The 53,815-nt window shown below is 69.4% G+C and carries 62 protein-coding genes and 1 tRNA gene (2 of these 63 only partly in view); 30 read left to right on the top strand and 33 right to left on the bottom strand.

Annotation, left to right across the window (positions count from 1 at the left end):
- Positions 1–1,127: the 3' portion of an HAD family hydrolase gene (locus OM513_RS08980; protein WP_264943836.1), read on the top strand. The gene continues 1,255 nt to the left of window position 1, outside the view; 1,127 of the gene's 2,382 nt are visible here — the last part of the coding sequence; its start codon lies beyond the left edge, outside the window; the stop codon is at positions 1,125–1,127.
- 42 nt (positions 1,128–1,169) lie between these two features.
- On the opposite strand, the gene OM513_RS08975 is transcribed toward OM513_RS08980, so the two are convergent.
- The 4 genes from OM513_RS08975 to OM513_RS08960 are packed head-to-tail and all read right to left on the bottom strand — an operon-like array spanning position 1,170 to position 3,148.
- Complete coding sequence (locus OM513_RS08975; protein WP_264943835.1) at positions 1,170–1,835, bottom strand: aquaporin; 666 nt, start codon at positions 1,833–1,835, stop codon at positions 1,170–1,172.
- The gene (locus OM513_RS08970) at positions 1,825–2,340 is read right to left on the bottom strand and encodes an arsenate reductase ArsC (RefSeq protein ID WP_264943834.1); all 516 of its coding nucleotides are present in this window, start codon (positions 2,338–2,340) and stop codon (positions 1,825–1,827) included. The genes OM513_RS08975 and OM513_RS08970 overlap by 11 nt, the downstream gene beginning before the upstream one ends.
- A complete protein-coding gene (locus OM513_RS08965) occupies positions 2,337–2,795 on the bottom strand; it encodes an ArsI/CadI family heavy metal resistance metalloenzyme (protein WP_264943833.1) in 459 nt (152 codons plus the stop codon). Before OM513_RS08965 ends, OM513_RS08970 begins: the two co-directional genes overlap by 4 nt.
- On the bottom strand, positions 2,792–3,148 hold the full coding sequence (locus OM513_RS08960; protein WP_264943832.1) for an ArsR/SmtB family transcription factor: 357 nt from the start codon (positions 3,146–3,148) through the stop codon (positions 2,792–2,794). Before OM513_RS08960 ends, OM513_RS08965 begins: the two co-directional genes overlap by 4 nt.
- Positions 3,149–3,336: 188 nt before the next feature.
- On the opposite strand from OM513_RS08960, the gene OM513_RS08955 reads away from it, so the two are divergent.
- From OM513_RS08955 to OM513_RS08940, 4 genes are read left to right on the top strand one after another with little or no spacing between them, the layout of a single operon-like run.
- Positions 3,337–3,510: a hypothetical protein gene (locus OM513_RS08955; protein WP_264943831.1), complete on the top strand. Its 174-nt coding sequence runs from the start codon at positions 3,337–3,339 to the stop codon at positions 3,508–3,510.
- Between the two features lie 4 nt (positions 3,511–3,514).
- Complete coding sequence (infA, locus tag OM513_RS08950; RefSeq protein WP_264943830.1) at positions 3,515–3,775, top strand: translation initiation factor IF-1; 261 nt, start codon at positions 3,515–3,517, stop codon at positions 3,773–3,775.
- Positions 3,772–4,056 (top strand): antitoxin Xre/MbcA/ParS toxin-binding domain-containing protein, encoded by a 285-nt coding sequence (locus tag OM513_RS08945; protein WP_264943829.1) that lies wholly within the window; start codon positions 3,772–3,774, stop codon positions 4,054–4,056. The genes infA and OM513_RS08945 overlap by 4 nt, the downstream gene beginning before the upstream one ends.
- A 23-nt stretch (positions 4,057–4,079) precedes the next feature.
- Positions 4,080–4,658 (top strand): hypothetical protein, encoded by a 579-nt coding sequence (locus OM513_RS08940; RefSeq protein ID WP_264943828.1) that lies wholly within the window; start codon positions 4,080–4,082, stop codon positions 4,656–4,658.
- Positions 4,659–4,680: 22 nt separating this feature from the next.
- On the opposite strand, the gene OM513_RS08935 is transcribed toward OM513_RS08940, so the two are convergent.
- The 4 genes from OM513_RS08935 to OM513_RS08920 form a co-directional block, all read right to left on the bottom strand.
- Positions 4,681–4,842 (bottom strand): hypothetical protein, encoded by a 162-nt coding sequence (locus tag OM513_RS08935; protein ID WP_264943827.1) that lies wholly within the window; start codon positions 4,840–4,842, stop codon positions 4,681–4,683.
- Complete coding sequence (locus OM513_RS08930) at positions 4,842–5,057, bottom strand: hypothetical protein (protein WP_264943826.1); 216 nt, start codon at positions 5,055–5,057, stop codon at positions 4,842–4,844. The genes OM513_RS08935 and OM513_RS08930 overlap by 1 nt, the downstream gene beginning before the upstream one ends.
- 56 nt (positions 5,058–5,113) lie before the next feature.
- The gene (locus tag OM513_RS08925; protein WP_264943825.1) at positions 5,114–5,326 is read right to left on the bottom strand and encodes a cold-shock protein; all 213 of its coding nucleotides are present in this window, start codon (positions 5,324–5,326) and stop codon (positions 5,114–5,116) included.
- 207 nt (positions 5,327–5,533) lie between these two features.
- Entirely contained in the window at positions 5,534–7,240 is a 1,707-nt protein-coding gene (locus OM513_RS08920) for a M20/M25/M40 family metallo-hydrolase (RefSeq protein WP_264943824.1), read from the bottom strand.
- Between the two features lie 313 nt (positions 7,241–7,553).
- On the opposite strand from OM513_RS08920, the gene rpsA reads away from it, so the two are divergent.
- From rpsA to OM513_RS08905, 3 genes are all read left to right on the top strand, one after another.
- Complete coding sequence (gene rpsA / locus OM513_RS08915) at positions 7,554–9,263, top strand: 30S ribosomal protein S1 (protein ID WP_264943823.1); 1,710 nt, start codon at positions 7,554–7,556, stop codon at positions 9,261–9,263.
- A 184-nt stretch (positions 9,264–9,447) separates the two neighbouring features.
- A complete protein-coding gene (locus tag OM513_RS08910) occupies positions 9,448–9,726 on the top strand; it encodes an integration host factor subunit beta (protein ID WP_264943822.1) in 279 nt (92 codons plus the stop codon).
- A gap of 504 nt (positions 9,727–10,230) precedes the next feature.
- Positions 10,231–10,887, top strand: a complete 657-nt coding sequence (locus tag OM513_RS08905) for a Crp/Fnr family transcriptional regulator (RefSeq protein ID WP_264943821.1) — start codon at positions 10,231–10,233, stop codon at positions 10,885–10,887.
- Here OM513_RS08905 and OM513_RS08900 read toward each other — a convergent pair.
- The 3 genes from OM513_RS08900 to OM513_RS08890 all read right to left on the bottom strand — a co-directional run bounded on the left by OM513_RS08900 (position 10,850) and on the right by OM513_RS08890 (position 14,879).
- A complete protein-coding gene (locus OM513_RS08900) occupies positions 10,850–12,349 on the bottom strand; it encodes a tetratricopeptide repeat-containing protein (RefSeq protein ID WP_264943820.1) in 1,500 nt (499 codons plus the stop codon). The two genes, OM513_RS08905 and OM513_RS08900, sit on opposite strands and share 38 nt — an antisense overlap.
- Before the next feature lie 111 nt (positions 12,350–12,460).
- Positions 12,461–13,129 carry a hypothetical protein gene (locus OM513_RS08895; protein ID WP_264943819.1) on the bottom strand — a complete coding sequence of 223 codons (669 nt, stop codon included), beginning with the start codon at positions 13,127–13,129 and terminating at the stop codon, positions 12,461–12,463.
- Positions 13,130–13,145: 16 nt separating this feature from the next.
- Complete coding sequence (locus OM513_RS08890; RefSeq protein WP_264943818.1) at positions 13,146–14,879, bottom strand: TIR domain-containing protein; 1,734 nt, start codon at positions 14,877–14,879, stop codon at positions 13,146–13,148.
- A gap of 158 nt (positions 14,880–15,037) precedes the next feature.
- Here OM513_RS08890 and OM513_RS08885 point away from each other — a divergent pair, with 158 nt between their 5' ends.
- From OM513_RS08885 to OM513_RS08875, 3 genes are read left to right on the top strand one after another with little or no spacing between them, the layout of a single operon-like run.
- Positions 15,038–16,567, top strand: a complete 1,530-nt coding sequence (locus OM513_RS08885; protein WP_264943817.1) for a peptide ABC transporter substrate-binding protein — start codon at positions 15,038–15,040, stop codon at positions 16,565–16,567.
- Complete coding sequence (locus OM513_RS08880; RefSeq protein ID WP_264943816.1) at positions 16,567–18,012, top strand: ABC transporter substrate-binding protein; 1,446 nt, start codon at positions 16,567–16,569, stop codon at positions 18,010–18,012. Before OM513_RS08885 ends, OM513_RS08880 begins: the two co-directional genes overlap by 1 nt.
- A 5-nt stretch (positions 18,013–18,017) precedes the next feature.
- Complete coding sequence (locus OM513_RS08875; RefSeq protein ID WP_264943815.1) at positions 18,018–18,437, top strand: DUF4112 domain-containing protein; 420 nt, start codon at positions 18,018–18,020, stop codon at positions 18,435–18,437.
- Positions 18,438–18,500: 63 nt separating this feature from the next.
- Here OM513_RS08875 and OM513_RS08870 read toward each other — a convergent pair whose 3' ends face one another.
- Both OM513_RS08870 and nadC read right to left on the bottom strand, forming a co-directional pair.
- Complete coding sequence (locus tag OM513_RS08870; RefSeq protein WP_264943814.1) at positions 18,501–18,872, bottom strand: hypothetical protein; 372 nt, start codon at positions 18,870–18,872, stop codon at positions 18,501–18,503.
- A 31-nt stretch (positions 18,873–18,903) separates the two neighbouring features.
- Positions 18,904–19,755: a carboxylating nicotinate-nucleotide diphosphorylase gene (gene nadC / locus OM513_RS08865; protein WP_264943813.1), complete on the bottom strand. Its 852-nt coding sequence runs from the start codon at positions 19,753–19,755 to the stop codon at positions 18,904–18,906.
- 124 nt (positions 19,756–19,879) lie between these two features.
- Between nadC and OM513_RS08860 the strand changes: the two genes are divergently transcribed.
- Positions 19,880–21,670, top strand: coding sequence for a DUF885 domain-containing protein (locus OM513_RS08860; protein ID WP_264943812.1), 1,791 nt, complete (start codon positions 19,880–19,882; stop codon positions 21,668–21,670).
- 6 nt (positions 21,671–21,676) lie between these two features.
- Positions 21,677–22,666: a phytanoyl-CoA dioxygenase family protein gene (locus OM513_RS08855; RefSeq protein WP_264943811.1), complete on the top strand. Its 990-nt coding sequence runs from the start codon at positions 21,677–21,679 to the stop codon at positions 22,664–22,666.
- Between the two features lie 272 nt (positions 22,667–22,938).
- Here OM513_RS08855 and OM513_RS08850 read toward each other — a convergent pair.
- From OM513_RS08850 to OM513_RS08820, 7 genes are all read right to left on the bottom strand, one after another.
- A tRNA-OTHER gene (locus OM513_RS08850) sits at positions 22,939–23,045 on the bottom strand.
- 428 nt (positions 23,046–23,473) lie between these two features.
- Positions 23,474–24,502, bottom strand: a complete 1,029-nt coding sequence (nadA, locus tag OM513_RS08845) for a quinolinate synthase NadA (RefSeq protein ID WP_264943810.1) — start codon at positions 24,500–24,502, stop codon at positions 23,474–23,476.
- A 71-nt stretch (positions 24,503–24,573) separates the two neighbouring features.
- Positions 24,574–25,347, bottom strand: coding sequence for a hypothetical protein (locus OM513_RS08840; RefSeq protein WP_264943809.1), 774 nt, complete (start codon positions 25,345–25,347; stop codon positions 24,574–24,576).
- 162 nt (positions 25,348–25,509) lie between these two features.
- The gene (locus tag OM513_RS08835; RefSeq protein ID WP_264943808.1) at positions 25,510–26,238 is read right to left on the bottom strand and encodes a DUF4230 domain-containing protein; all 729 of its coding nucleotides are present in this window, start codon (positions 26,236–26,238) and stop codon (positions 25,510–25,512) included.
- Positions 26,220–27,080 (bottom strand): MBL fold metallo-hydrolase, encoded by an 861-nt coding sequence (locus tag OM513_RS08830; protein ID WP_264943807.1) that lies wholly within the window; start codon positions 27,078–27,080, stop codon positions 26,220–26,222. Before OM513_RS08830 ends, OM513_RS08835 begins: the two co-directional genes overlap by 19 nt.
- A 246-nt stretch (positions 27,081–27,326) precedes the next feature.
- On the bottom strand, positions 27,327–28,904 hold the full coding sequence (locus tag OM513_RS08825) for a M56 family metallopeptidase (protein WP_264943806.1): 1,578 nt from the start codon (positions 28,902–28,904) through the stop codon (positions 27,327–27,329).
- Positions 28,901–29,269, bottom strand: coding sequence for a BlaI/MecI/CopY family transcriptional regulator (locus OM513_RS08820; RefSeq protein WP_264943805.1), 369 nt, complete (start codon positions 29,267–29,269; stop codon positions 28,901–28,903). Before OM513_RS08820 ends, OM513_RS08825 begins: the two co-directional genes overlap by 4 nt.
- 180 nt (positions 29,270–29,449) lie before the next feature.
- Here OM513_RS08820 and leuC point away from each other — a divergent pair, with 180 nt between their 5' ends.
- The 4 genes from leuC to OM513_RS08800 all read left to right on the top strand — a co-directional run bounded on the left by leuC (position 29,450) and on the right by OM513_RS08800 (position 32,949).
- Positions 29,450–30,883 (top strand): 3-isopropylmalate dehydratase large subunit, encoded by a 1,434-nt coding sequence (gene leuC / locus OM513_RS08815; protein ID WP_264943804.1) that lies wholly within the window; start codon positions 29,450–29,452, stop codon positions 30,881–30,883.
- A gap of 42 nt (positions 30,884–30,925) precedes the next feature.
- Positions 30,926–31,048 carry a hypothetical protein gene (locus tag OM513_RS08810; RefSeq protein ID WP_264943803.1) on the top strand — a complete coding sequence of 41 codons (123 nt, stop codon included), beginning with the start codon at positions 30,926–30,928 and terminating at the stop codon, positions 31,046–31,048.
- Positions 31,049–31,355: 307 nt separating this feature from the next.
- Complete coding sequence (gene leuD / locus OM513_RS08805; protein WP_264943802.1) at positions 31,356–31,985, top strand: 3-isopropylmalate dehydratase small subunit; 630 nt, start codon at positions 31,356–31,358, stop codon at positions 31,983–31,985.
- Positions 31,948–32,949 (top strand): NADPH:quinone oxidoreductase family protein, encoded by a 1,002-nt coding sequence (locus OM513_RS08800; RefSeq protein ID WP_264943801.1) that lies wholly within the window; start codon positions 31,948–31,950, stop codon positions 32,947–32,949. Before leuD ends, OM513_RS08800 begins: the two co-directional genes overlap by 38 nt.
- Before the next feature lie 43 nt (positions 32,950–32,992).
- Here OM513_RS08800 and OM513_RS08795 read toward each other — a convergent pair whose 3' ends face one another.
- Positions 32,993–33,919, bottom strand: coding sequence for an alpha/beta fold hydrolase (locus OM513_RS08795; RefSeq protein WP_264943800.1), 927 nt, complete (start codon positions 33,917–33,919; stop codon positions 32,993–32,995).
- 180 nt (positions 33,920–34,099) lie between these two features.
- Between OM513_RS08795 and OM513_RS08790 the strand changes: the two genes are divergently transcribed.
- From OM513_RS08790 to grxD, 3 genes are read left to right on the top strand one after another with little or no spacing between them, the layout of a single operon-like run.
- On the top strand, positions 34,100–34,423 hold the full coding sequence (locus OM513_RS08790) for a DUF1476 domain-containing protein (protein WP_264943799.1): 324 nt from the start codon (positions 34,100–34,102) through the stop codon (positions 34,421–34,423).
- Between the two features lies 1 nt (position 34,424).
- Complete coding sequence (locus OM513_RS08785) at positions 34,425–34,664, top strand: BolA family protein (protein WP_264943798.1); 240 nt, start codon at positions 34,425–34,427, stop codon at positions 34,662–34,664.
- 4 nt (positions 34,665–34,668) lie between these two features.
- The gene (gene grxD, locus OM513_RS08780) at positions 34,669–34,998 is read left to right on the top strand and encodes a Grx4 family monothiol glutaredoxin (protein WP_264943797.1); all 330 of its coding nucleotides are present in this window, start codon (positions 34,669–34,671) and stop codon (positions 34,996–34,998) included.
- A 52-nt stretch (positions 34,999–35,050) separates the two neighbouring features.
- Here the strand turns inward: grxD and OM513_RS08775 are convergent, their stop codons facing one another.
- The 7 genes from OM513_RS08775 to OM513_RS08745 form a co-directional block, all read right to left on the bottom strand.
- The gene (locus OM513_RS08775) at positions 35,051–36,235 is read right to left on the bottom strand and encodes a hypothetical protein (RefSeq protein ID WP_264943796.1); all 1,185 of its coding nucleotides are present in this window, start codon (positions 36,233–36,235) and stop codon (positions 35,051–35,053) included.
- Positions 36,236–36,451: 216 nt separating this feature from the next.
- A complete protein-coding gene (locus OM513_RS08770; RefSeq protein ID WP_264943795.1) occupies positions 36,452–37,441 on the bottom strand; it encodes an NAD-dependent epimerase/dehydratase family protein in 990 nt (329 codons plus the stop codon).
- Between the two features lie 316 nt (positions 37,442–37,757).
- On the bottom strand, positions 37,758–38,441 hold the full coding sequence (locus OM513_RS08765) for a ferritin-like domain-containing protein (protein WP_264943794.1): 684 nt from the start codon (positions 38,439–38,441) through the stop codon (positions 37,758–37,760).
- A gap of 57 nt (positions 38,442–38,498) precedes the next feature.
- Positions 38,499–39,164: a 3-oxoacid CoA-transferase subunit B gene (locus tag OM513_RS08760; protein WP_264943793.1), complete on the bottom strand. Its 666-nt coding sequence runs from the start codon at positions 39,162–39,164 to the stop codon at positions 38,499–38,501.
- A complete protein-coding gene (locus OM513_RS08755) occupies positions 39,164–40,342 on the bottom strand; it encodes a 5'-nucleotidase, lipoprotein e(P4) family (protein ID WP_264943792.1) in 1,179 nt (392 codons plus the stop codon). Before OM513_RS08755 ends, OM513_RS08760 begins: the two co-directional genes overlap by 1 nt.
- A complete protein-coding gene (locus tag OM513_RS08750) occupies positions 40,342–41,061 on the bottom strand; it encodes a CoA transferase subunit A (RefSeq protein ID WP_264943791.1) in 720 nt (239 codons plus the stop codon). Before OM513_RS08750 ends, OM513_RS08755 begins: the two co-directional genes overlap by 1 nt.
- Before the next feature lie 129 nt (positions 41,062–41,190).
- The gene (locus OM513_RS08745) at positions 41,191–41,937 is read right to left on the bottom strand and encodes a glutathione S-transferase family protein (RefSeq protein ID WP_264943790.1); all 747 of its coding nucleotides are present in this window, start codon (positions 41,935–41,937) and stop codon (positions 41,191–41,193) included.
- Positions 41,938–42,036: 99 nt separating this feature from the next.
- Between OM513_RS08745 and OM513_RS08740 the strand changes: the two genes are divergently transcribed.
- Entirely contained in the window at positions 42,037–43,719 is a 1,683-nt protein-coding gene (locus OM513_RS08740) for a thiamine pyrophosphate-binding protein (protein ID WP_264943789.1), read from the top strand.
- Positions 43,720–43,947: 228 nt separating this feature from the next.
- Here the strand turns inward: OM513_RS08740 and OM513_RS08735 are convergent, their stop codons facing one another.
- Positions 43,948–44,421, bottom strand: coding sequence for a winged helix-turn-helix transcriptional regulator (locus OM513_RS08735; protein WP_264943788.1), 474 nt, complete (start codon positions 44,419–44,421; stop codon positions 43,948–43,950).
- 75 nt (positions 44,422–44,496) lie between these two features.
- Between OM513_RS08735 and OM513_RS08730 the strand changes: the two genes are divergently transcribed.
- Both OM513_RS08730 and OM513_RS08725 read left to right on the top strand, forming a co-directional pair.
- The gene (locus OM513_RS08730) at positions 44,497–45,291 is read left to right on the top strand and encodes an SDR family NAD(P)-dependent oxidoreductase (RefSeq protein WP_264943787.1); all 795 of its coding nucleotides are present in this window, start codon (positions 44,497–44,499) and stop codon (positions 45,289–45,291) included.
- 115 nt (positions 45,292–45,406) lie between these two features.
- Positions 45,407–46,003, top strand: coding sequence for a class I SAM-dependent DNA methyltransferase (locus OM513_RS08725; protein ID WP_264943786.1), 597 nt, complete (start codon positions 45,407–45,409; stop codon positions 46,001–46,003).
- 57 nt (positions 46,004–46,060) lie between these two features.
- On the opposite strand, the gene OM513_RS08720 is transcribed toward OM513_RS08725, so the two are convergent.
- The gene (locus OM513_RS08720) at positions 46,061–46,264 is read right to left on the bottom strand and encodes a hypothetical protein (RefSeq protein WP_380916301.1); all 204 of its coding nucleotides are present in this window, start codon (positions 46,262–46,264) and stop codon (positions 46,061–46,063) included.
- Positions 46,265–46,461: 197 nt separating this feature from the next.
- On the opposite strand from OM513_RS08720, the gene OM513_RS08715 reads away from it, so the two are divergent.
- The gene (locus OM513_RS08715; protein WP_264943784.1) at positions 46,462–46,641 is read left to right on the top strand and encodes a hypothetical protein; all 180 of its coding nucleotides are present in this window, start codon (positions 46,462–46,464) and stop codon (positions 46,639–46,641) included.
- Positions 46,642–46,650: 9 nt separating this feature from the next.
- On the opposite strand, the gene OM513_RS08710 is transcribed toward OM513_RS08715, so the two are convergent.
- On the bottom strand, positions 46,651–47,274 hold the full coding sequence (locus tag OM513_RS08710; RefSeq protein ID WP_264943783.1) for a S24 family peptidase: 624 nt from the start codon (positions 47,272–47,274) through the stop codon (positions 46,651–46,653).
- A gap of 94 nt (positions 47,275–47,368) precedes the next feature.
- Here OM513_RS08710 and OM513_RS08705 point away from each other — a divergent pair, with 94 nt between their 5' ends.
- Both OM513_RS08705 and OM513_RS08700 read left to right on the top strand, forming a co-directional pair.
- The gene (locus OM513_RS08705) at positions 47,369–47,563 is read left to right on the top strand and encodes a hypothetical protein (RefSeq protein WP_264943782.1); all 195 of its coding nucleotides are present in this window, start codon (positions 47,369–47,371) and stop codon (positions 47,561–47,563) included.
- A complete protein-coding gene (locus tag OM513_RS08700; protein ID WP_264943781.1) occupies positions 47,560–47,874 on the top strand; it encodes a hypothetical protein in 315 nt (104 codons plus the stop codon). Before OM513_RS08705 ends, OM513_RS08700 begins: the two co-directional genes overlap by 4 nt.
- A 9-nt stretch (positions 47,875–47,883) precedes the next feature.
- On the opposite strand, the gene OM513_RS08695 is transcribed toward OM513_RS08700, so the two are convergent.
- Together OM513_RS08695 and OM513_RS08690 are read right to left on the bottom strand one after the other, a co-directional pair.
- Positions 47,884–48,867 carry a hypothetical protein gene (locus OM513_RS08695; protein ID WP_264943780.1) on the bottom strand — a complete coding sequence of 328 codons (984 nt, stop codon included), beginning with the start codon at positions 48,865–48,867 and terminating at the stop codon, positions 47,884–47,886.
- Positions 48,864–50,099 (bottom strand): TIGR04063 family PEP-CTERM/XrtA system glycosyltransferase, encoded by a 1,236-nt coding sequence (locus tag OM513_RS08690; protein WP_264943779.1) that lies wholly within the window; start codon positions 50,097–50,099, stop codon positions 48,864–48,866. Before OM513_RS08690 ends, OM513_RS08695 begins: the two co-directional genes overlap by 4 nt.
- Before the next feature lie 147 nt (positions 50,100–50,246).
- On the opposite strand from OM513_RS08690, the gene OM513_RS08685 reads away from it, so the two are divergent.
- The 4 genes from OM513_RS08685 to OM513_RS08670 form a co-directional block, all read left to right on the top strand.
- Complete coding sequence (locus OM513_RS08685) at positions 50,247–50,399, top strand: hypothetical protein (protein WP_264943778.1); 153 nt, start codon at positions 50,247–50,249, stop codon at positions 50,397–50,399.
- Positions 50,392–51,762: a putative O-glycosylation ligase, exosortase A system-associated gene (locus OM513_RS08680; protein WP_264943777.1), complete on the top strand. Its 1,371-nt coding sequence runs from the start codon at positions 50,392–50,394 to the stop codon at positions 51,760–51,762. The genes OM513_RS08685 and OM513_RS08680 overlap by 8 nt, the downstream gene beginning before the upstream one ends.
- Positions 51,759–52,868: an acyltransferase family protein gene (locus OM513_RS08675; RefSeq protein ID WP_264943776.1), complete on the top strand. Its 1,110-nt coding sequence runs from the start codon at positions 51,759–51,761 to the stop codon at positions 52,866–52,868. The genes OM513_RS08680 and OM513_RS08675 overlap by 4 nt, the downstream gene beginning before the upstream one ends.
- A 141-nt stretch (positions 52,869–53,009) precedes the next feature.
- Positions 53,010–53,815 carry the 5' portion of a mechanosensitive ion channel family protein gene (locus tag OM513_RS08670; protein ID WP_264943775.1) on the top strand. The gene runs 301 nt beyond the window's last position, so 806 of the gene's 1,107 nt are visible here — the first part of the coding sequence; the start codon lies at positions 53,010–53,012; the stop codon falls past the right edge of the window.

The raw sequence follows: 53,815 nt of genomic DNA, 5'->3' as shown, positions 1-53,815 counted from the left end.
ACCCGGGCGATGCGGTGTGCCTGGTCGATATCGGCTACAACGGCACCGTCCAGAACTTCCTGACGCCCGTGCTGCGCGAGGCGATGAACGTCACGCTCCACGGCCGCTACATCTTCCTGCGCGAGAAGAAGGCCTCCGGGCTCGACAAGAAGGGGATGATCGACGTCCGCAACTATGATTATCGCACGCTCCACGCGCTTTCGCGGTCGATCGTGGTGGTCGAGCAGCTCTGCAACGTCGAACAGGGATCGACGATCGACTTCACCGCGGAGGGCGAGCCGGTCCGCGAGCAGGTGGACGCCAAGGCGGCGCATAACGCGGCGCGCGGCACCGTGCAGCAGGCGTGCCTAGACTATGCGCTCGAATCCGGGCTGGGCCGCGTGCGCGCGCCGGATTCGGACGATCTGGACGGCCGCTGCCGCGCCGCCGCCGCCGCGCTGGCCCGGCTGTTCTTCCTGCCCAACGCCAGCGAGGTGAGGGTCTTCGAGAGCTTCGTCTACGACTACAACATGGGCACCTCCGCCACCGAGATGCTGATCGACCCCGACCGCGGATCGCAGGGGCTGCGCCGCCGCGGCCTGACCTTCTACAACGATCATATCCCGCAGTTCATGTCGGCCGAGCTTCAGGCGCAGGGCCTGCCCGTCAGCCTGGCCAATTTCGCCGCGTCGCGCTTCAAGCTCGACCTGCGCAGCAGCGATTTCGAGGTGGGCGGCGTGCCCGTGCCCGCGATGCTGGTCACCCCACGCGACCAGGCGGCGGTGCGCTTCGACGCCTTCCCCACCGCCGAGGGCTATTACCGGATGCGCATTCCCGTGGGCCGCCAGCGGCCGACGGTGGCGATCCAGATCGGCCAGATCGCCGAATGGGTGCAGGTGGAGGAGCTCAGCTACACCCCGGTATCGGGCATGGTTCCGGGCAAGGAACACGACGCCACCCGCGCCGCCCGCGCGATCACCGATGCGATGGAGGCCGCCGCGCCGGGCCTGTACCGCGCCGATCCCGCCGGCATGCTGCTGATCCCCCCGCCCGAAGGCGTGGACGAGCCCTATGTCGTATCGCTGGTGTTCCGCCCCGTGGTGTGGCGCCGCAAGGCGGCCGAGGCAAAGGTGAAGGCCGCCGCCTGAGCGCGGCTGCCCTGCCCTCCCCCGCACGGGGGAGGATCGGGGTCACCTCTCCTCGAACAGCAGCCGCCCCGCCGCGGCCGCCGCCAGGGCGCCCGTGAGCTGTGCCGCGACGAAGCCGGGAACGTCCCCCGGCGCGATCCCCGCGAAACTGTCCGACAGGCTGCGCGCCAGCGTGATCGCCGGGTTGGCGAAGCTGGTGGATGAGGTGAACCAATAGGCCGCGGCGATATACATCGCGACCGACGGCGCGACCCATTGCGGCCGGTGGCGCACCGTGCCCAGGATCGTCAGCACCAGCCCGAAGGTGGCGACGAACTCGCCGGTCCACTGGCCGATCCCAGTGCGCGCCTTGGCCGAGAATTCCAGCACCGGCATCGCGAACATCACATGCGCCGTCCACACGCCCAGGATGCCGCCGCCCGCCTGCGCCAGCGCATAGGCGCCCGCATCGCCCCAGCCCAGCTCGCGCCGGATCGCCGCGACCAGGCTGACCGCCGGGTTCATATGCGCGCCGGAAACCGGCCCCAGCATCGTGATCAGCACGAACAGCATCGCGGCGGTGGCCAGCGTGTTGCCGGTCAGCGCGACGGCGATGTTGCCGCCCGCCAGCCGCTCCGCCATCACCCCCGATCCGATCACCGTGGCGAACAGGAAGAAGCTGCCCAGCCCCTCCGCCGCCAGCCTGCGCGCCAGCGGTTCAGCCGGCATGCGCGGGCGCGTCCGCCGTTTGACCGATGGCGTTGAGCCGCGCGGCAAGCCCCGGCCCGGCCAACGCCTCCTCGTCGAGCGCGAGCAGCATCGCGACGCGGCGGGCGAGCTGTTCATAGGCGCGGACGAAGGCGGCGTGCTGCCCCGGCCCTTCCACCGCCGCCGGATCGTCGATGCCCCAGTGCGCACGCACGGGGGCGCCCGGCCAGATCGGGCAGGTCTCGCCTGCGGCATTGTCGCACACCGTCACCACGATATCGATCGGCGGCGCGCCGGGGGCGGCGAACTCGTCCCAGCTCTTGGAGCGATAGCCGTCCACCGCCACGCCAGCCTCGCGCAGCACCGTCAGCGCCATCGGATGCACCTGCCCCTTGGGGAAGCTGCCGGCGGAGAAGGCGCGGAAGCGGCCCGCGCCGTCGCGGTTGATCAGCGCCTCGCCCAGGATGGATCGCGCGGAATTGCCGGTACACAGCACCAGCACGTTGCGCACGCGATCCACGCTCACTTGAGCCCCGCGGGCACGCAGCATCCGCCCTGCGCGGGCCGCGCGGCGGCAGCGTCGGCAAGCTGCTCCAGCGCCGGGTTTCCGCCATAGACGGTCGATTCCCCGGTGGTGTGGAACGCCTCCCAAACCACGCCGTCGGGATCGGCGATCCAGCTCTTCTCCGATTTGGCGTAGCAGCAGGTGGTCGCGCCTTCGTCCAGCACGGGACGGTCGGCGGCCTGAAGGCGGCCATAGACCTCGACCAGTTCGTCGCCGGTTTCCGCCTGGATGCCCAGGTGGCGGATGCCCGCCTCCTCGCGCCCGCTGGAGATGGCGAAGTTCATCCGCGGCTCCTCCAGCATCCACTTGGCATAGTCGGGCTTCAGCACGCTGGGCGGAGCGCCGAAGAAGACGGTGTAGAAGCCGACCGAGCGATCGAGATCGCTCACGCCGACATGGACGTGCATCCGCATCATGCCGATTTCCTCTCTGTTGCCTCTGGCGCGGCGGCCGGCGCGCACGCCGCCCCGCCGCAGCAGTTTTCCATAAGATAGCCGAGCAGCGCGTTCATCGCCGCAAAGTCCGCGCGATAGATCAGCGAGCGGCCCCGCCGTTCCTGCGTGACCAGCCCGGCGCGCGTCAGATGCGCCAGGTGGAACGAGAGCGAGGAGCCTGGAAGCCCCACCGCGCCCGCGATCGCGCCCGCCGCCATGCCCGGCGCCCCCGCCTGCACCAGCAGCCGGAACACCGCCAGCCGGTGTTCCTGCGCCAGCGCTCCCAGGGCTTCCACCGCATGTGCGGCGCCGGTTACGGGCTCATTCATTTCCATATATCTGGAAATATCGAATCGATTTTCGCGCGTCAAGCTTCGGGCCGCGGGAGGGGTTTTTCCCGGGCCGGGGGTTACGCCGGGGCGCTATCGTGCCTATATGCTTGGCATCGCTGGCAGAACGGCCCCGTAGGCGCCAGCGGCTGAGAGACCGGCGTGCTCCCGCTTACATCAGCAGGAGCAGGCTCTTGGACCTGAATTACCTTTTATCCCGCCATCAGCGAGCGCTGATGATGGCCGATGCGGCGGACTGCGGCGAGGCACGCCTTGCCCATCGCGGGTTGGCCGAATGCTATGCGGCCCGGATCCGCGACCTTCAGCAGCAACTCGGCGCCCCCGCTATGCTGGCCGGGCTGGCCTGAGGCCTTGGCAAAGGAAGGCATACTCACGCTCGATGGACTGATCGAAGAGATACTCCCCGATGGCCGTTTCCGCGTATCGCTGGAAAACGGGCACCGGATCATCGTCTATACCGCCGGCAAGATGCGCAAATACCGCATCCGGACGCTGGTCGGGGATCGCGTCCAGATCGAAATGTCGCCCTATGACATGGAAAAGGGCCGCCTCGTCTATCGCGAGCGCGTGGCCAACGCGGGCTTTGGTGCCCGGAGGAACAAGCGGCGATGACCGGAAACCAGCCTCCCGCGCCGCCGTCCGATGACGCCGCGCGCCCGAAGCGGCAGCAGTTCCGCAACAAATTCAGGGCGGTGCGCATCTCACCCGATGGCGCGGAGCGGCAGAGCCGCATCGCGCTGCTCGCCTGGAACCAGCTTGGCGCGGACGCCGCGATCGCCTTCCTCAACAGTCATAACGACGGGCTCGGCGGACGTCCGCTCGACCTGGCGGTGGCCAGCGCCGCGGGCTGCGAAGCCGTCGAGCGCGCGATCCAGGCGCTGCGCGAGGGCTGATGCCCGGCGCGGCTGCCCGACTGATGCGCGAGAGCAGCCCCGCCGCCACCAGCGGCGGCGGCAGCCCACCCCTGCTTCCGGGAATATATCCGCCGCTTGCGCGCGCCAGCGCGACGCTGCTGCGCGGCGCATCCTTTCTGGGCGCGGGACTGCGGCCCTGGCCGGGCGCGGAGGGAGCCGCGCCGATCACGGGCCGCTATCGTGCCAAGGTGATCGGCAACGGCCTGCGTGAACTCGATCGCTTTCTGAATCTGCTGATCGACGAGGCCGCACTGGCGCGCGGGCTGGCCGCGCGCCCGGGCCAACGGAATACCTCGAACAAGCTGGGCGCCTACCGGCAATGGTTGGGCAGGCCGCATCCCGACGCCGAGCGGCTGCGCGCGCTGGGCCGCTCACGCGAATGCCTGTTCCATTGCGAGGGCCGCGTAACGCGCGGCGACAGCCTGGATTGCGGCTTCCTGACCGCCGGCTGGCCCGAGCTGCCGGGCACCCAGGCACCGCTGCGCCGCTTCGGCATCGGCGAGCGGATCGAAGCGAGCGGCGAGGATCTGGACGACGTCTGCGCGCTCTACCGGCGCATCGCGCAGGAGCTGTGCGGCTGACCCGCTTCCCGGGCCGCGCGGATCAGCGCGGCCAGGGCCAGCGGTCTGAGCGGCGCGGCTTGCCGTGCCCAAGCTGGATTTTGCGCTCGATACGCGCGCGCATCCACAGGGTGAACAGCACGGCCGCGACGCAGAACACGGTCAGTCCGACCAGCGCATAGCCGGCGATGAGGCGGGGCTCCATCACCCGGCCACGGCCAGGACCGGCTGTTCCACGCCAGCGGGCGCGCGTTCGCGTTCCTTGCGGGCGGTGGCGGTACGTTCGGCACGCACCGCCATCGCCAGCCAGGCCGCCTCGGAGCGCAGGCAGCGTTCGCGGACATTCTCCAAAGTCGCCTCGGAGGCGCGCTGACGCTCCTCCGCGGCCCGGGCATGGTAGAAGCTTGGAACGTCGGCCATGGCAGCAATCTCCGATACGCGAGGGAAAGGGAACGCGGGGGCAATGCCCCCGGCCCTTACTCGGCGTGCTGGAGATTCACCGCCGCCATCTTGCCGCGCTTGTCCTGCTCGAGCTCGTAGCTGACGCGCTGGTTCTGGTTCAGCGTGGCCATGCCCGAACGCTCGACCGCGGAGATATGGACGAACGCATCCGCGCCGCCATTGTCGGGCGCGATGAAGCCATAGCCCTTGTCGGCGTTGAAAAACTTGACGGTTCCGGAGATGGTCATTGCTCTTTTCCTTCTATCATCGGCGCGCGCCGCGTGCGCGGGCCTCGTGCTGCTGAGGCTAGGAGAAGGAAAAGAGGGGCCGCAAAGCGCCAAAAGACCGTCTAATTGCGACTGTAGCCGCGAGGATGTGGGGACTGACCGGCTCCGGCGCAAGAGGAGCCGGCACAATCCGTTGCGAAAACAGTGTTTTTTCTTCGCCGGGACTGCTCAGTGCATCCCGCTGTAGACCGCGACGCTCTCCGCCAGCGCGTCCAGGCGGACCCATAGCGCGATCGCCAGCCCGGCTGCGATCGCCGCCGATCCGGCCAGCAGCGCCTGCCGCCGTTCGATACGGCCCAGCAAGGGGATCAGCGGCACCACCCCCAGCACCAGCGGGAGCGCCATCAGGTACGGCATGTCCGATCCCATCGCCTGGAACAGCGCGTGGCCCAGCACCAGCATATAGCCCAGGCCCAGCGCCGCCAGCGCGGCCGCCGTCCAGCCCCCCGCTCCACCATCGCGCCAGCGCAGCGCCGCCGCTCCGGTCCCGCCGAGCAGCAGCGCGATCTGAAGCGGGAAGGCCGCGGTGGGCGCCGCCGCCTGCCCCGCCGCCGCGAGCAGCAGCAGCGGCAGGGCGAAGGCAGGCGCGAGCGGCACGGTATCGCGGCGCGTGAACAACAGCCCGGCGACGATCGCCGCCGCGCCCAGGCAGAGCAGCAGCGCCTGCACCTCCAGCCGCGCGTTGGCCGCAAGCCGGTCGTAATAGTTGACCGGCCCGTCCGCCCCCGAAAGCAGGTTGCCGAGGAACAGCAGCACCGCCGCTCCCAGGAACAGTGCCAGCGCCGCCCCCGCTCCGCGGCCCAGCGCGCGCAGGCCGGTAACGCGCCACCCGGCCCAGGCATAGGCACCAACGGCGGCAGCCAGGATCAGCCACCCGGCCCAGGCCGGATAGATCAGCAGCAGCATCCCGAACAGGTCGTAGAACACCCGGTCCGGCGCCTTGCCCGGCAGTTCCGGCGCCGCCAGCAGCGCGCGGCTGAGGTCCAGCGTCTGGCGGCCCATGTCCTGCAACGATCCCTGATCCAGCGCATCGGGCGTGGCCAGCGGCGAATGGTAGAGGCCGGGGCGGCCGATGAAGGCGAAGTTGAACCCGGGGATGCCCCGATTCTTCGCCGGGGTGTAATCGGTCGAATTGGGCAGATTGTTGTAGACGAACACGCTGAGCGAGGTCGCGACCGGCAGCCGCACCGATCGCGCGAACAGATCCATCATCGCGCCGCTGGACCGGCCGGTTTCGAACATCGACGCCCGCCCCCCGCTGCCCCGCGCCTCCAGGTTCACGATCACGCCGGCGCGGCCGCGCAACGGATCCTGCGCGAAAAAGGCGCTGGCGCCGTCCAGCCCCAGTTCCTCGGCATCGGTGAACAGGATCATCAGCGTGCGATCGGGCCGCCGCCCGTCCGCGACGATCGCGCGTGCCGTCTCCAGTATCGCGGCGACGCCCGCGGCATCGTCGGCCGCGCCGGGCGATCCCCAGACCGAATCATGGTGCGCCATCAGCAGCAGCGCGGGCTTCGCGGGATCGCGCCCCTCCAGCACGCCGATCACGTTGACCGCACGCACCCCGGAGGCATCGCGGCCGCTCCACCGCGCCAGCCGCTTCGTGGCGTAGCTGCCCAGCGGCCCCTCCCGTTCGACCACGGTCATGCCGAGCGCGCGGAGCCGGTCCGCCAGATAGGCGCGCACGCGGGCGTTCTGCGCGCTGCCGGTCGGGCGCGGCGCGCCCGCGATCGCACGAACATCGGCCATCGCGCGGGCAGCCGAGAAACCGGCCGCAGGGGCATCCGCGGGAATCGGGGCAGGCGTCGTGGTGGCGAACACCGTCAGTATCAGCGCGGCCGCCACGGCCGCCAGCAGCTTGATCCAGTTCCGCATGTGCGCCTCTCCCTGCCCGTTCCCTACCGGCGCCGGCGCGGCGCCACAAGCGAGCGGCGGCGCCCTCCACTTGCCTCCGCGCCCGCTCGCGCGTATAGGCCGCGCCGTCCGGCGGGCGGTGCTCGCGGAGGAAGGCGCGGAGGCCAAGGCCCTCCTGCGCCCTTTTCGCTTTTTCGGCGACCTGTTTCCTCCGCAAGTTTCCCGCGTGCCGGATGCCGCGGACGGCATGGGGCCCCCGCGGCGTATTCGGCCTTAAAGACCACCGGAACCAACCGGCTGGCCGGAAACGAACGAAGACAGGAAACGCAATTCTATGGCCTCTACGGCGAACCCCTCGCGCGATGATTTTGCCGCGCTCCTCGAACAGACCCTTGGCGCTGCGGACAGCTTTGAAGGCCGCGTGGTCATCGGCACCGTCACCGCGATCGAGAACGACCTGGCCGTCATCGACGTCGGGCTGAAGAGCGAAGGCCGCGTGCCGCTGCGCGAGTTCGCGATGGCCGGCCAGAAGCCCGACCTGAAGGTCGGCGACGAGGTCGAGGTCTATGTCGACCGCGTCGAGAACGCGAATGGCGAAGCGATGCTGAGCCGCGACCGCGCCCGCCGCGAGGCCGCATGGGACAAGCTGGAGCTGGAATTCAGCCAGGGCAACCGCGTCGAGGGCGTGATCTTCGGCCGCGTGAAGGGCGGCTTCACCGTCGATCTGAACGGCGCCGTGGCCTTCCTGCCGGGCTCGCAGGTCGATATCCGCCCGGTGCGTGACGTCACCCCGCTGATGGATATCCCGCAGCCGTTCCAGATCCTGAAGATGGACCGCAAGCGCGGCAACATCGTCGTTTCGCGCCGCGCCGTGCTGGAGGAAACCCGCGCCGAGCAGCGTTCGGGCCTGATCCAGTCGCTGCACGAGGGCCAGGTGATCGACGGCGTCGTCAAGAACATCACCGACTATGGCGCCTTCGTGGACCTGGGCGGCATCGACGGCCTGCTGCACGTCACCGACCTGAGCTACAAGCGCGTCAACCACCCGTCGGAGATGCTGAACATCGGCGACACGGTGAAGGTGCAGATCATCCGCATCAACCGCGAGACCCAGCGCATCAGCCTGGGCATGAAGCAGCTTGAGAGCGATCCGTGGGAAGGCGCGGGCAGCAAGTATCCGCTGGGTGCCAAGCTGTCGGGCCGCGTGACCAACATCACCGAATATGGTGCGTTCGTCGAGCTGGAGCCGGGCATCGAGGGCCTGGTCCACGTCTCCGAGATGAGCTGGACCAAGAAGAACGTCCACCCGGGCAAGATCGTCAGCACCTCGCAGGAGGTGGAAGTGGTGGTGCTCGAGGTCGACGAGGACAAGCGCCGCATCTCGCTGGGCCTCAAGCAGGCGATCGCCAACCCGTGGGAGAAGTTCGCCGAGGATCACCCGGTGGGCTCGACCGTCGAGGGCGAGGTCAAGAACGCCACCGAGTTCGGCCTGTTCATCGGCCTGGACGGCGACGTGGACGGCATGGTCCATATGTCGGACATCGCCTGGGGCATCTCCGGCGAGGACGCGCTGAACCTGCACCGCAAGGGCGAGACCGTGAAGGCGATCGTGCTGGCGGTGGAGCCGGACAAGGAGCGTATCAGCCTGGGCATGAAGCAGCTCGAGCGCGGCGGCGTCTCTGTCGCGGGCACGGCCGGCGACAAGCTGAACAAGAACGCCACCGTCACCGTCACCGTGCTTGAGGTCCGCGACGCCGGCCTTGAGGTGCAGGTGGGCGAGGACGGCGCGACCGGCTTCATCAAGCGCACCGACCTGGGCCGCGACCGCGACGAGCAGCGTCCGGAGCGTTTCCAGGTGGGCCAGAAGTTCGACGCGATGGTCACCGGCTTCGATCGTTCGAAGAAGCCGACCTTCTCCGTCAAGGCGCTGCAGATCGCCGAGGAGAAGCAGGCCGTGGCGCAGTATGGCTCGTCGGATTCGGGTGCGTCGCTGGGCGACATCCTGGGCGAGGCGCTGAAGGCCCGCAACAGCGAGAAGAACTGAGGCAGTGGCGCGCGGGGGCGGCTTTCCGTCCCCGCGCACCGGCCCGGAATCGCTGCAAGATTCTACGATCGGGCGAATCTTCGCCTTGATGAATATTGAGAATCGGCGCTACGGTCCCCGCCATGGGGTCGCACCGCCGCCCGGCAACGGGAACACGCCGGCGGCAAAACGGGAGGCACGCGGGATGATCCGCTCGGAACTCGTCCAGTTGCTTGCGCAGGAAAATCCCGGACTGTCCGTCCGTGAGGTCGAGAAGATCGTATCGGTCTTCTTCGACGAGATCGCGGCGCGGCTCAGCGCCGACGGCCGGGTCGAGCTTCGCGGCTTCGGCGCCTTCTCCACCCGCGGCCGCGACGCCAGGACCGGCCGCAACCCGCGCACCGGCGACACCGTGGACGTGCCCGCCAAGCGGGTACCCTATTTCAAGCCGGGCAAGGAAATGCGCCAGCGGCTGAACGTCTGAGGGCGTCTCGTGCGCCGCGGCGCGAAGTATCCGGCTTAAATCCGCGCGAAAACTCGGCTAGTCGTGGCGCGCGCCTGTGCGGGCGTGGCGAAATTGGTAGACGCAACGGACTTGAACATTTGGGTGCTCCCGCGGGAAACCCGGGATGCAGAACTGCTCAAATTCGGGGAACCCTGTGAAATGGCGATCCCGAGCCAAGCCCGCGGGCAGCCGCCCGCCGGGAAGGTGTAGAGACTAGACGGGCAGCGCCTAAACCCCGTGCGGGGCATGGCGAAGGGATAGTCCAGACCACAAACGCCCCGAATTCGCGGGGACGGCGGCGAAAGCCGTAGCTGGTACGAAAATCCGTAAGGCCGAACGGCCTGTGAGGGTTCGAGCCCCTCCGCCCGCACCATCGATCCGCTACTGCGGTTTTTCTTTCGCAACCGTCCGATCTCCATTCGACGCGGCCGCGCAACGCAACCTATAGTTGCGCCACCGTCACGACGGAGAGGCGCAACCCGATTGGAACCGCAGGCCGCACTGCGCGAGACGCTGGAGCTGATCCTCGGCTGCGAGCCGGGGGTGGCGGAGGCGCTGCTCGCCTGCGGCCGGGTCCAGGCGGCGGCGCGGCGCGACTGCATCGCGCGGCAGGGCGACCTGCTCGGCACCATGTGGCTGGTGATCGAGGGCGAATTGAAGATCGAATCGGCCGCGTCGAGCGGGCGTACCAGCCGGCTGGCGCTGTGCGGCCCCGGCGACTGGCTGGGCAGCTATGCCCGCCCGACGGTCTATCTGGCGGATATCGTCGCGATCGAGCCTGCGCGGCTGCTGGCCTTCCCCTCGGGCGAGCTGCCGCGGCTGGCGGCCGGCCACCCGCTGCTGGGCGGCGCGCTGGCGCTGTCGTTCGCGCGCCAGCTTGAAAACACCATCGCGCGGCTGGATGCGCGATCGACGCTCTCGTCGCGCGGCCGCATCCATGCCGAGCTGCTCCAGCGCGCGGGCGACGGGCTGGAGATCGCCCCGCCCCCGGTGGTGGCCGAGCTTGCGATGACCGCCCAGACCACGCGCGAGACCGCGTCGCGCGCCATTGCCGAGCTGGAACGGCGCGGCATCATCACCCGCACCGCCCGGTCGCTCCGGATCAATTCGCCCCGTCTGCTCGCCGATCTGGTGGTGTAGCGCCCGCCGCGCGCCACAGGCTGAGGAAATCGACCGATCCCGCCAGCGCCGCGCCTGCCCCTGCGGGCGCGGTGACGAAGGGGGCTCCGCGCGCCTCCAGCCCCAGTGACGCCGCCCGGGTGGCGACCGGATAGGGCTGCGCCGGAATCGCCTGAAGCACGTCGAGCGCGGCCGTATCCGCCAGCCCCGCCGCATCGGCGACGGCATAGTCGAGCACCGGATGCGCACCGGAATCGGCATCAAACAGCGCCAGCGCCGCCGCTGCCGCGCCGGCCAGGTCCGCCAGCGCCACATAGGCGCCCGCCGGGGTGATCCGGACCGGCGCCTCCCCCGCCACGGCGGCCAGCCGCTCCGCCGCACCATGATGGCAGCCGAGCAGCGCCATGGGCCGCGCGGGCGGGGCCAGCCGCTCGCCGCCCCCTGCCGGGTTCGCCCCGCAGGCCACCGTCACGCAGCGCAGACCCGGCCGCTCGCCCATCGGCGTCGCCGATGCCGCGCCCGCCGCGCGCAACGCCACCGCGCCGCTGCCGCGTTCGCGCGCGCGGCGCACCGCCTCGCCCAGCGCCATCTCCTCGGCCAGCACCGCCGCGGCGGCGCTGATCGGGCCGGGCAGATCGAGTGTCTCCACCGACAGGGCGGCAGCCAGCAGCGCCTCGAACCGCGGCAGCCAGGCCGCGCCCGCAGGAAGCACCGACGCGGCAGCGAAGGCATCGACAGGCCCGGGCAGCACGATCTGGAGCCGCGCGCCCGCGCGCAGCAGCGCCTCTGCCGCCAGGATGTCGAAACCCGCCGCCAGCGCGCCGCACGCCGTTCCGCCGCCGATCGTAGCCGCCGCGGAATCGAGCGCTGCGATCAGCGCGCGATCGTCCGGCGAGACGCCGATCGGCCCGGCGAAATGCACGGCGGGCGGCGGGCGGAACCCCTCCAGCCACTGCGCGGGGCGGCCCTGCTCGTCCAGGATGCGGCGGAACTGCCGCAGCGTGACCGCATGGTCCTCCCATGCCTCCGGCGAGCCGGCGATCGCGTCGCGCAACGCGGCGCGCGCCTCGGTCTCACGGCCGGTCAGCAGCAGCGCCTCGCTCCGGGTCGCGCCCAGCCAATAGGGGGTGTCCGGCTCGTGCGCGCCGCCGTCAAGCAGCGCCAGCGTCTCGCGCGCGAGCTGCTCCGCACGGCGTCCGGCGCCCGAAAGCAGGGCGAGCGTGGCGGCGTTGATCAGCGGATAGGTGGCGGCGGGCGACAGCCGCGCGGCGGCGGCATAGGCGTCCGCTGCCCGCCCCAGCAACGCCGCGCGCGCCGCGCCGGAGGCCCCGTCGGCCGCATCCTTCAGCAGCCGCCCCTTGAGCGTGAGCACCGCCGGATCATCCGCCACGCCATCCAGCCCCGCCGCCGAAAAGGCCGCGCGGGCGGCCTCCTTCGCGCCGGCTCGCGCCAGGGCGTGGACCTCTGCAAGCGAAAAACTCAAGCCACTGACTCTCTCTAACGCCCGGCAAGGCTCCGGCCATTCCTAAGAATAGCCGGAAGGCCGTGCTCCGTCTTCACGCAACCTATTCCCCATATCGCGCGCCGATAGCGATCACGCGGACAGGAGCAGCGAATCCCCGTCGCCGTCAGGCCCCTGGTTCTCGCTGTCCGGGTCCCATCCCAGCGGCTGGGGAATGCTGGGGGGCGCCATCAGGACACTCATGTTGAACACCATGCAATATCGCTGCGTGTCATCCTCGCCGATCGGCGTGCCGCCCTTCTTCGTGAAATGGTTGATCATCCGGACGCCCTTGCACCCCGCGATCACCACGCTGCGCGCATCATAGAATGCGTAGTTCGGATCGAAGCGCGCCGGATCGGTGCCCTTGTACTTCAGGAAGGTGACCGGCTCGATTCCGCGGACGCGGTCCCAGTGAAAGTCATAACCGTCCAGATCCACGACAAGCGTGAGATAGGTCGCCTTCTTCCACACGATGGTCCGGTCAAAGCCGTTGGCGGACAGTGTCGGATCATATGCCGGCCCGTTCTTCGCACGGGTGAAGAACGCGAGCTCGGTGTCCTCGATCGATCCGGCGAGGGGGCCGGAGACGTGCTTGACCACCCAGGTCAGATTCGTGCCCGTCATTCGGGCAGAGAAATAGATCAGGTAGAGATCGCCGGGCACAATGCGGCCGGACTGAACCTCGATCGAGTCGCCATGGAGCGATTGCGGAACAAAGCCCGCAGGATCATTTGGCGTGAATAACCGGATCTGGGTCATCTGATTTTCTCCGTGCTTAGGGATTCCAACGCACATTCAACTCGCCGGCCAGCTTCTCCAGGCGCTTTTCCATGGGTTCGCGGATCGACTTGCGGCGCCCGGCATCGGGTGCGCCGAGCAACAGCTTCCGCGCCGCTTCCAGCGCCGCGCGGGCCTGGGCGGTGCGCCCCATTTTTTGGTACAGAGCGGCGAAATCGGTCTCGACGCGAACCGCCTGCTCCTGCCAGACGACATTGGCGGGATCGAAGCTGCGGAGCGTCGCCAGAGCATCGCGCACCTCCTCCAGCCCGCGCTCGGCATCAAGGAGCTTCCCTTCCGAAATGTCGATCCGCGCTAGCGCGCGCCCGGCGACGACAAGCTTGTAGCGCCGGGACAGGTCGCCGCGGTGCCGCTGATATTGCGCCAGCTTCAGCGCGCGATCGATCTGCCGTTCGGCCCTCGCCTCGGCGAACCGCTTTTCGGCGAACCAGCTATCCGCGATCCAGGCATGCTTGTCGGCGATTTCGTCGAGCCAAAGGTCGCGCTTCGGCTCCAGCCGGCTCGCCTGCTCAAGATAGCGCAGGGCGATCATGAAATCCGCGCGCGCCTTCTGCGGCTGACGGGCACCGAGCAGCGCAAGCCGGCCCAGGTTGCTGTGCGCATAGCCAAGCTCAGCAAGGTAGTCCGGCTTCCCCGGCGCCAGACGGTTCAGCAGTTGCGCATCGGCCATATAGGCGCGGAACCCCGCCAGCGCGGTGTCGCCATGGCCGCGCAGTTCGGCGAGATACGCCATCCAATAACGGCTCTGGGCATGATCGAACACGCGCCCGGGATCAGCCGGGGCCTCGGCCAGCAGCGCCTCCGTCATCCGGAAGGCTTCGCTGATCGGGCCGATGGCGCGATCCAGCAGTTCCTTGTCCGTATCGCCATCGGTGGCCACCGCGACCACATCTTCGCCGATCGCCAGGAGTATCCGCGCGCGCATCGCCCGCGCACCATCGGAAAGCGACGCGGGATCCCGCGCGTTGTAATATGCCAGCGCCTCGCGGTTCGCGCCCTCGAGCACATCGAGCCGCCCCACTCCGCGGAGCTTTGCCCTCAGGTCGGTGAGCATATATCCCACAAGTCCCTCCGCCCCGGCGCGCTGGCGTTCGGCTTCGCCGCGGGCGCGCACGGCCACCACCAGCAACACCGCCATCGCTAGCATCACCGCCCCGGCACCGAGCGTGACCGCCGTCACGCGGCGGACCTGGCGCTGGGCGTCGCGCTGGACGAGGGCGTCGAGCGGCAGCCCCGCCAGCGCCGCCACGATCTTCAGAAAGGCCAGGCGGCCGCCGTCGCCCTCGCGCCGGAAATCGGCGGCGAGCGGCTCGACCCCGTTTTCGGCCAGCGCGGGCGGCAGCGCTTCGGCCGGTTCGCCGCGCGCCAGCGCCACCAGCACCGGCGCATCCGGATGCAGCGCGCGGAACAGCGCGATCTCCAGCGCGACCCAGTGCGATCGCACCGCATCGGGCGATGCCACCACCACCAGCGCGGAGGACGCCGCGATCGCCGCGCGCACCGCGGCGGTCAGGTCCTGCGCGGCGGACAGGTCTTCGCGGTCGCGGAACACCGGGCCGATCCGCCCGCGCGGCTGGCCCGGCAGCGGCATCACCCGCTCCGCCAGCCGGCGCGGCAGGCGATAGGTCTCCAGCCGCCGTTGCAGCCGCGCCGCGAACGGCCGGTCGGCATGACAATAGCTGACGAACGCGCGAAATATCGGTTCAGGCATCGCAGCACACCCCCCGGCATCCGCAAGACAAGGTGCCTGATCGCGCAAATAATCCAAGGGTGAATCATAATATCCCGAATCGCGCATTCCCGCGCCTGCCCGCGCCATCGGCACGCTGCGGCGCTTGCCCGGCGGCCGAATTGCGGCACAGTAGGACCATGCCCGCCCGCCGCCCGATCCCCCTGCCCTTCCGCCACGCCGCGCTTGCCGCGATGCTGGCGCTGGCCGGGTGCGCCGCCGATCCGGCCCAGCCGCCCACCGCGCGCGCCGACACGATCGTCCGCCTCTCCGACGACGAGGTGAAGGGGCTCGATCCGCAGAAGGTGTCCGACGTGTCCTCGCTGCGCGTCGCCGCGGACCAGTTCGAGGGGCTGATGCGCTATTCCGGCGACGGCGGCGCCGAGCCCGGGCTGGCGGAGGCGGCGCCCGATTGCCGCGCGCTCGTCTGTACGCTGCGGCTGCGCGCGGGATTGCGATTCTCCGACGGGGAGCCGATCGACGCCACCGCCTTCGCGCGCGGCTTCGCCCGGCTGAACGATCCCGCCACCGCTTCGCCCACCGCCAAGCTGTTCGCGGCGATTGCGGCGGTGGAGGCGCCCGACGCGCGCACCGTGGTGGTGCGGTTGCGGCGGCCGATGCCCGCGCTGGCGCACCTGCTGGCGCATCCCGCGATGGCGGCGCTGCCGCTCCACCGCATCACCGCGGCGGGCGACGGCTGGACGGCGGAGCGGCCGCTGGTCACCTCCGGCGCCTATCGCCTGCGGACGTGGCGGCTGGGCGACCGGCTGGAGCTGGAGCGCAACCCGCGCTGGCATGGCGGCGCGGCACCCACGCCGCTGATCCGCTGGCAACCTTCGGAAGACAAGCTGGCCGGGCTGCGCCGCTTCCGCGCCGGGGAGGCGGACACGGTGGCGGATATCCCGCAGACGCGGCTCGCCTGGGCGCAGCAGGCGCTGCCGGGCGCGGTGCATGTCGCGCCCTATGCCGGCACCTATTATTTCGCGTTCAACACCCGCCGCCCGCCGTTCGACGATGTGCGCGTGCGCCGCGCACTCTCCATGGCGGTGGATCGCGAATGGCTGGCCCGCCGCCTGCTCGCCACCGGGGAGGCGCCGGCCACCGGGCTGCTGCCGCCCGCGCTGGGCGGGACCAACCCCGATCCGCTGGGCCATGATCCCGCGATGGTGCGCCGCCTGCTCGCCGAGGCCGGCTATGGGCCGGATCGCCCGCTGCGCTTCACCATCCGCTTCAACAACAGCGGCGATCACCGCCGCGTGGCGGTGGCGCTGGCGGCAATGTGGGCGAAGTACGGCGTCGAGGCGGACATGCTGAACAGCGAGGCGCAGCTCCATTTCGCGGCGCTTCGGCGCGGCGATTTCGATCTGGCGCGATCGGGCTGGATCGCCGACCTGCCCAGCGCCGAGAATTTCCTGGCGGTCCACGCCGGCGATGCGGGCGCGATCAACTATTCGGGCTTCCACGACGCCGAATATGATCGCCTGCTGGCGCGCGGGCTGGAGGGCGATGCGGCGGCGCTGGCCGCGGCCGAGCGCAGACTTTCCGATCAGGCGCCGATCCTGCTCCTCTATTTCTACGTCAGTCGAACTCTGGTCGCGACCAGCGTCGGGGGTTGGCAGGACAATGTGATGAACATACACCCCAGCCGCCTGCTGTTCCGGAAGCGATGATGATCCGTCCCGCCCTGTCCCTTGCGCTCGCCCTGTTGCTGGGGGCGTGCGGCGGCGGGCGCGGCGAAGAGGCGCTGCTGGCGGTCAGCGCGGTCGGCGGCGAGCTGCGCACCACCGATCCCAGCGCGGGGCCGCTCGATCCGGCGGGCCGGGTGCTGCTCGGCGCCATCGCGCAGGGGCTGGTGCGGTTCGACGGCGCCGGGCAGATCGAGCCCGGCCTGGCCGAGCGCTGGATCGTTACCGACAACGGCCGCAGCTATATCTTCCGCCTGCGCGAGGCGGCATGGCCCGATGGCCGCCCGGTCACCGCGGACCAGGTGGTGCGCACGCTGCGCCGGGCCGCGGCGGCGAACAGCCGCAACGCGCTGGCCCCGTTCCTGGCCGTGATCGACGAGATCGTGGAGATGACCCCGCAGGTGATCGAGGTGCGGCTGAGGCGCCCGCGCCCGGACCTGCTGAAGCTGTTCGCCCAGCCGGAAATGGCGATCCTGGGGCGCGGGGGCAGCGGCCCCTTCCGCTCGCAACCGCATCCGGACGGCGGGGTGATGCTGACGCTGGTGCCCGATCCCGCGCAGATCGACGAGGCGGACGCAGCGCCGCCCGGCCCGCGCATCCGCCTGCGCGGCGAGCGCGCGGCGGTGGCGATCGCACGGCTGCACCAGGGCCAGATCGACGCGGTGATCGGCGGCACCTTCGCCGATTGGCCGGTGGTGGTGGCGGCGAAGGTGGACCCGGCCACGGTGCGCATCGATCCCGCGATCGGGCTGTTCGGGCTGGCGGTGACCAGCCGCACCGGCTTCTTCGCCGATGCCGCCAACCGCGAGGCGCTGTCGATGGCGATCGATCGCGGCGCGCTCACCCGCTTCTTCCGCGACGATTGGGCGATCGCCGAGGCGCTGTTGCCCGCACGGCTCGATTCCGCCGCCGCGCCCGCCGCGCCCACCTGGCTGCCGCTGCCGCTGGGCGCCCGGCGCGAACAGGCGCGCACGCGGGTCGCCGCCTGGCAGCGCGCGCATGCCGAGCCGGTGATCGCGCGGATCGCGGTGCCCGCCGGCCCGGGCGGCACCATCGTCTGGCGCGAGCTGGCGCGCGGCATGATCGCGATCGGCGTCCGCCCGGTGCGCACCGGCCCGGACGATCCGGCGGACCTGGTGCTGATCGACGCGGTGGCGCCCTATGACAGCGCCCGCTGGTTTCTGGTCACCGCCTGCCGCGCCTGCCCCGCGCCGCTGGCCGATCGCATCACGGCCGCGCGCGACGCGCCGACGCTGGAGGAACGCGCACGGCGGATCGCGGAGGCCGACCTCGCAATCCTGGCGGACTCCGCATACATCCCTATCGCGCAGCCGCTTCGTTGGTCTATCGTAACGGAGAAGGCGAACGGGTGGCAGGGGAACACGCGGGGCTGGCACCCGTTGAACCATCTGCGCAACCAGACCGAGTGAGGCCGATGGCGAAGACGACGCGAATGCCGCGCAACGCGATGGGGAACATGCTGGGCCGCGATGCGGCCGCGGTGCGGCGGCGGGTGGAAGCGATGGAGCAGTTGCTCGAACGCACCTTCGTCATTCCCGGCATCAACCGGCCGATCGGGCTGGACGTGTTCCTGGACTTCATTCCCGTCGGCGGCACCTTCATCGGCGCGATCCTGGGCCTCTACATGGTCTGGGAGGCGCGCAACCTGAAGATGGGCGGCTCCGCGGTGATGCGCATGGTCGGCAATGTCGCGGTGGACTGGGCGCTGGGCCTGATCCCCGGCATCGGCATCATCCCGGACTTCTTCTTCCGCTCCAACTCGCGCAACCTGAAGATCATCCGCAAGCATCTGGACCGGCACCATCCCGCCACGGCGACGGTGCAGCACAAATAGGGGGAACCGGGGTCCCCGGCGAAGACCGGGTCCCGTTTCAACGAAGCCGCGCAGGCGGGGGCGCTACGCCGTCTCGCCCGCGAACCATGCCGCTGCGTCCGGGCGGAACAGCAGCCACACCGCCAGCCCGTTGAGCGCGGTCAGCCCGGTGGTGGAGAGCGCGGTGAAGTCCAGGATCGCGCCGCCCTCTGCCAGCACCATCCCCGCCCCGGCCGCCGCGAAGCCGAACAGCACGGTGTATATCCAGCGCGCGATGTTGCTGGCGTAGCGCGTGATGCAATACCACAGCAGCAGGTTCACCAGCACCAGCCCGCCCGGCAGCGCGATCGCCAGCGGGGTGCGCTCCCCGATCGAAAGCAGCAGGATCGCCACCGTGGTCGCCAGGTGGAAGAAGAAGATTGTTTCGAACTGATCGATCGATTGCGGCCGCGTCATCATCATTCCCGGTCGAAGGGGCGCGGGGACGCTATTGGGCGGCTGCCGCAAAGTCGAGGCCGATGTCGGCGGCGGGGGCCGACTGGGTCAGCCGTCCGGCGCTGACATAGGTGACGCCCGTTTCCGCGATCGCGCGGATCGTATCCAGCCGCACCCCGCCCGATGCCTCGGTCGGCACGCGGCCGGCGACCAGCGCCACCGCCTCGCGCAGCATCGGCGGCGCCATGTTGTCGAGCAGCAGATGCGTGGCGCCCGCCGCCAGCGCGGGCTCGATCTGCGCGATGCGATCCACCTCCACGATGATGCTGGCGATCCCCGCCGCGGCGGCACGACGCACCGCCTCGCCCACCGATCCGGCGACGGCGACGTGATTGTCCTTGATCATCGCCGCATCCCACAGGCCCATGCGATGGTTGGTCGCGCCGCCCATGCGGGTGGCGTATTTCTCCAGCACGCGCAGCCCGGGAATGGTCTTGCGCGTATCCAGCAGGATGGCGCCGGTTCCTGCGATAGCATCGGCATAGCTGCGCGTAAGCGTCGCGATTCCCGAGAGATGCTGGACGGTGTTGAGCGCGGATCGCTCCGCCGTCAGCATCGCGCGCGCGCTGCCCGACAGCCGCATCAGATCGGTGCCCGCCGCCACGCGGTCTCCGTCCGCCGCCAGCAGTTCGATCGACACGCCGGGATCGAGCGTGCGGAAGAAGGCGGCGGCGATCTCCAGCCCCGCGACGGTGATCGCGTCGCGGCTGTCCATCACGCCGTCGAACCGGGCATCGGCCGGGATCACCGCGGCGGAGGTGATGTCCCCCACCCCGCCCAGATCCTCTGCAAGCGTGGCGGCGACGAAGGCGTCGAGATCGAAACGGTCGAGCGAGAAGGCCATGCGCGCTCCTAATCCCCACGCGCCGCCCCCTGCAAGCCGCCCAATTCCGTGCAACGGACGCGAGGCGATTTCACCGGGCCGGGAAAGCTCCTAGGATACCGCCATCGCATTCACCGGAGTTTCCATGCGCCTGATCCTTGCGGCCATGCTGGCCACCACCGCCCTTGCCACGGCGAGCGCCCCCCTTCAGTCCGCGCCCGCCGTGCCGGAGGTCCCCAACGCGGCGGCGAGCGCCTTTGCCGCGCTGTCGAAACGCTATGTCGCGGGGATCGCGGAGCTTTCGCCCACCTATGCGACCACGCTGGGCGATCACCGCTTCGACGGCGACCTGCCCGATATCTCCGCGGCAGGCCGGGCGAAGGCCGCCGCCTTCGATCGCGCGCTGCTCGCCGATCTGGCGAAGATCGATCGCGCCGCGCTGAGCCGCGACGACCAGGTCGATGCCGCGCTGCTGGAAAACGCGCTGAAATATGATCTGTGGCAGATCGAGGTGCTCCAGCCCTGGGCGTGGGACACGCAATATCACAACGGGATCGCGGGTGACGCGCTCTATGGCCTGGCGGCGCGCGATTTCGCGCCGTGGGACGTGCGGATGAAAGCCGCGATCACGCGGATGGAAAAGCTGCCCGCGCTGTTCGCCCAGACGCGCGCCACGCTGGTGCCCGCGCGCGTGCCGCCGGTGTTCGCCACCACGGTGCAGCGCCAGAACGCCGGCATCCTGGACATCGCCCGCGACATGCTGGCGCCCCACAAGGACGCGCTGTCCCCCGCCGATCAGGCGCGGTTCGACAAGGCGCTGAAGGGGCTGGAAGCCGCAGTCGCCGAGCAGCAGGCCTGGATCGACACCGTTCTGGTCCCCCAGGCCAAGGGCGATTTCCGCCTGGGCACGAAGCTGTATGACGAAAAGCTGCGCTTCACGCTCCAGTCCGATCTCACCCGCCCGCAGATCAAGGCCAAGGCCGAGCAGGCGGCGAAGGACATCCGCGCCGAGATGTACGCGCTCGCCCGCCAGGTGCTGGCCGGCCGCGAAGGCGCCCCGGCCACGCCGGATAACCCCAGCGCCGATCAGCTCCAGGCCGCGGTGGAGGCCGCGCTGGAGCTGAGCTACGCCAAGCGCCCCGCACGCGGCGAGCTGATGGACAAGGCCAAGGCGACGCTGGCCCAGGCCACCGATTTTGCGCGCAAGGCCCGGCTGGTCACCGTGCCCGAAACGCCGGTGAAGATCATCACCATGCCCAAGTTCCAGCAGGGCTTCGCCGTCGCCTATTGCGACAGCCCCGGCGCGCTGGAGCGCAACCTGGACACCTTCTACGCCATCTCGCCGATCCCCGAGGACTGGAGCGACGAGCAGGCCACGTCGTTCCTGCGCGAATATAACGACTATATGATCCACGAACTGAGCATCCACGAGGCGATGCCGGGCCATTATCTGCAGATCGCGCATTCCAACACGAACCAGTCGGTGCTGCGCGCGGTACTGGCGTCGGGTTCGTTCGTGGAGGGCTGGGCGGTCTATTCGGAAGGGCTGATGTCCGACGCGGACTATCTGGACGGCGATCCGCTGTTCAAGCTCACCGTGCTGAAGATGCGGCTGCGGTCGGTCACCAACTCGCTGCTCGATATCGGCATCCAGACCGAGGGGATGACGCGCGAGCAAGCGATGGAGCTGATGACCAGGGGCGCCTTCCAGCAGGAGCGCGAGGCCGCGGGCAAATGGGTGCGCGCCAACCTCAGCTCCACCCAGCTCCTCAGCTATTTCGTCGGCTATGAGGAGCATATGGCGCTGCGTGCCGAGATGAAGGCGAAGCAGGGCGCGGCGTTCGACCTGATGGCCTATAACGACGCGGTGCTCAGCCACGGCTCCCCGCCCGCGCGCTATGTCCGCGCGCTGATGCTGGGCCTGCCGGTGGACTAAGCGCCGATGCACGCGACGGCCCGGCGCGGCCTGCCCGACATCTATGGCCTGGAGGATTTCTGGGCACGCAACACCGGGCGGGCGCGGCCCGCGCCGATGTCGATGGCCGATCGCGTGCTGCTGTGCGTGCTCGGCCTCGGCATCGAGCAGGGGCTGATGCACCTCAACCGCAACCGGCCCGATTGGGACGCCTTCACCGCCTGGGTGCTGGACGAGGCGGGGCCGCCCGATCCGCTGGCAGTGCGGCGCTACCATGCCTGGCTGTTCGAACAGCCGGAGCCCAAGTCCGTCCGCGCCGCGCTGAAGAAGGTGGAGGACGCGCCGGACGCGATCGACGCCGCGGGCCTCGCCCATTGGCAGGAGCATGGCTATGTGATCGTCCGCGAGGCGATCCCGCGCGCCGCGGCGGAGGCGGCGGCGGCGCTGCTGTGGCACCGCGTCGACGCGCGGCCGGACGATCCGGATAGCTGGTACAACCCCGCCGCGCGCGGCCTGTGGGTGCCGCTATACCATGCGCCGGAGCTGGCGGTCGCGCGCCGGTCGCTCCGCGTGCGCAAAGCCTTCGCCCAGCTCTGGGGCACGGCCGATCTGTGGATGATCACCGATCGCACCAGCTTCAACCCGCCCGAACGGCCCGGCTTTCCGTTCGAGGGCTACAAGCTCCACTGGGACGTGAGCCTGGCCACGCCGATCCCCTTCGCGACGCAGGGCATCCTCTATCTGAGCGACACCGCGGCCGATCAGGGCGCGCTGCGCGTGGTGCCGGGGTTCCACCATGGCATCGCGCAATGGCTCGACGGCCTGGGCGGCCGCGACCCGCGCGAGGAGGATCTGAGCGCGCAGGCGGTAACCGTCCCCGCGCAGGCCGGCGACCTGATCCTGTGGCGGCAGGACCTGCCCCATGGCGCCAGCCCCAACCACGGCCGCGCGCCGCGGCTGGCGCAATATGTCAACATGTTCTCCGCCGCGATGGAGGAGCGCAGCGAGTGGCGGTGAGAGGGGAGGGCTAGATGGAGGCCTTCGGGCAAGCTGCACAGCGAAAGGGACAGCACTCTCGGCAAATCGTCCTTTGGCACGCGCTGCGGGCGGCTCGCGGGAATACACGAAGGGAGATCAATTCGAGCAGACGCTCGCATCACCTGTCGAATCAGAGACGAAGCAGGGCACGGCGTTCGACCGGATGGACCACAACGGCGAGGCCGTAAGGGATTGCTTCCATCCCGCGAAGTACGTGGACGCTCTGGCGGTCGGGCTATCGGTGGCGTGGGTGAACGCGGCTGGAGTTGAACCAGCGCCGCCCTTGGCGTAAGCTCAGGTTGCAACACGCGAACTTACATTCGTAACCAAGGGTGCTCCATCCGGGAGCTGCGCGTCCTAAAGGTCCTCGTCTGAATCCGATGGTGCGGGACGCGGATACCAAGAGCCAGAAGCAGCATTTGTGAGGCGTATCATTGCCGGCACAGCGGCCTCAAAGTCTCTAACAAATATATTCAGATCAACACTTTCAAGTTCCGACGCCATGCCTCTCAAAATTCGAACCAAATCTTCAATCTTAAATTCAAAAATATAGTTGTGCCTCGCGTCGGTAGCGAAATCACGCACCGGATCTATAGATTTAAGATTAAAAGTGTGCGTAGATTCGCACCATTCAACTCTAAATCTAGAAATCTCTATTTTTCTAGTGCCGTGATCGGCGCGCGCTCCGCGCCGAATTACGCGCATATCAGCGACTCCAGCGATGTTGCCACTACATCGTGAGCCAATGCCACCCTCTGGTCAATAGATATTTTTAGATATTCAGATTCAATCCCCCTTGGTCACCGGCCCCATGCTGCCGCCGATCGGCCCCACGTCGCCCTGGCCCACCGTGGCGCTGGCCATCTCCAGCATGCGGTCCAGGCTCTTCTTGGACTTGAGGCGCAGGCTTTCCTCCACCTCGATCCGCGGCTCCAGGTCACGCAGCGCGACGTAGAGCTTCTCCATCGTGTTGAGCGCCATATAGGGGCAGACGTTGCAGTTGCAGTTGCCGTCCGCGCCCGGCGCGCCGATGAAGGTCTTGCCGGGCACCGCCTTCTCCATCTGGTGGATGATGTGCGGTTCGGTGGCGACGATCAGCGTGTCGCCGGGGAAGGTCTTGGCGAATTCCAGGATGCCGCTGGTCGATCCGACATAGTCGGCATGGTCCAGCACGTGCGGCGGGCATTCGGGGTGCGCGGCCACCGGCGCGGCGGGATGCAGCGCCTTGAGCTTCAGCAGTTCGGTCTCGCTGAACGCCTCATGGACGATGCACACGCCCGGCCACAACAGCATATCGCGGCCCGTGCGGCGGTTCATATAGCCGCCGAGATGCTTGTCGGGGCCGAAGATGATCTTCTGATCCCTGGGCAGTTGAGCCAGGATCTTCTCGGCGGACGAGCTCGTGACGATGATGTCGCTGAGCGCCTTCACCTCGATCGAGCTGTTGATGTAGGTGATGGCGATATGGTCCGGATGCTGCGCGCGGAACGCGGCGAACTGCTCCGGCGGGCAGGAATCCTCCAGGCTGCACCCGGCGTTCATGTCGGGCAGCACCACGATCTTTTCCGGCGAGAGGATCTTGGCCACCTCGGCCATGAAGCGCACGCCGCAGAATGCGATCACCTCGGCATCGGTGCTGGCCGCCTTGCGGCTCAGGTCCAGGCTGTCGCCGACGAAGTCGGCCAGATCCTGCAGCTCGGGCTTCTGGTAATAATGCGCCAGGATAACGGCGTTGCGCTCCTTGCGCAGCCGTTCGATCTCGGCCCTCAGGTCGAGGCCTGCCAGGCTTCCGCCCATTCCCTTGCGCGCGTCCATCAGCGTGTTCCCATCATCCCTGCGGCGCGGACATGGACGCCCGCGCCGCCGGGATCAAGGGCGATGGGCGCTCACATCGGCGGGAAGAAGGCCTCCATGCTCCGCGCGGCGCCCGGCGTGCCTTCCAGCAGCCAGCGGGTCAGCTCGACGCCGACCGGGCTGTAGGCGATCAGGTCCGCGACGAGCTGGACCGCGACCAGAACGCCGGCCGCAACCCACCAGGCCGGATGCACCCCGCCGTCGCGGCGCTTGTCCGCGATCATGCCGATGCCGATGAACAGCAGCCCCGCGCCGACCGCGGAGATCCACCAGGCCCAGGGGATCAGGAACGGCATCGGCAGCAGCCGGCCGAATCCCGGGCCGGTGAGCACCGCCATGCCGCTGAACATCAGCCGCCGGTGCCAGTCGGTGCGCCGCCGCAGCCGGATCGCCGCCGCCGCCATGCCGGCGAAATAAAGCAGGCCCATCGGATTGCTGACCAGGAACTCGTTCTGATCGAAGAAGGGCGGGCCGCCATGCGCCTGGAGCGACCAGACGGTGATCCACATGCCCATCGCCACCATGGCCGGCACCCAGAACGTGGCCAGCCAGCCCAGCCGCCGGTGCAGCGCGACATTGCCGCCCGCCACCAGCAGGTTCTGGGTCACGTAAAGCGTCACCCAGCCGAAGAAGACGAAGGCGTGGACGTGCAGCAGCAGCGGCGATGCCGTGAAGCTGGACCGGCCCATCGCCGCGTTGAAACCGAAACCGGCGACGAGCACCGCGGCCATGACGAACGCCATGGTCCTGAAAAAACGCTCCTCGCCGGACGCCGCATCGCGATGCGGCCCCGCAATCGTTGCCATTGGAATATCCTGTACCGGTGTAGCTGTATTATTACGCTAATACACTAGTCACACCGCGACCGGAACGAAAAAGATCGCAGGCAATCGAACAGGTTACGCACAAAAGATGCCCCGGACATGCCGGGCGGCCGGCTGCGGTCCGGGCGAATCCGCGGGGCTATCCTACCACCGGTTGGCGAGCACGTCCTGCACGTTGCGCGACATATCCCACTGCTCGGTGGACTTGCCGCTGCGCTCGTCGGGGAACAGCACCTCCACCGTTGCGTCGATCCCCGCGGCGCGCAGCGGCATCGCGAAGCTGCGCTCCACCGCGCGGCGGGCGGCGTCCTTGGCCATGCGCATCGGCACGGGTTCGCGCGCCTGGCGCACCAGCTCGTCCTGCGCGGCCTTGCGGTTGGCCTCGTCCAGCTTGGCCTCGGCGTCGGTCAGCGCCATCAGGATGCCGCCCTCGCCATATTGGCGGATGTTGTTGATATCCACCTCGGGCGGCATCGCCTCCACGGGCGGCAGGATCACCGTCAGCTTGCGGGTGGCCGGGTTCCATTCCACCGCGCGCTGGTCCAGCTTGCCCAGGTCCACCTCGTAGCGGACGTTGCCGGGCATGATCATCGTCTTCTGCGCCGTCAGCCCCAGCCGCGTCTGCTTCGACGTGACCACGGCGACATAGCGCGCGGAGAAGGTGACCAGCCGGTTCTGCTCGCGCAGCCCCTGAAGGCTCGATTGCGCCACGGTTTCGGCGGTGGGGCCGAAGAAGCGTTTGGACAGCGTATCGCCCAGCAGCCAGAATCCGCCCAGGATCGCGGCCACCACCAGCACCGCGAGGATCAGGAACTTCGCGCAGCCGCCGGCAAAGCCGCCGCCGCGTTCTTCGGTCACGCCGCCTTCTTCCATGCGCCGTCCTCCTTCTCCGTCACCAGCCCGCGCGTCCTGAGATCGATCAGATGCGCCAGCACCGAACGCCCCGCCGCGCCCTTCAGCCGCGGATCGATGCCCGAATACATGCGCTCGACCATCGCCGGAATTTCGCCCACCGCCTCGTCCAGCAGGCGCAGGATCTGGCCCTCGCGCTGCTTGCGATGGCCGATCAGCCCGCGCACGAAGCGCTGCGGCTTCTCGATCGCGGGGCCGTGGGCGGGGTGATAGACGCGCTCCTCACGCGCCATCAGCTTCTCCAGGCTGGCCATATAGGCGGTCATGTCGCCGTCCGGGGGGGCTACCACCGTGGTGGACCAGCCCATCACATGATCGCCCGAAAACAGCGCCTGCGCCTCGATCAGCGCATAGCAGAGGTGGTTGGAGGTGTGGCCGGGCGTGGCCACCGCCTCGATCGTCCAGCCCTCGCCCGCGATCCGCTCCCCGTCCGCCAGCACGCGATCGGGGGCATAGCCGGTGTCGAACGACGCATCGGCGCGCGGGCCGGCATCCTGCAGCACCAGCGGCGCGCAGCCGATCACCGGCGCTCCCGTCGCCACCGCCAGCGGCGCGGCGGCCGGGCTGTGGTCGCGGTGCGTATGGGTACAAAGGATCGCCTTCACCGGACGCCCGGCGATCGCTGCGATCAGCGCGTCGAGGTGCGCGGGATCGTCCGGCCCCGGATCGATCACCGCCAGTTCGCGGGTGCCGACCAGATAGGTCTGGGTGCCGCTGTAGGTATAGGGCGAGGGATTGGGCGCCAGCACGCGAGCGACCAGCGGGTCGATCGCCTCGGCGATGCCGGTCGGAAGCGCGTTCATGGATCGGATGTGGCCCGTCATGCGCCCGGGCGCAAGGGCGGGAGCAGGCGCCGGGCCGGTATCCCCGGACGGGAACAGGGACCCAGGGCCACCGGACGCGGTGGCAGCCCTGGATCCCTGTTCCCGCCGGGAACGGGTCCCGGCGGGTTTTGCAACGGGGCCGGCCGAACGAAGGAGAACCGGCCGGCCCCGCGCAAAGGAACGCTCGCCAGAAGGGGCAAATCGGCGAGCGTCCCTCCCCTCTCGTTACTTGGAGTCCTTCGCCTCCTGCTCGATCTCCTTGATCGCCTCGTCGATGCCCTTCAGCGCCTCGGCCTTGCTCTCGGCGCTCAGCACGTCCTGGCTCTCGATCTGGGTGCGCGCCATGCGCAGGCCCATCAGGGCGGACGTCAGGCCCATCTTCTTGTACTTCTCGCCCATCTTGCCGGCGTCGGCGGCAACCATCTCGATGCGGTCGGTGCAGATCACGATGACGTGCTTCTGGCCATGCTTGCCGGTTTCGACGCGGTTCTCCACCATCGCGGCGCCGTCCTTCTTGCCGCCGCCGCACTTCGCGTCGCGCACCTCGGGCACCACCGGCGGGACCGGGGCGCCCGGCGCGCGCGGGGCCTGGACCAGCACGATCTTGCGCTTGTCGCCGCCCTCGCCGACTTCCACGAAGCCGCGGGCGATCGCCGCCTCGGCCTCGGCGCCGTCCAGCGTCACCGTGCCGGTCTTGCTGTCCTTGATCACGACATGGACCTTGCGCTCGCCCTTGGCGGCGTCCGGAGCGGGTGGCGCAGCCGGAGCCGGGGGCGCGGCCGGGGCATCGGGCGCGGCGGGGACTTCCTGGGCGTCTTGGGCGATCGACAGCGATACGCCGATCGTGGTCTCCACCTTGTCCTTGATCCGCGCGGCGGCCTGGGTGCCGGAAGCGGTCAGCCCCAGCGCGGCGAGCGACAGCGCGCCGATGCCTGCGGCCCCGGCAAGGATGCGGGCACGGGAAATTTCACGGGTCTTCGAGAGCATGCGTAGCCTCCCTTTGATCTCATTGATGGTGTGAAGATGACATGCCGCCGAGACCGCACCCCCATGCGCGGACTTGACGATCGCACGGCCATAGGCATGGCGCAGTGCCTGGGCGCGGCCGGCGAGCACCAGGGCGTCGCAGGCCATTTCCTGATCGGCGCGGAAGGCACGGAAGGCCCTCCAGGCGACCGGGTTGAACCAGTGGAGCGCGAGCACGAACAGCGCCACCCAATTGGCGATCAGATCGCCGCGGACATGGTGACCAAGCTCATGCGCCAGCGCCAGATCGCGCTCGACCTCGTCGTAACGCTCCGAAAAGTCGCTCGGGAAGGCGACATATTTGCGCCAGATCCCGAAGGCGAGCGGGCCATGTGCCGCGTCGGTCTCGATCACGCGCACCCGCCCCGCGGCCACGGTATGATCGATCCGCGCGCGGCGCAGCAGCCGGGTGCAGAAGCGGCTGTGCGCCACCAGATGATAGACCAGGAAGCCCAGCGCGCCCGCAGCCCATAGCGCGGCCAGCACCGGCAGCCAGTCGACCGCGCTCGCCGCCGCCCCGGACGCCGCCGCGGGCGCCTCCACGCCGCCGTCGATCACATAATAGGCGAACGCCTCGCGCACCGATGCCACGGGCGCCGCCGCCTGCTCGCTCCAGCTTTCGGGAAGCGGCGGCAGCAGCAGCCGGGCCACCGGCAGCAGCCACAGCGCATAGGCCATCTGCGGCCCGAACGCCTTGCGCACGGGCGCACGGATCGCGAGGACCAGCAGCATCAGCGCCGTGGTCGCGACGAAGGTTTCCACCGCCCAGCCGGTCATTGCTTGAGCTCCTTCAGCAGCGCCTCGATCTCGGCGATGTCCTGATCGGTGATCGCGTCACGCTCGGCCAGGTGCGCCACCAGCGGGGTCAGCCGGCCGCCGAACAGCCGCTCCATCAGACGCCGCGATTCGCCGACGACATAGTCCGCACGGGCCACCAGCGGGCGATAGCGATAGCGCCGCCCCTCCTCCTCATGCGCGATGATGTTCTTGGCCAGTAGCCGGCCGAGCAGGGTCTTGACCGTATTGGCGCTCCACCCGCGCTCGGCGGGTACGCGCTCGACCACCTCCTGCGCGGTAAGCGGCGATCGCTCCCACAGCACCTCCATCACGGCATGCTCTGCGTCGCTGATTCTCTCGCTCATCCGAATCCCCTTCGACTACACCTGTAATCGTTACGATTACGCTTGTAGTCAAGCGGGTGAATGGAGGATGAACGAAGGGACGGGTGCGGTTGCGGCCCCTCAAGGCGCCGCACGGGGCCGGCCCGCACAAATCTTGCCTGCCCGCTTGCCCCGGCGCACGATTCGACTAGATCGCCCCTCATGGCGAACGGACCCCGCACCCTCTATCAGAAGATCTGGGACGATCATGTCGTCGAGCGCCGCGACGACGGCACGTGCCTGATCTATATCGACCGCCACCTCGTCCATGAGGTGACCAGCCCCCAGGCGTTCGAGGGGCTTCGCGCCGCGGGCCGCCCGGTGCGCCGCCCGGAGCTGACGCTCGCGGTGCCGGACCATAACCTTCCCACCACCGCGCGCACCGATGCGGCGGGCAATCTGCTGCCGATCGCCGATCCGGAGAGCGCGAACCAGCTCGCCGCGCTCCGCCGCAACACCGCCGAGTTCGGCGTCCGCTATATCGAGGCGACCGACGCGCGGCAGGGCATCGTCCATGTGATCGGCCCGGAACAGGGCTTCACGCTGCCGGGCACCACGCTGGTGTGCGGCGACAGCCACACCTCCGCGCATGGCGCGCTGGGGGCGCTGGCCTTCGGCATCGGCACCAGCGAGGTGGAGCATGTGCTGGCCACCCAGACGCTGCTGCTGCGCCAGTCGAAGACGATGGAGGTCCGCGTCGACGGCACGCTGGGCCATGGCGTTGGCCCCAAGGACGTGATCCTGGCGATCATCGGCCGGATCGGCGCGGCGGGCGGCACCGGCCATGTGATCGAATATACCGGATCGGTGATCCGCGAGATGTCGGTCGAGGGGCGGCTGACCGTATCGAACATGTCGATTGAGGGCGGCGCCCGTGCCGGGCTGATCGCGCCGGACGAGACGACCTTCGCCTATCTGAAGGGCCGCCCGATGGCGCCCGCGGGCGAGGCGTGGGACCGCGCCGTCGCCTATTGGCGCTCGCTGCCGAGCGATGCCGGCGCGCGATACGACGCGGTGGTGACGCTGGACGCCACCGATATCGCCCCTTCGCTCACCTGGGGCACCAGCCCGGAGGATGTGGTGGCGATCACCGGCGCCGTGCCCGATCCGGAGAGCTTCGCCGATCCCGCCAAGCGCGCCGCCGCGCGCAAGTCGCTCGACTATATGGGCCTCACCCCCGGCACGGCGATGCAGGACATCCCGGTAGAGCATGTCTTCATCGGATCCTGCACCAACAGCCGGATCGAGGATCTGCGCGCCGCCGCCGCGGTGGTGAAGGGCCGCCATGTCGCCGATCGCATCCGCCAGGCGCTGATCGTCCCCGGTTCCGGCCTGGTGAAGCGCCAGGCCGAGGCCGAGGGGCTGGACCGCATCTTCCTGGAAGCCGGATTCGAATGGCGCGAGCCCGGCTGCTCGATGTGTCTCGCGATGAACCCGGACAAGGTGCCGGCGGGCGAACGTTGTGCTTCTACTTCCAACCGGAATTTTGTAGGAAGACAGGGGCCTGGGGCACGCACGCACCTGTTGTCGCCGGCAATGGCGGCCGCGGCGGCGGTCACGGGCAGGCTGACCGACGTTCGGGACCTGATGGCGTAACAGGGACGCGCCACCGGGCGGGCGGCAGCCAAGGGGGTCATGATGCGGCAGGCGTTGGTTGCGTTGATTGTCGGCACGGTGCTCAGCGGCCTTGCCGCGGCCTATGCCAGTTCGATTCCGATGGCCGCCAGCGAGCGTCCCGCCCAGCGCAACACGGCGAACTGAACGCATTTCTTGCCGGTTCCGCACCGGCGTTCCCCCACCCGGCCTACCAGCGGCAGTATCCTGTGGGTGGCCCGGTGGGGGAGCGGGCCGGCACCAAACCGCTATCTGCCTTGCCCAAGCGATCGCGGACGCAGCAACCCGTTTGCATCCGCCGCCCGCGCGATTAAGGGGGACGCGCGCCGCTTCCGCCGCACGCGCCACGCCGACCCCGCACGATGCGGCGCAGCCAGGAAGCGGCCGCTGAACTGATCCCGCAAGGGCCGGGCACAACCGCCCGGCACCGCGCCTTTTCGGAGCCTGTCCGCCGATGGAACCCGTCCGCAAGGTCGAAGGCCGCGCCTATCCCTGGGGCGCCAAGAACATCGACACCGACGTCATCATCCCCGCCCATTGGCTGAAGACCATCAGCCGCGAAGGGCTGGGCAAGGGCGCATTCGAAAGCGTGCGCGCGGAACCGGGCAACCTGTTCGACGATCCGCGCTATGCCGGCGCCCCGGTGCTGGTCGCGGGCGAGAATTTCGGATGCGGCTCCAGCCGCGAGCATGCCGCCTGGGCGCTGGCGGACCTGGGCATCAAGGCGGTGATCGCGCCCAGCTTTTCCGACATCTTCTCCGGCAACGCCTTCAAGAACGGCATCGTCACGGTCGTCCTGCCCCAGGAGGCGATCGACCGGCTGGTGGAAGTGGCGAAGACCGACGAGATCACCGTCGATCTGGAGACCATGACCGTAACCACGCCGTTCCAGGACCGTTTCCCCTTCGCGCTTGACCCCTTCCGCAGGGATTGCCTGATGCAGGGGCTGGACGAGATCGGCCTGACGCTGGCAAGAGATACCGCGATTTCGAAATTCGAAACGGCCGCCACGCAATCGCGGCCGTTCGTCATGGAGGGAGGCGGGAATGAAGGCTTTGCTGTCGCAGGATCCGGGCGGACCTGAAACTCTAAGCCTTCAGGACATCACCGAGCCCGCGGCGGGCCGAGGCCAGCTCCTCGTCGCGGTGAAGGCCTGCGCGATCAACTATCCCGATGTCCTGATCATCGAGGACAAATATCAGTTCAAGCCGCCCCGCCCCTTCGCACCCGGAGGCGAGATCGCGGGCGTGGTCGAGGCGGTGGGCGAAGGCGTCACCGGCTGGGCGCCGGGCGACCGGATCATCGCGGTGATCGGCAACGGCGGACTATGCGAGAAGGTGGCGGTGGACGCCGCGCGCGCATATCGCCTGCCCGAAGGACGCAGCTTCGCGGAGGGCTCGGCGCTGCTCCTCACCTATGCCACCACCATCCACGCATTGCTCGATCGCGGGCATTTGCAGGCCGGGCAGACGCTGCTGGTGCTGGGCGCGGCGGGCGGCGTGGGGCTGGCGGCGATCGAGCTTGGCAAGGCGTTCGGCGCGCGCGTGGTCGCCGCCGTCTCCTCGGAGGAAAAGGCCGCGGCGGCGCGGGCGGCGGGCGCGGACGAAACGATCGTCTATCCCCGCGCGCCGTTCGACAAGGATCAATCGAAGGCGCTGGCGGACGCCTTCAAGGCCGCCGTAGGCCCCGCGGGCGCGGACGTGATCTACGATCCGGTCGGCGGCGACTATGCCGAGCCTGCGCTGCGCGCCATCGCCTGGGAGGGCCGCTATCTGGTCGTCGGCTTCCCGGCGGGCATCCCCCGGCTGCCGCTCAACCTGACGCTGCTCAAGAGCTGCGACGTGTGCGGCGTGTTCTGGGGCGCCTTCGCCGCGCGCGATCCGGCAGCGAACCAGGCGCATGTCGAGCATCTCTTCCGCCTGTGGGAGGAAGGCCGCATCGCGCCCAAGGTGACCCAGGTCTTCCCCTTCGCCGATGGCGGCCAGGCCATCGCGAAGATGGCCGCGCGCCAGGCGATCGGCAAGCTGGTGGTGCAGGTGGCGAACTGACGGCCGAATGCCGGCTCGGCACGCGCCGGGCCGGCCAGCCACATTATTCCGCCAGGAACGCCCGCAGCTCGCGCAGCGTACCCTCCGGATCGCTTTCCTGCAGGTTGTGAGAGGCATCGGGCAGCGCGCGGCCGCGCACATCGGTGCCTTCGTCCCGCCAGATGCCCAGCACATCGTCGAACAGCCGCGGATAGAGCCCCTTGGCCGCCCACAGCGCGAGCAAGGGACAGCCGATCTTCCGCCCCGCCGCGATATCCTGATGATCCAGCACCAGATCCACTGAGGCGGAGGCGCGATAATCCTCGCACATCGCATGGATCATCGCCGGGTTGACGCGGTGGCGGTAGGCCTCCCGCGCGATTTCGCCCTCCGCCTTCGCCGCGGCGGCGGTGTAGCGCGCCAGCACCTCCTCCTCCGGGACGGGCGCGGCCCTCAAGAAGCTGAACCAGTGCCAATATCCGCGCACGAAGCCCAGCGTGACGTGGCTGTACAGATAATGTTCGGGCACGATGTCCAGCACGGCCAGCTTCGCCACCTTCTCCGGATGGTCGAGCGCCATCCGCCGCGCCACGCGCGCGCCGCGATCATGGCCGACCACCGCGAAGCGATCGAAGCCAAGCGCCGCCATCACCTCCACACCGTCCAACGCCATCGGCCGTTTGGAATAGGCCGAATGATCGGGGCCGCCGTCCGGCTTGCTGGAATCGCCATAGCCGCGCAGATCGGCCAGCACGACCGTGTGATCGCGGGCCAGATCGTTGGCGATCCGGTGCCAGGTGATCAGCGAATCCGGCGCCCCGTGCAGCATCAGCAACGGCGGGCCGGAGCCACCCGCGACCAAGTTGATCTCCGCGCCGCTGGTGGCGATCCGCTCGTTGCGAAAGCCGGGATACAGCGTGCGCCACAGCGGCGAGGGATCGCTGGCGGGCGCTGGCGCGAAGGCTGGCGGTGGCGTTTCCTGCGGCGGCATCGGTTCTCCTGGGATTGAAAGGAGGGCAGCGCCCGCCGCGCGGGCCGGCGGCAGATCGAGCGCACGCAGCTATCGCCCCCGCCACCGGCTGCGTCAATCGCACGGACGGGCAGCGCCCGCGCTTGCCTTGCCCGGGCCGCCCCCCTATCTCGGGCGCGAACGCCAGACAGGGAACCGAACATGACCACTTTCGACGATCGCGAACGCGCATTTGAAGCCAAATACGCCCGCGACGAGGAAATGGCCTTCCGCGTCACCGCGCGGCGCAACCGGCTGGTGGGCCAGTGGGCGGCGGAAAAGATGGGCCTGACCCCGGAAGAGACCGACGCCTATGCCAAGGCGGTGGTCCAGGCCGATTTCGAAGAGGCCGGCGACGAGGACGTGGTCCGCAAGCTGCTGGGCGACCTGCTCGCAGCCGGCGTGGAGACCGACGAGGCGGAAGTGCGCCGCGCGCTGGAGACCCAGATGGTCGAGGCCCGCCGCCAGATGATGGAATCCAAATAACATGCCGATGCCGGCCGAGGAGATCGAGGCGCTGATCCGCGCGGGCATCCCCGGCGCCCAGGTCGAGATCACCGATCTGGCAGGCGATGGCGATCATTATGCCGCCCGCGTGGTGGCGCCGATGTTCAAAGGCATGCCGCGCGTGCGCCAGCACCAGGCGGTCTATGCCGCGCTGGGCGGCCGGATGGGCGGCGTGCTCCACGCGCTGCAACTGACCACCGAAGCGCCAGTCGAGGAGTGAAGCCGTGAGCGACGAGGTTCAGAGCCGTATCCAGGCGCTGGTGGACGGCAACGATGTGCTGCTGTTCATGAAGGGCAGCCCGCTGTTCCCGCAATGCGGCTTTTCCAGCCGTGCCGTGGCGATCCTCAACCACATGGGCGTGGATTTCGAGAGCGTCGACGTGCTCCAGGATCAGGGCGTCCGCCAGGGCATCAAGGCCTTTTCGGACTGGCCGACGATTCCCCAGCTCTATGTGAAGGGCGAGTTCGTCGGCGGATCGGACATCATGATGGAGATGTACGAGAGCGGCGAATTGGCCGATCTGTTCGTCGAAAAGGGCCTCGCCGCCTCCTGACTGGGCGGGGCGCCGTCCCCTCCTCCGTTCGCCTTTAGCCTGCCCCCTTGCCCTATCGGGACGGGCACGCGCTTCCCGCCGCCACGAAGCTGTAGGACAGCGCGAAGCCGCGCGCCTTGCTGCGGAAGCGCATCGCGTCCACCGGCACCGTGCCGCACTGCGCCGCATCGCGCCACACGCCCGGCGCGGCGCCGCTGGCATGGCATTGCACCCGCGCGTTGCTGGACTGGCACAGGCGGAATCCGGCGGGCACCGCCACGCCCGTCGACCAGCCCCGGTCGGGGATCGCCACCGTGCCGGGCGGCGGCAGCGGCGGCGCCTTTGGCGCGGCGGCGGCCTGGCCGCTGCTGCCCAGCTTGTCGCTCAGCGCCTTTAGCTGGCCGTCGATCCAGCCGGTCAGCGTCACGCGATCCTGCTTGGCGGCGGCGACCACGGCTTCGTCGGCGGCGCTCAGCGCCTCGCCCGTCTCGATCTTGCGGCGGATCTCGCGGAGCTGGGCGGCGCGCTGCTCGTTCTTGCGGCGCTCGATGGCGCTTTCCAGCCGCGCCAGTTCGTCGTCCTGCGGCCGCGCGGTGCGCAGCCAGGCGGGCACGCCCAGCGCGGCCAGCATCCGCTCCGGGATCAGCATGTTGACCACCGATATCAGCAGCGCCGCCATCGGCAGCGCCACGAACAGGAACTTCTCCACCCCCGGCGCGATCCGGCCGAACAGCCACATCGCCAGCACCACCACCGGCGCCAGCACCACGAACGGCAGCGAGGAGGCCAGCGAGGCATCCCCCGGCGCCAGCGCGAACAGCAGCAGCGGGATCAGCAGCGCCAGGAACACGCGCCCCAGCAGCTTCGCATAGCCGAGCAGCGCGCCGCCCGCCGTCCCCATGTCGCGCGCCAGCGCCACGCCGCCGCCCAGCGCCAGGATGCCCGCGACATGCCACGGCTGGACGAAGGCATAGAGCGCCCCCAGCCCGAACAGCGCGATCAGCACATAGTTGATCCAGGCCGCGCCCAGCGACCGTGCGAGCGCGCCCAGGAAGATCATCAGCAACAGGCCGGCCGCGACCAGGATCAGCCGCCGGTGCAGCCGCTCCACCGATACGCCCGCGGCCTCGATCGCCTCGCCCGCCTCGCTGCGGACCTTGCCCAGCGCGCGCAGCGTGCCCTGTTTAACCTTGTCGAGCGCGCCGCCGCGCCGTGCTGGCGCCTGGCCCTGTGTCACCGTCGCCGGAACATTGTCCATCGGGCACCCCCTGCCAGCCCATGCGTAGGCGAAGGGCTAACATGGGATGTGGTTGCCGGAAAGGGGAACCCCGGGTGGGCGGGTCGCCGCGAGACCGTTACGAAGCGGCGCCCCGCCCTATGAAGCAATCAACGCTCGGGGTGCCTGAAACTATGCAGGCCGCGTGCCAGCCGTGCCGGATCGCGGTTTCCCGCGGCTTGCGATGGTGTACGGCCGTTAACCGCATGCCTCAGGTGTAAGCCGTGCCGACACCGGGCCGGCTTCCTTGGGCGAGACATAGGCCGGATCGTGCGCGAAGGGCATCGGCCCGCCGCCGCGCAGCGCCGCCAGCACCTCGGCAAAGCCCGTCTCGCAGCGGAAGCCCAGCACCCGTTCGGCGTGGCCCGCGTCATAGACCCGGCCGATCGAGTCCGGAAGCTGCCAGCCCCGCGCGGCATAGAGCGCCGCCGCATCGGGGAAGTATCGTGCGATCACCGCGGGCGCATCTGCCTTCAGCGCCGCGCAATCCTCCCGCACGAAGGGCGTGGGCGCCGAGAGCACGAAGACGCCGAACCCCAGTTCCGGCGCGCGTTCCAGCGCCACGATATGCGCCCGCGCCGCATCCTCCACCGTCAGGCGGCGATTGAGGAACTCGTTGGCCTTCATATTGTCGCCGGTCAGCTCGCGATGGGTGTCGTCGTCCTCCGGGAAGAAGCGGCCCGTGCGCAGCACCATGCAGGCCAGCCCCTGCTCGCGCCACGCCAGGCGGCAGAGATTCTCGGCCGCGAGCTTGGTGACGCCATAGATGTTGCGTGGCGCCAGCGGCCCGCTGGTCTCGTCGAGCCACACCGCGGCGTCGCCGCGCTCCTCACGGATCGCCTCGGAGATCATCAGCGAGGTGGTGGAGGTGAATACGAACCGGTCGTGCCCCGCGGCCGCCGCGGCTTCGAGCAGGTTGAGCGTGCCGCTGACGTTGACATCGACGAAGGTCTGCGCCGGATAGCGGACGATATCGGGCTTGTGCAGCGCGCCGGCGTGGATCACCGCCTCGATCCCGTGCTCGGCGAAGACCCGGTCCACCAGCGCGCAATCGGCGACCGATCCGATCACCTGCGTGCCGGCGCCCGGCGCCACGTCCAGCCCGGTCACCGCATGCCCCGCCGCACGCAGCATCGGCGCCAGATAACGGCCCAGCCAGCCCGAGGAACCGGTCAAAAGGATACGCATGCGGACTCCGTAGAATGACTCATCGTAGAATGACTCAATTGCCCCGAAACCGGGTTCGGGCGAAAGAGGCAGCGCACCGAGGATTTGGTTCCTGCGGCGCACGGCACGGAGGATTTGGTTCCTGAGGTGCCCAGGGCCGGGCGGCGCGAGCCCCCGGCCCTCCCCTGTCTCCCCGCGCCACGTCGGCGAAACGGGAGAACACCCTTGGAGTCAGCACCGGCCCGCTCCCTCACCAAGCCACCCAACGGCAGTATATTCTATGGGCGGCCGGGTGGGGGAACGGGCCGGTGCCGATTCCGCCAAAGGCGGACAGACTCTACGCCCCCGCGGGCAGCGCCTCGGCCGGAAGGGCGGCGGCGTCATGTTCGTCCGCCCAATCGGTGCGGCGGCGGAGCCAGGGGTTGAGGAACAACGCCGGCAGCTTCAGGAACAGCAGTTCCGAATGGATGAAGTCGTCGATCCGGCGCTCCCACCATTTGGGCTCGCGCCTGCCGTTGGCGCGCAGCCAGCCGTCATAGGGCGCCCAGTGGCTGGGCTCGTCCTTCTCGATCACCTCGAAGATGCGCACCAGCGCCTTGTCGGTCCGCACCGCGGGGTGGCGCAGCAATATCTCCACCTGGCGATAGCCGCGCTGTTCGGTGAGCGAGATGACGCGGCACAGCTTTTCGAACAGCGCGTCGTCGGCGATCACCGCGCGGGTATCCAGATCGTCGATGGTGCGGCGGAACATGATCTCGACGAAACGGTCGATATGCCCGCAGGTGCGATCGACATACAGCGGCTTGCGGCCCTGCAGCTCGAACCAGCGCTTGAACATCATGTAATGTTTGCGCTCGTCGGCGCGGTGCTTCTCGATCGCGGCGATCAGCGCATGATTTCCGGAATCGCGCGCGCGCACGGCCTGGAGCACCCGGTCGATGCTCGTATAGCCCCGATGCTCGTTGTAGATGTAGATCGAACCGAGCAGATCGAGGTAGCGGCGGCGGAACCAGTCTCGCATGGCGGGGAGGCTACGCCTCGCCCGCCACAGCGTCAACGCCGCCCCGGATGGGCGAGATCAGGCCGTGGCCAGCGCCACCTCATAACGCGCGGTGGTCTTGGCCGCCACTTCCTCCTCGGTCACGCCGGGCGCCAGCTCGATCAGGCGGAACGCGCTGTCGTGATCGGGGCGCACGAACACCGCCAGATCGGTGATGATCATGTCCACCACATTCCTGCCGGTGAGCGGCAGATCGCAGGCGGGCACGAACTTGGGATCGCCGTTCTTGGAGTTGTGCTCCATCACCACGATGATCTTCTTGACGCCCGCGACCAGGTCCATCGCGCCGCCCATGCCCTTGATCATCTTGCCCGGGATCATCCAGTTGGCGATGTCGCCGCCCTCGCTAACCTCCATCGCGCCCAGCACGGTGAGGTCGATATGGCCGCCGCGGATCATCGCGAAGCTCTGGTCCGAACCGAAATAGACCGACTGGGGCAGCTCGCTGATCGTCTGCTTGCCGGCGTTGATCAGGTCCGGGTCCACTTCGTCGTCATAGGGGAACGGCCCGATGCCGAGCATGCCGTTCTCGGACTGGAGCGTCACGTCCACGCCCTCCGGAATGTGGTTCGCCACCAGCGTGGGGATGCCGATGCCGAGGTTGACGTAGAAGCCGTCCTCAAGCTCCTGCGCGGCGCGGGCCGCCATCTGGTCGCGGGTCCAGCCCTTGCTGTCCTGGGGCATCAGTTCGATCCTTCCTCATTGCTGGCCGCGGCCGGCGCCGGGGGCGCCGCGGGCTGATCCTTGATGTCGGCGGGGTCGATCCAGCGCTTGTCGCGCGGGAACACGTCGTCGAAGCTGCCGTGCAGCCCGGTGCCATAGACGGGGTTGGGCAGCAGGAACCATCCCGATCCCCACATTGCGGAGACCATCGTCTCGCTCGCCATGTTGCGCCGGACGGGCACTGGCACGCCGCCGGGGTTGAACAGGTCGCTGAAATCGCCGAGCTGGTCGCCGACCAGCGCCACCACGCAATATTTCTCGGCGATCTCCCAGCGGCGCGAATCCTTGCCGCTCTTGCCGAAGCCGTCCTCGCGCAGCCACAGCGTCTTGCCGGGCTCGGCGCTGCCCAGCCCCGCCGCCTGCAGCGCGGCGATCGTGCCGGCGGTGTTCGCCTGAGACCGGTTGGAGTTGAAGACGATCACGATTCCCGCGCGGCGCGCGGCGTCGATCGTCTCGGCCGCGCCGGGCACGGCCGCCACCTGCGGCGCGCCGGTCGCTTCCCAGCGGCGCCAGCGATCGTCGTCATACCCAGCGCCGCGCCGCGCCTCATCGGCTTCATAGCCCAGGTTGAGCAGCACCGTTTCGTCGATGTCGAACACGGCGGCCAGCGGCTTGGTGCCGCAGGGAACGAACCGGGGCACCTCAAGCGAACCGTCGCGGGCGAGAACCACGCCGCGGATGTCCAGCCCCGCCTTGCGATCCTTCGCACGCGCCGAAAGATAGCTCCACAGCATCTGATAGGCCTGGAGCGACAGCGCCGCGCCCTCGCCCGAGCCATAGAGATACTGCATCCCCGGCGGCGGTGCCGAAGGCGGAGCGGCCTGGCCGGCGAGCAGCGGCGCGGGGCCGCCCGGCGCGGGCAGCGGCCCGCTGACCACGCCCGCGACCACGCCCTCCGGCGCCTGGACCGGCGGCCCCAGCGGCGCGGGCGCGGCCGAGGGGAGCGGATCGGAGGCGGCCGGCGCGGGAGCGGGCGCGGTCTGACCGCCACGTTCGGCGGTGCGTTCCGATGCGCCGTCCAGCCGCGACTTGGTGATCGTCCCCGCCGCCGCCAGCGGCACCGCGACCGCAGCCGCGATACAGCCCGAAAGCGCAGGGGCGAGCCCAAGGGTCAGCGCCAGCGCTCCGGCGCGGCGCATCACGCGGCCTCCGTGCTCTCGGCGCGGGGGCGGGTGGTGCGGAACTCGATCTTCTTGTCGTAGGGGGCGCCCACGATCATGCGGTTCACATAGATGCCGGGCAGGTGGATCTGATCGGGATCGAGGCTGCCGACGGGCACCACCTCCTCCACCTCCGCGATGCACACGCGGCCCGCGCTGGCCATCGGCTGGTTGAAGTTGCGCGCGGTCTTGCGGAACACCAGGTTGCCGGCCTCGTCCGCCTTCCAGCCCTTGATGATCGACAGGTCGGCACGGATGCCGCGCTCCAGGATATATTCCTGGCCGTCGAAGACCTTGGTCTCCTTGCCCTCGGCCACCAGCGTGCCCACGCCCGTCTTGGTGTAGAAGCCGGGGATGCCCGCCCCGCCCGCGCGGCAGCGCTCGGCCAGCGTGCCCTGGGGACAGAACTCCACCTCCAGCTCGCCGGCGAGATACTGGCGCTCGAATTCCTTGTTCTCGCCAACATAGGAGGAGATCATCTTCTTGACCTGGCGGCTGCGCAGCAGCTTGCCCAGTCCCTCGCCGTCGATGCCCGCGTTGTTGCTGGCGATGGTGAGGCCGGTGACGCCCGAGGCCTGGATCGCGTCGATCAGCCGCTCGGGGATGCCGCACAGGCCGAAACCGCCCGCGCAGATGGTGATCCCATCGGAAAGCAGGCCTTCCAGCGCTGCGGCGGCATTGGGATAGAGCTTGTTCACGCGGGCGACTCTCCTGCTGACCGGTTTCGCGATAATCGCCCGAAACGGGAGCGGTCAAGCAAACCTGAATCGCTATTCAACTTTGAGTGCCGCCTGGGTCGCCCATCCGGCAGGACGGGCAGTCCGCGGTCAGCGCGCCTGTTCGAGCATGATGCTGGCGCGCGGGCTGCGCTCGCCATAGCTGTGTTCCGACAGCCGGGCGCCGGCGGCCTCCAGCGCGGCGCGGCGCTCGTCGTTGCGCGTGCTCACGATCGCCTGTTCATAGGCGATGGTGGTGGCGAACGCCGGAACCGCCCACACCCGCGCGATCCAGGCGGCGGCGCGCGGCCAGCGATCCGGATCGATCGTCCACCCCACCAGCGCGGCGTTGCGGAAGAACGCGCCATAGGTGATGTCGGCGGTGCAGATATGGCCGAACAGGAAGCCCTCGGCGGGCGCCTGGGCCTCGATCCAGTCCATCACCTCCGGCAGCTCCACGTCGCGCACCCGGGCGATGGCGGCGGGATCGGCGTCGCGCTTGAACACGCGCGGCGCGACCGAGAGCGCGAAGAAGAAGCGCCAGATGATCAGATCGCCCAGCCGGCTGTCGGCATATTCCTCCAGCCAGCGCGCGCGTGCGCGGTCCCGGGGGCTGCGCGGCATCAGCGGCGGTTCCGGCCAGGTTTCCTCGATATATTCGCAGATCACGGTCGAATCGTTGAGCACCAGATCACCGTCGATCAGCACCGGGATGCGCCGCAGCGGGCTGATCCGCGAGAATTCGTCGCTGCCGTAGAAGGGCGTGATCGGATCCACCTCATGCGCGACGCCCTTCAGCGTGAGCGCCACCACCACCTTGCGCGCATAGGGCGATACATAGCTGCCGACGACGAGCATGGGGCACCTCGGTTCTGGGTTGCGCAACATTATTACGCGCATGGCGAGGCGGGCAAGCCCCGCCCGGGCACTTTCTTCGCGGCGCGCGGCGCTGTAGCGATGGGGGAATTGGAGAGAGAAACCGTGACTTCGAAACGAACCGGCGGCCGCATCCTCGTCGACAATCTGGTGGCGCAGGGATGCGACCGGATATTCCAGGTGCCGGGCGAAAGCTTCCTCGCGGTGCTCGACGCGCTGCACGACGTGCCCGCGATCGACATGGTCACCTGCCGCCAGGAAGGCGGGGCGGCGTTCATGGCCTGCGCCGATGCGTCGATGACCGGCAGGCCCGGCGTGTGCTTCGTCACGCGCGGGCCGGGCGCGACCAACGCCAGCATCGGCGTGCATGTGGCGATGCAGGATTCGATCCCGATGATCCTGTTCATCGGCGACGTGGACCGCGGCATGCGCGACCGCGAGGGATTCCAGGAGGTGGATTTCCCCGCGATGTTCGGCCCGCTGGCCAAATGGGCGACGCGGATCGAGGATGCGGCACGCATCCCCGAATATGTCGCGCGGGCCTTCTGGACGGCGACCTCGGGCCGCCCCGGCCCGGTGGTGATCGCGCTGCCCGAGGACATGTTGTGCGACGTGGTGGAGGCCATCGATCGTCCGGTGAGCCTGCCTCAACCGTTGATGCCGGATTCGACGGAGGAGCCCGCGCGCCAGATCGTCGAGCGTATCCGTGCCGCGAAGCGCCCGGTCGCGATCGTCGGCGGCGCGGGTTGGGACCGTTCGGCGGGCCTCCATTTCGCCACCTTCGCCGAGCGCTGGGGCATCCCGGTCGCCGGGGCATTCCGCCGCCAGGACGCCATCGTCAACAGTTCGCCGGTGTGGGCGGGCAACCTCGGCTACGGCCCCAACCCCAAGCTCGTCCAGCGGATCAAGGATGCCGATCTGTTGCTGGTGGTCGGCGCGCGGCTCGGCGAGGCGACCACCGACGGCTACGCGCTCGTAACGCCGGATCATCCGGGCCAGACGCTGATCCACGTCCATCCCGACGCCGACGAGCTCAACAGGGTCTATCACGCCGACCTGCCGGTGTGCTGCGAAGTGAACGTGTTCGCCGACATGCTGTCGAGCATGCGCCCTCTCGACACGCCCTTCCCGGGCGGCGCGGAGGCTCATGCCGAGTGGCTCGAATGGTCCACGCCCAAGCCGCGCGAGGGCGTGACGCTGGACCTGGGCCAGTGCGTGCTGGCGATGCGCGAGGCGATGCCGGCGGATACGATCATCTGCAACGGCGCGGGCAATTTCTCCGCCTGGTGGCACCGCTACTGGCGCTATGGGCCGCAGCCCACCCAGCTTGCCCCGACCTGCGGCGCGATGGGCTATGGCGTGCCCGCGGCGGTGGCGGCGGCGATCCGCGCGCCGGGGCGCAGCGTGGTGGCGGTGGCCGGCGACGGCGATTTCCTGATGAACGGGCAGGAACTGGCGACGGCGGTGCAGCACGGCGCGAGCCTGATCGTGATCCTGGTCGACAATTCCGCCTTCGGCACAATCCGCATGCATCAGGAACGCGAATATCCCGCGCGGCTTTCGGGCACGCGGCTCAGCAACCCCGACTTCGCGGCGCTGGCGCGCGCCTATGGCGGCTGGGCCGAGACGGTGGAGACGACCGCGGAATTCGCCCCCGCGCTGGGCCGCGCGCTGGAGCGGAGCGGGCTGCGGCTGCTGCACCTGAAAACCGATGTCGAGGTGATCAACCCGCTGACGACGATCAGCGCGATCCGGGCGCGTTAGGGCGGCGCCTCACGCCTGGGTCATTCTCCTCAGCCGTTCGCCCTGAGCCCGTCGAAGGGCATCCATCCACGAGCGTATCGCCGACGGCGAGGGCCCTTCGACAAACTCAGGGCGAACGGATCAAATGAAGCGCGCCTTGCTCAGGTCTCGAATCCCTTGCCCGGCGAGCGCCGGGAGAGAGGCGTATAATGCCCCTGCCTCAGCCGCATCTCCGCGGGGCCGGAACGTTCAATCGAGCAGCCAGCCCCGGCGCGCGCCGCCCTCCTCTCCGGGAGGCACGAGCCGCAGCGGGCGGCTGCCGATCGGCGCGCCCGTCCCCGCATCGACCACCACCGGGCGGACGCGCGCGCCCGTGGCGGCATCGACATGGTGCGCCACCCCACCCTCGCCGAAATGCCGCGCGCCCCAGGCGCCGAGCGCGAGCAGCACCGGCAGGAAATCGCGTCCACTATCCGAAAGCACATATTCGTGCCGCACCGGGCGATCGCTATACCGGCGCTTCTCCAGCAGCCCGGCGGCGGTGAGCGACTTGAGACGGCTTGCGAGGATGTTGGGCGCGATGCCCAGATTCGCACGGAATTGATCGTAGCGCGTCAGCCCCCGCCCGGCGTCGCGCAGGATCAGCATGCTCCACGTATCCCCCGCCCGGGCCAGCGCGCGCGCTACCGGACATTGGCCGGCGCATAGTTTTTCTGAGTCCATATCGGATTGATAGTTACTAGATAGCGAAATGCAAGTTACCTCTTCGCCATCCCCCAGGACAAGGATTTCCCGACCATGACGCATAAGTTCAACGGCACCGCCATCGTTACCGGCGCATCCTCCGGCATCGGCGCGGCCTATGCCGGGCGGCTCGCGCGGCGCGGGCACGATCTGGTATTGGTCGCGCGCAACGCGGCCCGGCTGGACGTGCTGGCGGACAATATCCGCGCCGAGACCGGCCGCACAGTGGAGACGCTGCCCGCCGACCTGACCGATCCCGCCGCGGTGGCGCGGGTGGCCGCGCGGATCGAGGGCGATGCCGCCGTCACGCTGCTGGTCAACAATGCCGGCGCGGGGCTGATGCAGGGGCTGGCGGCGGCCAGCGATGCGGAGATCGCCGGGCTGATCGCGCTCAACGTGACCGCGCCGACCCAGCTCGCCGCCGCCGCCGTCCGCGCCTTCACCGCGCGCGGGCGCGGCACGATCGTCAACCTCGCCTCGGTCGTGGCGCTGGCGCCGACACAGTTCGAGGGGCTCTACAGCGCCACCAAGGCGCATGTCCTGGCGCTGAGCGAATCGCTGTCGGCGCATCTGGCGGGTACGGGCGTGCAGGTGCAGGCGGTGCTGCCCGGCCTTACCCGCACCGAATTCCTGGAAGGCAGCGCGCTCAGCTTCGACCAGTTCCCGCCGGAGATGGTGATGGAGGTGGGCGATCTGGTCGACGCCGCGCTGCTGGGGCTGGAGCGGGGCGAAGCAGTGACCATCCCGCCGCTGCACGATATCTCCGGCTGGGAGGCGCTGGTCGCGGCGCGTGCAGCGATGGCGCCGGGACTGTCCAGCCGCGAGCCGGCGCTGCGATACCGGGCCTGATCCGGGGTGATCCCGGGCCGGGCGTGACAGGCTTCACGCAGGGGCGTATCCTCTATCGCAGCGGCCCCGGGCCGGCCGGGCAGAACCGGCGCCCGCGGGGCCGCGAAGGAGAGGTATGCCCGACAGGGTTGCCGAACATTACGACCGGCACGCGCACGCATTCGACGAGGCGCGCAGGGCGGGTTTTGCCGAACGCAACTGGCTCGATCGCTTCCTGCTCGCCGTCCCGCGCGGCGGGCATATCCTGGATCTGGGCTGCGGCGGCGGAGAGCCGGTGTCGCGCTATCTGATCGATTCGGGGCGCAAGCTGACCGGCGTGGACGTTTCCGGGCGGATGATCGCGCTGGCCCGCACGCGCTTTCCCCGCCAGGACTGGCTGCACGAGGACATGCGCACGGTGGTGCCCTGGCATCGCTTCCACGGCATCCTGGCGTGGGACAGCCTGTTCCACCTGCCGCCCGACGACCAGGCGGCGATGATCGCGAAGTTCGGCGAATGGCTGGAGCCCCATGGCGTGCTGCTGTTCACCACCGGGCCGGCGCATGGCGAGGGCGCCGGGTGCCAGTTCGGCGACGCGCTGTATCACGCGAGCCTGGACCCGGCGGCCTATCGCGACCTGCTGCGCCAGGCGGGGCTGGCGGTGATCGCCTTTGCACAGGAAGACGCGGCGAGCGGCGGGCACACCGTGTGGCTGGCGCACAAGGAGCGGTAAGGCCCGGCGGGCCGATGCCGCCTGAACCGGACAGACTCTAACCCGGTCGACCCCGGCTCAATGCACCGTGCCGACCGCGCAGGGCATCGACAGCAGCACGATCAGCCGTTCGATCTGGCGCCAGCGGCAGAAGTGGATGTGGTTGCCCTGATCGCGGCTGTGATCGGCGCGGGCGGCGGCCTCAAGACCGGCTTCCGCGCCATAATCGCGCATCAGGCGCGCGGCGGCGGCGAACTGCTCACGGTCGGTTACGAAAGGCATCTGCTCCATCGGCACTCCCGGATCGCGCATGCGTGCGCGCCGCGCGCATACGCACGCGCCGTGCCGGAAGCGCAGGACTCCTCCGAAACCGCCGGGCGCGAAGGTAAACGGCCCGGCGCGGGCCGCCGCCGGAGCGTATCGCGCGTGCCGCCGGGGGACAGTGGCGTCCCGCGCCGGGACGTGGCACAGGGCACGGCATGAGTTCGTCGAACACTCCCAATCCGGTCGCGGGCGGATCGCTGCTCGCGCTGTTCCTGATCGCGGGCGCGATCGTGGGCATGATCTATGGCCAGCCGACGATCGGACTGCTGGGCGGCGCAGGCGGCGGCATCGCGGTTGCCACGCTGCTGTGGCTCAAGGACCGCAAGCGCGGCTGAGCCCGCCGCTCACACCAGCGCGCGGCCCAGCCATACCACGCGGCCGATCACCTCGGCCGCGCCCGCCGCGCAGGCGCGCACCGGCCATGCGGGATTGTCGCTCGCCACCTCGATCTCGCGCCCCAGCAGGCGCAGCCGCTTGACCATCAGCTCGCCGTCGATCCGCAGCACGTAGAGCGCCGGGCGCGCATCGACGCGGCGGCGGCCGCCATCCACCAGTATCTCGTCGCCGTCCGCCAGCGTGGGCAGCATCGAATCGCCAGCGACCCGGATCAGCGACGCGGCGTCCGCGGACACCCCGAGCTGGCGGAGCAGCCCCGGATCGATCGCGCCCGGCGTCCGCCGCGCCTCGCCGGACACGAGCGCGCCCGGCCCGGCCGAGGCACCGACATCAAGCCGCGGCACCGCCACGAGCCCGGCAGGCTCCGGCCCGCCCAGCCGCGCCTCCGGCACGCCGAAGAAGCGTGCGAGCGCTCCACGGTCCGCCTCCGCCAGCAGCCGGGGCGAACCGCGCGTGAGGTACTGGTGCAGATAGGCGGGGTTGCGCCCGATCAGCGCGGAAAGCCCGGCCAGGCTGACCCCGCTCTCCTGCACCAACAGCCGCAGCGCGGCGCGCTGTTCGTCTCCATCCATGCCCGAATCCTATGCATAGGATTTATCCTAGACAAGTAGGATTTCAAAGAACAGATCAAGAACATATTCAGCGACTCGGAAAGGGAGCGGATGGATGGCGGTGCTGCGCGAAGTCGAGAAGTTCCTGAAACGCACGCAGATGCCGCCGACCAAGTTCGGCCGGCTGGCGGTGCGCGATCCGCGTCTGGTGGGCGACTTGCGCAACGGGCGCGAGCCGCGTGCCGCGATGGTGGCGCGCATCCGTGCGTTCCTGGACGCGCAGGAAGCCGCGCGGGAGCAGCCGCGGTGAGCCGCGGGCCGGATGCCGCGACGCGGCTGGAACGCGCGCTGATCGCCTCAGCGGAGCGCGCCGGATGCCCCATATCCATCCTCCGCTGGGTGGTCACACGCTGGGCGAGCGCCACCTTCGCGGGCGCGCGGCATCAGTTCGTGCTGGAGGGCGCAGCGGGAACGGCGATCGAGGAATGGCTGACCGGCCTGCCCGAAGCCGAGTTCGCGCTGGCGGGCCATCTGGTCGCCGACCTGTCGGTGGAGGCGGTGCGCCGCGCGGATGGGGGGGTCAGCGCCGAAGTGGAGGCGCTGACCATCGAGGAGCGCTGAATCGGGCGCTCAGGCGCGGCGGGCGAGGTTGCGCAGCGTGACCAGCGCGTCTTCGAGCCCGCGTTCGGAATCGCGGCGGCGGGGCGGCTCTTTCTCCATGCCCTCGGCCATGCCCTTGCGGACGACACCCTGTTCCAGCCGCTCGAGCAGCGCGTGGATCGTCGCCTCGGTCTCCGCCTTGGCGGCGGCATGGACGCGGGGCTCGGGAACCGGACGCGGGCGCGGCGGATCGCGGCGGACCGGGGTCAGTTCGAAGGTCTCGAAACGCTCGCTCGAATCGAACACCGCCGGGCGCGGCGGACGCGCGAGCGGGGCCACCGCCTCGGGCAGCGGTGCGGGCGCGGGCGGGATCGCGGAAGGATCGAAGGCCGACAGCGGCTGATCCAGATCCTCGGGCAGCGGGCGTTCGTCGGGCAGCACGATGCGCTGGCGCTCGGGCACGGCGGCGCGGCGCGGCGGCAGTTCGAGTGCGTCGGACGGAACCTGCACCTGCGCCGGGGGCGCGGGTTCGGGCGCAACGGGCTGCACCGGTTCGGCGGCCACGGGCTCGGGATCCGGCGCAAGCGGCGCGGCGGGGGCCGGCGCGGGCTTGCTGCGCGTGATCACCTCCAGGAACGGCGTCCCCAGGTCGCGCGTGGCGAGCAGCGGCGCGCGCGGCGGCGCATCGGGGTGCGCATCGGCGCGGCGGATCACGGGGGCGGGAAATTCCTCGGCCGTCTGTGCGGCGGGGGCGGCGCGGCCGATCGTCAGCCCGCGCGTGCCGAACAGCACGAACAGCGCAAGCCAGGCGAAGATCGCGGTGACGGCGCCCGCCCCGGCGGCCAGCGCCAACCGCGCGGTCATGCCCAGCGGGGGAGCGGCCGCGGCGATCACCGCCGGCAGGCCGCTTTCCATCACCGCCGTTTCGAGCAGCGGCGCAGGCGTCAGGACGACCGCCGCCGCGGCACCGGCGCCGAGCAGAGCTGCTGCGATGGGCGCCAACGGCAGGTTCATGCCTTCGCCACCTGTGGCCACGAGTCCTTCACGGGCGCGATATTGGCGAGTCTTTGGTAAACAGATTCGTAACGCGCGACATTAACCGCCCAATTCCGCTCCGCCTCGACGAAGGCGCGGGCACGCTCGCGCCGCGCCTCCCACAGGTCACGCTCGGCAAACAGGCCGGCGACGGACCGGGCGAGTTCGGCGGGATCGTCGGGAGCGAACAAGGTACCGGTGTCTCCGTCGCGGATCAACTCGCGGTGGCCGCCCACGTCGGACGCCGCCACCAGCCGCCGCTGGGCCATGGCTTCCAGCGGCTTGAGCGGGGTTACCAGATCGGTGAGGCGCATGCGCTTCCGGGGATATACGAGAACGTCGACCAGCCCGTACCAGCGCTCCACCTCGTCATGCGGCACGCGCCCCACGAAGCGGATATGCCCGGCGACGGGCGATGCCGCCGCCTGCGCGCGCAGCGCCGCCTCCATCGGGCCGCCGCCGACCAGCAGGAGCTGCATCCGCGGCCGTTCCGCCACCAGCCGGGGCATCGCCGCGATCAGCACGTCGAGCCCTTCGTAATCGTAGAAGCTGCCGATGAAGCCGATCGTCTCGGCATCGTTCAGGCCGTGCGCGGCGGCCAGCGCCTCGTCGCGCGGGGGCGGCGCGCCGAACATCGCCATGTCCACGCCGTTGGGCGAGACGAAGATCTTGGCCGGATCGATGCCGCGCGCCACCAGATCGCCGCGCAACCCTTCACAGATCACCGCCACCGCGTCGGCGCGGCGCACCGCGCGCGTTTCCAGCGCGCGGGTCAGCCGGTAACGCCACGAACCCTCGGTGCCGGTGCCGTTGCCCACCGCCGCATCCTCCCAGAAGGCACGGATCTCATAGACCAGCGGCAGCCCCAGCCGGCGGGCCGCGCGCTGCGCCGCCATCGCGTCCAGCACGGGCGAATGGGCGTGGAGCACATCGGGGCGGAACTCGCGCGCCGCCTCCACGATCCGGCGGGAAAAGGCGGCGATCTCGCGCAGTTCGCCCAGCACGGGCAGCGACGGCTTCACCGGGGCGGTACGGAAGAAGCGCAGCCCGTCGATCGTCTCCTCGATCACCACGCCTGATTGCTGGCGCGGGCCGGTGACGGAGGCGACCTCCCACCCGCGCGCCGCCTGGGATTTCAGGATCGCGCGGGTGCGGAAGGTGTAGCCGCTGTGCAGCGGCAGGCTGTGGTCGAGGATATGGAGGACACGCATCCCGGCCTGACTGCCACAGGCTGCGTTAACGCCGCGTTCCCGTGCGGCCCCGCACCCTGTCCCCTGCTCCGCGTGGATCATCGTTTACGGCGCGTCAACGCGGGCGGGTTAAGGCTTCCGCACGAAGCAGGAGCGCTGGGACCCCCGATGATCGACAATATCTCGCTGGCGATCACGCACGGGCTGATGTTCGTGGCGGCCGTCCTGCTGCTCCGCCGGCCGGACCTGGACCATGAGGATTCGCCCGGCGATCCGCCGAAGAAGCCCCGCCGCAACCGATGGGGCCGCGACGGTGCGTGACATCCCGTTCATCCTGTTCCTCGCCGGGTTGCTGGCGATGGGATTCCGCCGGCCGTTCCTGTTCGTGCTGGCCTATGCCTATATCGACATCGTTTCGCCCCAGCGGCTGACCTATCTGCTGCTCAACTCGCTGCCGATCTCGCTGATCACGGTGGCGCTGGCGGTGCTTTCCTGGATCGCGGTGGACGACAAGCGCGACGTGCGGCTGGCGCCCCGCCAGCTCCTGCTGCTGATGCTGCTTGGCTATTGCTATTACACCACCGTCTACGCCGATTTCCCGGTCGATGCGCAGTACAAATGGGAATGGGTGTGGAAGGCGCTGGCCTTCGCGATCTTCCTGCCGCTGACGCTGCGCACCAAGCTCAGGATCGAGGCGCTGCTGCTGTTCATGGTGCTTTCCGCGGCGACGCTGATCATCACCGGCGGGCTGAAGACACTGCTTTCGGGCGGCGGCTATGGCGAGCTGAACCTGATGGTGAACAATAATTCGGGCCTGTACGAAGGCTCCACCATCTCCACCGTGGCGATCGCGATCATCCCGCTGATCCTGTGGTTCTCGCGCTTCGGGACGATCTACAAGCCCAACCGGCTGGTGCAGCTCTTCTGCTATTGCCTGATCTTCGCCTGCCTGCTGATCCCGGTGGGCACGTCCACGCGCACCGGATTGCTGTGCATCGGTCTGCTCGCGGCGCTGATGCTGCGCGATGTGAAGCGCAAGCTGGTCTATCTGGGCGCGGCGGGGATGCTGGGGCTGCTCGCCATCCCCTTCCTGCCCGCGGAGTTCACCGCGCGGATGGGGACGATCAAGACCTATCAGGCGGACGCATCGGCCTCCACGCGGCTGGCGGTGTGGCAATGGACCTTCGATTACGTGCAGGATCACCCGATGGGCGGCGGCTTCGAGGCTTATCGCCAGAACCGCATCCGCTATGACAAGGTCTCGGTCGAAACCAGCGGCAACGTCTCCACGGTCAAGCGCGAGCTGGAGCTGGATCAGGCGCGCGCCTATCACAGCGCCTATTTCGAGATGCTGGGCGAACAGGGCTGGCCGGGGCTGTTCCTGTGGCTGGCGATCGGGCTGGGCGGGCTGTTCCGCATGGAGGTGCTGCGCCAGCGATACCGCAAGCCCGAGGCGGGCGAGGAATGGATCGCCCCGCTGGCCAGCTCGCTGCAGATCGCGCACATCATCTATCTGTTCGGCGCCACCTTCGTCGCGATCGCCTTCCAGCCCTTCGTGTTCATGCTGATCGGCGCGCAGATCGGGCTCGACACCTATTGCGCGCGGCATCACGCGCACAAGAACTGGCGGCCGATCCGCAAGCCGCGCGCGCGCGCCGCGCCCGTGCCAGTGGCGGCGCAATGAAGCAGGGCGCGGACGAACTGCGCGCGCTGACCGCGGTGCGCGGGCTGGCGGCGTGGATGGTGGTGCTGTTCCACATCCGCCTGGCCATGCCCGGCGTGCCGCCCGAAGTACTGGCGGTACTGGCCAAGGGCTATCTGGCGGTCGATTTCTTCTTCCTGCTTTCGGGCTTCGTGATCTGGCTGAGCTATGCGGACCGGCTGCGCGGCGGCGGATGGGCGGCGGCGGGCGATTTCCTGAAGCGCCGGATCGCGCGGATCTGGCCGCTGCACCTGTTCGTGCTGGCGGGCGCGGCGGCGCTGGCGCTGCTGTTCGCCGCAACGGGGCGCGAGGCGGGGCACTTTCCCTTCGCCGAGCTGCCGCTGCACATCCTGCTGATCCAGAACTGGGGGTTCACCAACGCGCTGACGTGGAACGTGCCGGCCTGGTCGATCTCGTGCGAGCTGGGGGCGTATCTGCTGTTCCCGCTGCTGGCGGCGGCGATCGACTGGCGGCGCGTGCCATCGGCCGCGATCGTGGCGGCGGTGGCGGCGCTGCTGGTGCTGCTCCATGCAGTGTTCGCGGCGGACGGCGCGACCGCGCTGGGCCAGGATATCGCCCGGCTGGGCCTGATCCGCTGCGCGATCGAGTTCGCGGCGGGCACCGCGCTGTGTGCGCTGTGGCTGCGCTGGCGCGAACGGTGGCGGATGCCCGCGCTGCTCTGCGCGCTGATCGCCGCCGCGCTGTTCGCCGCATGGGGGGCCGGCCGGATGGCGGAGACGCTGGCGGTGCCCGGTGCCTTCGCCGCGCTGCTGGTGGCGCTGGCGCTCACCGCCGGGCGGCGCGGCAACCCGCTGGACGCGGCCCCGCTCCACTGGCTGGGCGAGATCAGCTACGCCACCTATCTGGGCCATTACCTGCTGTGGATCGCGTTCAAGCTGGCCTTCGTCAGCGATCCGCGCGCGGTGCCATGGCCGCTGATCGGGCTCTATCTGCTGATGGTGCTGGCCAGTTCGGCGATGCTCTATCACTGGGTCGAGCGGCCCGCCCAGCGCTGGATCAATGCGCTGCGGCTGCCCTGGCCGGGCCTGGCGCTGCGGGCGGCGCCGCCCGGATCGCCGCGGGGCTGAGGCCTTCCGCCGGAACGAAGCGGACGGCCGGGCATTGATCGCGGTACCCGTGCCCTTTCCCGCCGCATCGAACCCATGCGCGGCCCGCGCCCTTGCGCCCGCCGCACGCCTGCCGCTACCCCGGGGCAGCCTGAGGAAATGATGACCGACAAGACCGCCCCCGTTCCCAGCCCGATCCCCGCCGAACTGCGCACGCAGGTGGCTGGCGTCTTTTCCGAGGCGACCGACTGGATCCAGGCGCACTGGCTCGCGATCGGCGTGTCCTTCGCGATCGGCGTGGCGATCGTGCTGGCGCTGCACGTGGTGCGCGGCTGGGGCCTGCGGCTGTGCCGGCGCGGCGAGGGCGTGGCCAACTGGTATTCGATCCTGGGCCGCGCGATCGGCAAGACCGGGCATTTCTTCATCGTGATGACGGCCGCGCGGCTGGTGATCGGCTATGCCAACGCGCCCTGGGCGATATTCCGCACCGTCGCGTTCCTGTTCACCGTAGCAGCGGCGTTCCAGGCGGCGCTATGGGTGCGCGAGATCGTGTTCGGCGCGGTCGAGCACCGCACCCGCGACGAGGATTATCCCAGCGCCGGCCTGGCCAGCGCGCTGGGGATCATCCGGCTGATCGTGTCGATCGTGCTGTTCTCGATCGCCACGGTGGTGGTGCTCAGCAACCTGGGCGTGAACGTTACCGGGCTGGTCGCGGGCCTGGGCGTGGGCGGCATCGCCATCGGCCTGGCCGCGCAGGGCATCTTCGGCGATCTGTTCGCCGCGCTGGCGATCATCTTCGACAAGCCGTTCCGCGTCGGCGACGTCATCGCCTATGACAAGGGATCGGGCACGGTTGAGGCGATCGGCCTGAAGTCCACGCGCGTCCGCGGCGTGGGCGGCGAGCAGCGGATCATCGCCAACCGCAAGCTGCTGGATTTCGAGATCCTCAACAACAGCCGCCGCGATGT

Source organism: Sphingomonas canadensis (assembly GCF_026013525.1).
GTDB classification, from domain to species: domain Bacteria; phylum Pseudomonadota; class Alphaproteobacteria; order Sphingomonadales; family Sphingomonadaceae; genus Sphingomonas; species Sphingomonas canadensis.
Note: the sequence above shows the minus strand (reverse complement) of the source record. Positions and strands in the feature narration are given on the sequence as shown.

Bases quoted from the DNA above. Each gene is read 5' to 3' on its own strand.
- nadC (WP_264943813.1), bottom strand. From the start codon at position 19,755: ATGGCCTTCTCGCTCGACCGTTTCGATCTCGACGCCTTCGTCGCCGCC.
- OM513_RS08870 (WP_264943814.1), bottom strand. From the start codon at position 18,872: ATGACGCGGCCGCAATCGATCGATCAGTTCGAAACAATCTTCTTCTTC.
- leuD (WP_264943802.1), top strand. From the start codon at position 31,356: ATGGAACCCGTCCGCAAGGTCGAAGGCCGCGCCTATCCCTGGGGCGCC.
- OM513_RS08835 (WP_264943808.1), bottom strand. From the start codon at position 26,238: ATGGAAGAAGGCGGCGTGACCGAAGAACGCGGCGGCGGCTTTGCCGGC.
- OM513_RS08935 (WP_264943827.1), bottom strand. From the start codon at position 4,842: ATGGAGCCCCGCCTCATCGCCGGCTATGCGCTGGTCGGACTGACCGTG.
- OM513_RS08875 (WP_264943815.1), top strand. From the start codon at position 18,018: ATGGCGAAGACGACGCGAATGCCGCGCAACGCGATGGGGAACATGCTG.
- OM513_RS08880 (WP_264943816.1), top strand. From the start codon at position 16,567: ATGATCCGTCCCGCCCTGTCCCTTGCGCTCGCCCTGTTGCTGGGGGCG.
- OM513_RS08965 (WP_264943833.1), bottom strand. From the start codon at position 2,795: ATGATGCGGATGCACGTCCATGTCGGCGTGAGCGATCTCGATCGCTCG.
- OM513_RS08675 (WP_264943776.1), top strand. From the start codon at position 51,759: ATGAAGCAGGGCGCGGACGAACTGCGCGCGCTGACCGCGGTGCGCGGG.
- OM513_RS08895 (WP_264943819.1), bottom strand. From the start codon at position 13,129: ATGACCCAGATCCGGTTATTCACGCCAAATGATCCTGCGGGCTTTGTT.
- OM513_RS08810 (WP_264943803.1), top strand. From the start codon at position 30,926: ATGCGGCAGGCGTTGGTTGCGTTGATTGTCGGCACGGTGCTCAGCGGC.
- nadA (WP_264943810.1), bottom strand. From the start codon at position 24,502: ATGGACGCGCGCAAGGGAATGGGCGGAAGCCTGGCAGGCCTCGACCTG.
- OM513_RS08785 (WP_264943798.1), top strand. From the start codon at position 34,425: ATGCCGATGCCGGCCGAGGAGATCGAGGCGCTGATCCGCGCGGGCATC.
- OM513_RS08975 (WP_264943835.1), bottom strand. From the start codon at position 1,835: ATGCCGGCTGAACCGCTGGCGCGCAGGCTGGCGGCGGAGGGGCTGGGC.
- OM513_RS08885 (WP_264943817.1), top strand. From the start codon at position 15,038: ATGCCCGCCCGCCGCCCGATCCCCCTGCCCTTCCGCCACGCCGCGCTT.
- OM513_RS08800 (WP_264943801.1), top strand. From the start codon at position 31,948: ATGAAGGCTTTGCTGTCGCAGGATCCGGGCGGACCTGAAACTCTAAGC.
- OM513_RS08855 (WP_264943811.1), top strand. From the start codon at position 21,677: ATGCACGCGACGGCCCGGCGCGGCCTGCCCGACATCTATGGCCTGGAG.
- OM513_RS08745 (WP_264943790.1), bottom strand. From the start codon at position 41,937: ATGCTCGTCGTCGGCAGCTATGTATCGCCCTATGCGCGCAAGGTGGTG.
- OM513_RS08820 (WP_264943805.1), bottom strand. From the start codon at position 29,269: ATGAGCGAGAGAATCAGCGACGCAGAGCATGCCGTGATGGAGGTGCTG.
- OM513_RS08795 (WP_264943800.1), bottom strand. From the start codon at position 33,919: ATGCCGCCGCAGGAAACGCCACCGCCAGCCTTCGCGCCAGCGCCCGCC.
- OM513_RS08730 (WP_264943787.1), top strand. From the start codon at position 44,497: ATGACGCATAAGTTCAACGGCACCGCCATCGTTACCGGCGCATCCTCC.
- OM513_RS08775 (WP_264943796.1), bottom strand. From the start codon at position 36,235: ATGGACAATGTTCCGGCGACGGTGACACAGGGCCAGGCGCCAGCACGG.
- OM513_RS08920 (WP_264943824.1), bottom strand. From the start codon at position 7,240: ATGCGGAACTGGATCAAGCTGCTGGCGGCCGTGGCGGCCGCGCTGATA.
- OM513_RS08825 (WP_264943806.1), bottom strand. From the start codon at position 28,904: ATGACCGGCTGGGCGGTGGAAACCTTCGTCGCGACCACGGCGCTGATG.
- OM513_RS08890 (WP_264943818.1), bottom strand. From the start codon at position 14,879: ATGCCTGAACCGATATTTCGCGCGTTCGTCAGCTATTGTCATGCCGAC.
- OM513_RS08715 (WP_264943784.1), top strand. From the start codon at position 46,462: ATGAGTTCGTCGAACACTCCCAATCCGGTCGCGGGCGGATCGCTGCTC.
- OM513_RS08840 (WP_264943809.1), bottom strand. From the start codon at position 25,347: ATGGCAACGATTGCGGGGCCGCATCGCGATGCGGCGTCCGGCGAGGAG.
- OM513_RS08725 (WP_264943786.1), top strand. From the start codon at position 45,407: ATGCCCGACAGGGTTGCCGAACATTACGACCGGCACGCGCACGCATTC.
- OM513_RS08790 (WP_264943799.1), top strand. From the start codon at position 34,100: ATGACCACTTTCGACGATCGCGAACGCGCATTTGAAGCCAAATACGCC.
- OM513_RS08960 (WP_264943832.1), bottom strand. From the start codon at position 3,148: ATGGAAATGAATGAGCCCGTAACCGGCGCCGCACATGCGGTGGAAGCC.
- OM513_RS08860 (WP_264943812.1), top strand. From the start codon at position 19,880: ATGCGCCTGATCCTTGCGGCCATGCTGGCCACCACCGCCCTTGCCACG.
- OM513_RS08765 (WP_264943794.1), bottom strand. From the start codon at position 38,441: ATGCGAGACTGGTTCCGCCGCCGCTACCTCGATCTGCTCGGTTCGATC.
- OM513_RS08695 (WP_264943780.1), bottom strand. From the start codon at position 48,867: ATGAACCTGCCGTTGGCGCCCATCGCAGCAGCTCTGCTCGGCGCCGGT.
- OM513_RS08830 (WP_264943807.1), bottom strand. From the start codon at position 27,080: ATGAACGCGCTTCCGACCGGCATCGCCGAGGCGATCGACCCGCTGGTC.
- OM513_RS08760 (WP_264943793.1), bottom strand. From the start codon at position 39,164: ATGCCCCAGGACAGCAAGGGCTGGACCCGCGACCAGATGGCGGCCCGC.
- OM513_RS08740 (WP_264943789.1), top strand. From the start codon at position 42,037: ATGGGGGAATTGGAGAGAGAAACCGTGACTTCGAAACGAACCGGCGGC.
- OM513_RS08690 (WP_264943779.1), bottom strand. From the start codon at position 50,099: ATGCGTGTCCTCCATATCCTCGACCACAGCCTGCCGCTGCACAGCGGC.
- OM513_RS08705 (WP_264943782.1), top strand. From the start codon at position 47,369: ATGGCGGTGCTGCGCGAAGTCGAGAAGTTCCTGAAACGCACGCAGATG.
- OM513_RS08710 (WP_264943783.1), bottom strand. From the start codon at position 47,274: ATGGATGGAGACGAACAGCGCGCCGCGCTGCGGCTGTTGGTGCAGGAG.
- OM513_RS08685 (WP_264943778.1), top strand. From the start codon at position 50,247: ATGATCGACAATATCTCGCTGGCGATCACGCACGGGCTGATGTTCGTG.
- OM513_RS08925 (WP_264943825.1), bottom strand. From the start codon at position 5,326: ATGACCATCTCCGGAACCGTCAAGTTTTTCAACGCCGACAAGGGCTAT.
- OM513_RS08735 (WP_264943788.1), bottom strand. From the start codon at position 44,421: ATGGACTCAGAAAAACTATGCGCCGGCCAATGTCCGGTAGCGCGCGCG.
- OM513_RS08910 (WP_264943822.1), top strand. From the start codon at position 9,448: ATGATCCGCTCGGAACTCGTCCAGTTGCTTGCGCAGGAAAATCCCGGA.
- OM513_RS08940 (WP_264943828.1), top strand. From the start codon at position 4,080: ATGCGCGAGAGCAGCCCCGCCGCCACCAGCGGCGGCGGCAGCCCACCC.
- OM513_RS08945 (WP_264943829.1), top strand. From the start codon at position 3,772: ATGACCGGAAACCAGCCTCCCGCGCCGCCGTCCGATGACGCCGCGCGC.
- rpsA (WP_264943823.1), top strand. From the start codon at position 7,554: ATGGCCTCTACGGCGAACCCCTCGCGCGATGATTTTGCCGCGCTCCTC.
- OM513_RS08755 (WP_264943792.1), bottom strand. From the start codon at position 40,342: ATGCGCCGCGCCGGAGCGCTGGCGCTGACCCTTGGGCTCGCCCCTGCG.
- leuC (WP_264943804.1), top strand. From the start codon at position 29,450: ATGGCGAACGGACCCCGCACCCTCTATCAGAAGATCTGGGACGATCAT.
- OM513_RS08770 (WP_264943795.1), bottom strand. From the start codon at position 37,441: ATGCGTATCCTTTTGACCGGTTCCTCGGGCTGGCTGGGCCGTTATCTG.
- OM513_RS08930 (WP_264943826.1), bottom strand. From the start codon at position 5,057: ATGGCCGACGTTCCAAGCTTCTACCATGCCCGGGCCGCGGAGGAGCGT.
- OM513_RS08720 (WP_380916301.1), bottom strand. From the start codon at position 46,264: ATGCCTTTCGTAACCGACCGTGAGCAGTTCGCCGCCGCCGCGCGCCTG.